Source organism: Massilia aurea, assembly GCF_014200505.1.
Lineage (GTDB): Bacteria > Pseudomonadota > Gammaproteobacteria > Burkholderiales > Burkholderiaceae_D > Telluria > Telluria aurea_B.
The window spans coordinates 1,144,279-1,201,949 of record NZ_JACHBX010000001.1; the positions used below are offsets into that span (position 1 = coordinate 1,144,279).

The following is a 57,671-nucleotide window of genomic DNA, read 5'->3' on the forward strand; positions in this document are numbered from 1 at the left end:
GACGAGCGATACCCACGTCTACGTGCGCCTGCATGGCGCGCCGCGCATCTATTATTCGGCGTATCCGGGCGACGAGATCGCCCGCTGGCGCAGCCGCATCGATCGCGAGGTCACAGCGGGCCGCACGGTATGGTGCATCTTCGACAATACAGCCGAGGGCGCGGCCGTGCCCAATGCGCTCGAACTGATGAGGCATGAAGTTGCTCCATTGGGCGATCTGGGCGGGGTAGAATCAGCGAGTCCAAACGTCACCGCGCCATCCGAGTGAACTCATTCACCGCCGTCCCGTCAGAGCCGGACCCGACTGCAGGTCCGCAGCCCGCCGCCGTGCCCCTGCGCGTCGAGTGCCCGCCGGGCGCCTGCGTCTGCGATCGGGCGCGCGTGCTGGCCGATCCGCAGCTGGACCAGCGCCCATTGACGATCACGCGCCAGCAAGAACTCAAGCTGATCGAGCGGATCGAGCGCGTCGACAGTCTCGCCGACCTGCAGCACGTGCAGGGACTGATTCACAAGAACATCGGCGCAACGCTGCACATCGCGCCGGGGCCAAACGAGGTACGCAGCGTGCGCGGCATCGTGATCGTGCTCGATGACCGGCCCGGTCTGTGCAAGAAGGTGCGGCAATCGGTGCCGGCAGCGGTGCGACGCTGCTTGACCATGCGGCCCGAGATCGCCTGGGCGATTCTCGACGCGCACGATCTGTTTGGCAGTTGATGGCCGAGCGCAGCGACACATTACGAAAGAGAGATGAGATGTTCAACGAATGCACATGGCTTCACACGCCACCCGAATGTCAGATCGACCAGGACACGTTAAAAGTCATCACCAGCCAGAACACGGACTTCTGGCGCATTACCCAATACGATTTCATTCATGATAACGGCCACTTCTTTGGCAGGCCCGTCGATCACGCGTTCACTGCCCAACTGCATGTGCGCGCGGACTTTCAGGCCTTGTATGACCAGGCCGGCTTGATGGTGAGAATCGACGAGACCCGCTGGATCAAGATCGGTGTGGAGTACTCGGACGCTCAGCTGATGCTCAGCACCGTGTTGACCGATGAAAAGTCCGACTGGGCCGTGATGCCGGCACCGCCCATCAGCGACGGCTTCTGGATCCGCGTGACCGTTGGTTCTGGCACTGTCAGGGCGCAGTATTCGGTGGATGGCGTCGTATGGCCAATGCTACGCCTGGCACCGTTTCCCGTCGCGGATCGTTACCTTGTCGGCCCTATGTGCTGCACGCCACAACGTGGCGGGCTGGAGGTAGTGTTCAGCAAGTTCTCGGTACAACCGGCACTGCAGAAGGATTTGCACGATTTGTCGTAAGCGCGAGGCCGTGGCAAAGCCGGGGTCAGGCGGCATCTGCCCCTGCTTTTCTTTTCAACCACCGTGACAGTCTGCGAGTTTTCGTCAATAGCTGGCTGATATAGTGAGTCGAGTGTCAGATTCGGCCATGCATTGGATTTATCTGCTTGAATGCCGATGACCGACAACGTATGAACTGTCCCGGTCCAACAGGCGCTCCATTGATTTCTCATCAAATAAAACGAAAAATGCCAACTCGATGAACATGTCTACTGCAGTCATTCGCTGTTTGAGGAAGTACGCGGATTTTAGTGGTACCGCGGTCAGGTCCGAGTTCTGGTGGTTTTACCTGTTCAACGTACTTGTCACGGTTCTACTGTACTTCTCGCCTGACGTCATCAATTTCATCGGGCTCGCAGCACTGCTTGTTCCATCCCTGTCCAGTGCCTCGCGTCGGCTACATGACACCGGTAGAAGTGGCTGGTGGCAGCTTCTCATTCTCGTTCCCTTCATCGGCTCGCTTGTGCTGATCGTGTTTCTGGTCCAAAAGAGCAAATTCGCCAGTATCGATGCATAAAAAAAACCGGCATCGGCCGGCTTTTATTCTGCATTACCTGCGGTACGGAAAACGCGACCCGATATGCCCGCCCCAGCCACGACCGCGGTGGCCGCCCCAGCTGCTGCGGCCAAAGTCGAAGCCCAGTCCGATCGAGATCGGCGGATACCAGTAGTTCGGCTGCTCGACATACACCGGCTGCGGCACATACACCGGCTGCTGCTGGATGTACACGGGCTGCTGCTGGACATACACCGGCTGCTGCGGTTGGTAGTACGGCGTCGAATAGGTGGTGGCAGGCACAGGCGTCGAGGTGACGGTGCTGCCGCCCGACGATGCAACACGCGCACCGGTACCGATTGGCACGGGCGTCACGGACACGACACGCCACTGGCTCGGATCTGCCGGTTGTGCGTAGCCTTGATTGTTGTAGTAGGGGCCTGGCGCGGCGCAACCGGCCAGCGCGCCCAGAGACACGATAATGATGGCAAGATTTTTCATGGCGCTCCTCCTGATCAAGCCATCATACGAGCTTGCGGCCGAGGCGGCGCACGGTTTTACACGCTGTTACAGCGGGCAAACAACCGGTACACATGCGTGGCCGCTCATCAAGCCAGAATCGTCAGCAACCCGTCCAGGCCGGAAAAATTGAGCGCCACATCGGCCTGCGCGCGTACGACCGGCTTGGCGCGAAACGCCACCGACAGCCCGGCAATGCCCATCATGCGCAGGTCGTTGGCGCCGTCGCCCATCACGACCGCCTGCGACGGCGAGATGCCCAGTTCAGTGCACACGCGCTCGACGGTGCGTTTCTTTTCTTCCGCATCGACAATCCCGCCGACGACGCGGCCGGTCAGCTTGCCATCCGCGATCTCGAGCACGTTCGCGTGCGTGTAGTCGAGCCCCAGGCGCGCGCCGAGGCGCTCGGTGAAGAACGTGAACCCGCCCGACACCAGCAGCGTCTTGATGCCAGCCGCCTGCACGGCCTTTAGCATCGCCTCGCCTCCCGGCGAAATGCGCAGGCGCTCGTCATATACCTGTTGCAGCGCGCCCGCGTCCAGCCCCGCCAGCAAGGCGACGCGGCGCCTGAGGCTTTCCGAGAAATCGAGCTCGCCGCGCATTGCCGCCTCGGTGATCTCGGACACCTGTGGCTTGAGGCCCTGCATGTCAGCGATTTCGTCGATGCACTCGATCGTGATCAGCGTCGAATCCATGTCCATCGCCACCAGACGCACATCGGCCAGCGAGCGGCCTGCCGCGATGAAGGTGGCGTCCACGCCAGCCTCGAACGCAGCAGCATCGACACGCTCTTTCAGGTCGGCGTCGAACGTCACGCCTTCACAACGCAGCACATGCGCGCCCACGTCCGTGGTGCGCTGCGGACTGGCCAGTTGCGCCAGGCGCGCCAGTGTGGCGGGATCGGCCTGCGGGCCTTGCAGCACCAGATTCATCGTCGTGTTCATGCGAGTAGTTGTTTGATGGTCTGTTTGATCTGGTTCACGCGTGCCGACAGGTCGGGCATGCTGGCCGTGATGCGCAGCTTGTCCTGGCCGGCCAGCTTGACGTGGCGGTTCTTCTGGATCAGCGTGATGATCCTGATTGGATCGATCGGCGGCTTTTCCATGAACTGCAGACTGGCCGCTTCGCCATGGGCGTCGATCTTGACGATGCCCACGGCCTTCGCGGCGATGCGCAACCGGTGCGTCTCGACCAGCGCCTTCACGGGCTCGGGCAGATTGCCGAAGCGGTCGATCAGTTCCTCCTGCATGCTGTCGATACGGTCCGAGCTTTCGCAGTTTGCCAGGCGCTTGTAGATCGACAGGCGCTCATGTACGTCGCCGCAGTAGTCGGCCGGGAGCAGGGCGGGCACGTGCAGATTGATCTCGGTGGTCGACGACAGCGGCGCGGCCAGGTCGGGTTCCTTGCCGGCCTTGAGCGAGCGTACCGCTTCGTTGAGCATGTCCGAGTACAGCTGGAAGCCGATCTCCAGCATCTCGCCGGACTGGTTCTCGCCCAGGACCTCGCCCGCGCCCCGGATTTCCAGGTCGTGCATCGCCAGGTAGAAGCCGCTGCCCAGTTCTTCCATCTGCTGGATGGCGTCCAGGCGGCGCTGCGACTGCTTGGTCAGGTTCTGCACGTCGCTCACCAGCAGGTACGCATATGCCTGGTGGTGCGAGCGGCCCACGCGTCCGCGCAGCTGGTGCAGCTGCGCCAGGCCGAACTTGTCGGCGCGGTGCATGATGATCGTGTTCGCAGTCGGCACGTCGATGCCGGTCTCGATGATGGTCGTGCACAGCAGGATATTGAAGCGCTGCGCCACGAAGTCGCGCATGACTTTTTCCAGGTCGCGCTCGTGCATCTGGCCGTGTGCCACGCCGATGCGGGCTTCCGGCAGCAGCTCCTGCAGCATCGCGCGGCGGTTCTCGATGGTGTCGACTTCGTTGTGCAGGAAGTAGATCTGGCCGCCGCGCTTGAGTTCACGCAGGCAGGCCTCGCGGATGATCGAGCCGTCTTCGCTGCGTACGAAAGTTTTGATCGCCAGGCGCTTTTGCGGTGCGGTGGCGATGATCGAAAAGTCGCGCAGGCCTTCCAGCGCCATGCCCAGCGTGCGCGGGATCGGCGTGGCAGTGAGCGTGAGCACATCGACTTCGGCGCGCAGCGATTTCAACGCTTCCTTCTGGCGCACGCCGAAGCGGTGCTCTTCGTCGATGATGACCAGGCCCAGGCGCGTGAACTTCACGTCGGGCGAGAGCAGCTTGTGGGTGCCGATCACGATGTCGAGCGTGCCGTCGGCCATGCCTTTGATCGCGTTGTTGATCTCCTTGCCGGTGCGGAAGCGCGACAGCTCGGCGATCTTCACGGGCCAGTCGGCGAAGCGGTCGGCGAAGGTCTGCGCATGCTGCTCGGCCAGCAGCGTCGTCGGCGCCAGGATGGCGACCTGTTTGCCACCCATGACGGCGATGAACGCCGCGCGCAGCGCGACCTCGGTCTTGCCGAAGCCGACGTCGCCGCACACCAGGCGGTCCATCGGGCGGCCCGACGTCATATCCTTGATGACGTTGTGGATCGCCTCGGCCTGGTCGGGCGTCTCTTCAAAGCCAAAGCTCTGCGAGAAGTTTTCGTAGTCGACATTCGAATATTCGAACGCGTGGCCCTGGCGCAGGGCGCGCCGCGCGTACAGGTTCAGGAGCTCGGCAGCCGTATCGCGCACCTGCTCGGCGGCCTTGCGCTTGGCTTTTTCCCACTGGCCCGAGCCGAGCGAGTGCAGCGGCGCGTCTTCGGCCGCCGTGCCCGAGTAGCGCGCGATCACGTGCAGCTGCGAGACCGGCACGTACAGCTTCGTGTCTTTCGCGTATTCCAGATGCAGGAACTCGGTCTCGCCTTCGCCCAGGTCCATGCTGGTCAGGCCCATGTAGCGCCCGATGCCATGGTTGATGTGCACGACCGGGTCGCCGATCTTGAGCTCGGACAGGTCGCGCACCATCGACTCGACCTGGCTCGTCGCTTCCTGCTTCTTCTTGCCGGCGCGCCGGCCCGAACCGGCATACAGCTCGGTCTCGGTGATGAAGACCAGGTGGCCGGCGCCCGCATCGAGCAGCTCGAAGCCGGCCTGCAGCGGCGCCACGCCCAGCGCCAGCCGGGCGTCGCTGGCGCGGAAGCCCTCGAAGCCTTCGACCGGCGTCAGGTCGAGCCGGTATTCGCTGAAGTATTGCTGCAGCGTTTCGCGCCGGCCGGCCGAATCGGCGCAGATCATCACGCGCGTGTCGCTGCGCTCGAGGTAGGTGCGCAGGCTGGCCAGCGGATCGTCCAGGCGGCGGTTGACGGCAACATCAGGAATCGGCGCCGACAGTTCAGACGCAGGTGCGAGCGGGTCGCGCGCGATATTCCAGCGGCCGTGCGGCTTGATGCAGGTGAAGAACTGCTCGGCGCTCAGGAACAGTTCGGTTGGTTCCAGGATCGGGCGCTCACGGTCGCTTTTCAGGAAGCGGTAGCGCGACTCGGTGTCCATCCAGAAGCGGTTGATGGCGCCCTCGATATCGCCAACGAGCGCCAGCGACGCGCCGTCGGGCAGGTAATCCAGCAGCGTCGAGGTCGAGTCGAAGAACAGCGGCAGGTAGTATTCGATACCGGCTGCGGCGATGCCGTTGCCGATGTCGCGGTAAATCGGCGAGCGTGACGGGTCGCCCTCGAAGCGTTCGCGCCAGCGGCCGCGAAAGCCTGTTCTTGCCGCTTCGTCCATCGGGAATTCGCGGCCCGGCAGCAGGCGCACTTCGCGCACCGGGTACAGCGAGCGCTGGGTGTCGGCATCGAACGTGCGGATTGATTCGATCTCGTCGCCAAACAGGTCAAGGCGGTAGGGCAGGGCAGAGCCCATCGGGAACAGGTCGATCAGGCCGCCGCGCACCGAGTACTCGCCCGGCGACATCACCTGCGACACGTTCGTGTAGCCGGCCAGTGTGAGCTGCGCCTTCAGGCGCACTTCGTCGAGGCGCTCGCCTTGGCGGAAGAAGAACGTGTAGGCCGCCAGGAACGACGGCGGCGCCAGGCGCACCAGCGCCGTGGTCGCCGGCACCATCAGCACATCGCACTGGCCGTTGCGGATCTCGTGCAGCGTGGCCAGGCGTTCGGACACCAAATCCTGGTGCGGCGAGAACGCATCGTATGGCAGCGTTTCCCAATCCGGCAACAGGTGGCAGGCCAGCTTGCCATCGGCGAACCACGGGATTTCATCGAGCAGCCGCTGGCCGTCGCTGGCATTGGCCACGACGACGGTGAGCATCTGGCCCTGGGCCTTGAGAGCAAGGGCGGCAACCGCCAGCGCATAGGCGTCGGACGAACCGTGGAGGAGCGGCAGGACGAAACGATGGCCTGCTTTGGGGAGGTGTTTCTCGAGGTCGAAAGGCATGCCGCGTGCTTGAAATATCCGTGAAAAAGGCGCTGGAAAGTGGTGGCCAATTATAGTCGAACGCGTGCCTGCTCGCCGCGCAGCGTGGAGAGCGGCAGCTTGTCGAGACGCCAAATCACGGGCATGATTGCGCTAACATAAACACCACGGAGATACGATGCGCCCTGCTTACACGGCCTTGCCACTGCTTGTTTCATGCCTGCTGAGCGCAGCAGCCAGCGCGGCGCCGCCAGCGCCGGTGGTCCTGCTGGGCGATGCGCCGCGACCCGGTGTCGCCATCCTGGCGCTGGCGCCCGATACGACGCACCAGCTGGACGGCGAGAAGGTCAACGCTGACGCCGCGCTGCGCACGACGTTCCCGGATAGCGCCATCGAACTCGCGCGTAGCAAGCGGCCCGACGGCGCCACGGCGCTCACGCTGCAATGGCGCCAGATCTGGAAAAGCGGCGTGGCGCTGGAGACGGCCCCGCAGGACCTGCGGCCATTCCTCGCGCGCGGCACGCTGGCGTTCGACCTGAAGGTCGATGCGCTCGACGCTGGTGGCCTCATGGTCAAGGTCGGGTGCGGTCCATCCTGCGAACGCCAGGTGCCGTTCGTGCTGCCGGGGCGCGCCGCGCAGGGCAAGGGCTGGCAGCGCGTCGTGCTGGCGCTGTCGTGCTTCGCCCGCGATGGCGACGATTTCTCGCAGGTGGCACGGCCGTTTGCGCTGGAAGGCACGGGCAGTGGCCAGGTCAGCATCGCTAACGTGGCCATCGCACCGGACGGCACGCCCAATACGGCGTGCGCGGACTGGCGTACGGTGGCCGTCACGCCGGCCAAGCTCGACGAAGCCTGGTCGATCGACTGGTGGCTGCCCCGTCATCGCCAGAAACTGGACGAGGCGCAGCAGATGGTGCGCGACGCGCGCAGCCCGCAACTGGTGTTCATCGGCGACTCGATCACGCAGGGCTGGGAAAAGGAAGGGGCGCCCGTCTGGCAGACGCACTATGCGAAATTCAATGCGCTGGACCTCGGCTTTGGGGGCGACCGCACCGAAAACGTGTTGTGGCGACTCCAGAATGGCGCCGTCGATGCACTCGATCCGAAGGTGGCGGTGCTGATGATCGGCACCAACAACACGGGCTTGCGAGGCGATTTCGCGGCCAGTACTGTGGCGGGCATTCGCCGCACTCTCGACGAGATCAAGCAACGGCTGCCCCGCACGCGCATCCTGCTGGTGGCGATTTTCCCGCGCGATGCGACGCCCGAGAGCCCGCTCCGGCACATCAACGAAGCGATCAATGCGCAATTGCCGGCGCTGGCCGATGGCAACCGGGTCGTGTTCCTGGACGTGAACCGAGCGTTCCTTGCGCCGGACGGCACGTTGAGCAAAACGATCATGCCCGATCTGCTGCATCCGAACGAAGCGGGCTACGCGATCTGGGCGAAGGCGATGCAGCCGGAACTGGATCGCCTGATGGCGCTGCCGCGGCTCTAGGGAATTGTGTCCGTGCGTTCGACGATGCGCCGGTTGGCGACGCCGAACGGCACGTGCACCATCGGGATCGTGCCGCCCGGGCCGGATTTGAGATGCGTGAGCTGGTCATCGAAAAAGATGTGCGGCTTGAACACCGAGAGCACGCGCGCCTTGTCCATCCCGCCCAAAAAGAACGTCTCGTCGGCCGAGACGCCCCAGCTGCCCAGCGTGGTCACGACGCGTTCGTGCGCCGGCGCACTGCGCGCCGTGATGATGGCAATGCGCACGATGCGGCGGTAGTCCGGGTCGGCCTGCTGGGCCTCGTGTTCCAGCTGCTGCAGCATGGCCAGCTTGCGAAACATTCCGGCCAGCGGGCCAGGCTGGTGCGGGCGCGCCATGTGCAGGGTTTCGTGGGCGTGGAACTCGCCCAGGTCGTTGTTGCGCTTGTAGACCGTTTCGGATTCGTCGTCGGCGATGACGCCATCGAAGTCGAATGCCACCCGCAGCTCGATGTCGTCTTCTTCGTCGGCGATCGCGGACGGCAGCACGAGACCGGCCGGGTAATCGACCGCGATGGCGCTCTTGACGTCCTCTTCGTTCGCGGACAGGAACAGGGCGGTGTTGAATGCCGGCAGATACGGGTAGGGCGATTTGCCGCTCATGAACACGGCGCGCGAGATGTCCAGGCCGTAGTGGGCGATCGAACGCATCACACGCAGGCCCGTCTCGGGCGAATTGCGCGAGAACAGCACCACTTCAACGGGCGCCTGCTGCGGGAAGCACCGGTTGAGGCTCAGGAAACGCCGGATGAACGGAAACGCGACGCCGCGCGCCAGGATGACGTCGCGCTGGCGCGCCTGGTGGCTGCGGTAGGCTTCCGGACCCTCATCCAGATACACCTGGTGCGAGTCGGACAGGTCGAACAGCGCGCTGGAGGCGACGCCGATCACGAGTTTTTCTTCGATGGGAAAGGGCATTCAGGCGTCCTGCCGGTTGGTGTTGTCGGTGTCGTTGAAGGTATCGTAGACCTGGCGCAGGCCTGCGGGCAAGGCGGCCACGGCGCCCACGAATGCCGGCTGGCCGCCCCCGGCCAGCATGTGCAGCTTGGCCAGCCGGTCGGCCTCGCCCAGCGCAGCGGGCAGACTGGTGGATACGGTTGCGGCGTCGCCCAGATGGGCAATGGCGTGGCCGATGGCCGGTGGCAGTTCCCACTCGCCGGCAATCCCGGCCGAGATCAGGCGCGCGGCGTGCACCAGGCGCAGGCCGAAGGCATCGCTGTCGGGCAGGCCGCCGGTGGGCAACAGGCCATCGATCACGCGCAGGGCCACAACCAGCCCGACATTGTGCATCAGCCCCGCCAGATAAGCTTCGAACGGATCGGCGCCGTGGCTTGCGGCCAGCAGGCTGGCCGCCTGCGCGCATTTCTCGGACTGGTTCCACAACTGCGGCGCGACGAGGCGCGCCAGGCGGCTGGTCTGCAGGCTGATAATCCGGCGAAACGCCACGCGCGCCAGCAGCATGCGCAGACCGTTCTGGCCAAGCAGCAGCAGCGCGCCTTCCAGGTTGCGCACGGGCGAACTTGGCTGGTAGTACGGGCTGTTGACTTCGCGGAGGACTTCCGCGACCAGTACGGCGTCCTGCGCCACCTGGCGCGCAAGATCAACCGATGAAGCGGCGTCGCTGCGCAGGCTGCGCAGCACTTGCGGGATCACGGCCGGCACGCGCGGCACGAGGGTGCTTGCGGTGTGCGGATCGCGCATGAGGCGCGCCAGTTCGTCGAGTACCAGGGTTTCGTCGCCCGCAGCGCCCGTCACGTGTGGACCGGCCAGCCAGTGAAAAAATGCGAGATCCAGGTCAAGCGCGGGCTGCTCTTGGGCGAACGGCATGATCGCCGCTACAGACGGCGGCAAGGTAGACGGGGAGGGATCATGGTCGACAGGCCCTGTGGGCGCGGCGCCAAACAGGCGTGCAAGCCAGCGCTTCATGGGGAGGGCACTACGAGAGGTATGGGCATGGAGCGATTCTACCGCGCCAGCCCGACGCACGACCGGAGACCCGGCCATGCGTGAATCGCATTACTGCTTCGTGTCCGAGCTGGTCGTCGTGTGACCAGTGTTGGTTGGCGTGCTGGCGGTGCCAGTAGCCATCGGCGCACCGGTATTGGCGCCATTGGTCGGGGTAATGCCCATCTGCGCATCGACCGTCGCGTTGCCGGTCGAGCCAGCAGCCGTGGTGCCCATCGAGGACGAACCGCTGCTGCTGGTGCCCATGGTGTCGGTGGTGTTGCAACCGGCCAGTGCGAAGGCCATGATGCCGCCAATGAGTGCAGTGTGAAGAGTTTTCATAGCATTGCTCCTTGAGAGTGGAATGACATGGTCAGGTGCGGCCACCCGGAGGTGACCGACTGACTACCCACGCTCACGGTGTGCAGCTGTGGGTTCGTGCTTCTGCTTCTGCTTCCGGATCAGCGGCCGGTGGCCGAGTTGGTGACTGGCTCGTTGTTGCTGGTGGTGCCCGAGGCGCTGTTCACGCCGGTGGCACCGGTGGCGCCCGAATTCCAGCTACCCTGGCCTGCGGTGGTGCTTGGGGTCTGCACCGAGCCGGTGGTCGACATCGTGCTGCTCGAGCCCGACATGCTGTCGGTCGTCTTGCTTGGCGTATCGCATGCTGCCAGCCCAAAAGCCATCATGCCTGCGATCAGTGCGGTTCCGAGGGTGCGTGTCATGGTTGTCTCCGTGATGATTAAGTTGTCTTATCATCAAGCAGCCGCGGGTTTACACGAATAGGAACGGAGAGTTCATTCTTGTAGGACGACACGCCCAGCGCACGTCAGCGCAGGCGTCAGTACAAGGCTCAGTCCAGGCGTCAATGAACTTCTGCGTCGTGGGTAGCCAGCCAGTCCAGCAGCTCGGGGGCTGGTAACGGCCTGCTGTAGAAGTAGCCCTGCACTTTGTCGCACAGGTGGTTGCGCACCACATCCAGCTGCGACTGCGTTTCGATGCCCTCGGCCACCGTGGTCATCCCCAAGCTGCGGGCAACCTTGACGGTGGCTTCGATCAGCACGCGATGATGGGCGCTGGTATCGGCCTGGCAGACAAACGAGCGATCGATCTTGACCGTGTCCACGGGCAGCAGGTGCAGGCTCGACAGCGATGAATAACCGGTACCGAAGTCGTCCAGCGCCAGCTGGATGCCCAGCGTCTTCAGGTCGTGCAGGCGCTGCTGGATATCCTGGTCCTGGGCGGCGAGGCTTTCGGTCACTTCCAGCTGCAGGCAGCCCGGCGGCATGCCGGTGTCGCGCAGGATCCGCCGTACGCCGTCGATCCAGCCCGGTTGGGCGAGCTGCGCACGCGACAGGTTCACGGCCATCAGGCCGGGTGCGCGCTCGCCCAGGCGCGCGCGCCAGTCAAGAAAATCACGGCAGGCGCGTTCGAGGACGAAGTCGCCCAGCATGCCGATCAGACCGCATTCCTCGGCCACCTCGATGAAGTCGATCGGTGGCACGATGCCGCGCACCGGATGGCGCCAGCGCACCAGCGCCTCGACACCGGCGGCGTAATCGACGCCGCCACACTGCAGCAGGCGCACGACCGGCTGGTACACGACGAACAATTGTTCTTCGACCAGGGCCTGGCGCAGTTCGGCTTCGATGCCGGCGCGGCGCGCTGCGCGTTCGCGCATGCTCGGCGCGAATACCATGTGGCGGTTGCCGCCGGCCCGCTTGGCCTCGACCATCGCGATGCCGGCGTCGCGCAGCACGTCGTCCGGCTCGCGCAGTGCGATCTCCGGGTCGTCCAGGCTCCAGGCCAGGCCGACACTGGCGCCGCAGACGATGTCATGGCCATCCACCAGATACGGGTGGGCCAGCGCATCGAGCAGGCGCAGCGCGATGCGCTCGGCATCGGCGCGCCCGCGCAGGCCGTCGAGCAGGACGACGAATTCGTCGCCGCCCGTGCGGGCTGCCAGCTGGCCGGCCTGCGTGCCTGGTTCGATGCGGCCCAGTGCCGGGCGCAGCGCGCCGCGCAGGCGATCGGCCATGTGCATCAGCAGATGGTCGCCCACGGCCTGGCCCAGGCTGTCATTGAGCTGGCGGAAGCGATCGCAATTGAGTGTCAGCACCGCGAAGCCGACGTCGGACACCGGCAGCGCCAGCAGGTGCTGCAGCGCGTCGCGCACTGCCTCGCGGTTGGGCATGCGGGTCAGGGTGTCGGTGCGGGCAGCACTGCGCAGGCGGCGCGACAGTACCTCTTGTTCGCGCTGCACTTCGAACGTGGCGTCGGCCACGGTCGCCATCAGGCGCTCGGGGTCGAGCTTCATCAGGTTGAGTGCCAATACCTGCAGGCTGCCGCTGGCCGCGTGCGGCACGCCCACTGGCAGGCGCAAGCCTTCGCAGATCATGCCGGACGGTTCGAGAAATGCCTCGACCATGGTTGCCAGGTGCGGCGCCACGGGCGCCAGCACGTCGAACAGGTTGTCCAGGCCCTGCGCGGTGGCCAGCGGCATCAGGAGCCGCGACGCCATCGGGTTGAGCATGTCGACTGTGCCGTCGAGCGAGGTCTGGGCCAGGCCGATCGGCGCCCGGTACAGGAACTGCACCAGCGCTTCGTAGGCATCGACCGCCTCGTGCTGCACTTTAGGCTCCATCGAGCGCCTCCTGGGGGGCAGCGACGGTGTCGGGTTGCCAGGCCAGCGCGCGGTTGCGGCCGGCGCGCTTGGCCGTGTACAGGGCCTGGTCGGCCTGCTTGATGAGCAGGTCGACGCCGCCATGGCCGTCGAGGGCGACTGCCACGCCGGCGCTGATCGTGCACACGATCGCCTGGCCGTCGAAGCTCTTGGCATCCAGCGCGACGCGCGCGCACAGGCGTTCGGCCAGATCCAGCGCGTGCGCCAGGTCGGTCGAGGGCAGCAGCACGGCGAATTCCTCGCCGCCGATGCGCGCCACGACATCGACTTCGCGGAAGAAGTCGAGCAGGATCGCCGCCAGGTGCTGCAGCACGGCGTCGCCGCCCGGGTGCCCGTAGCGGTCGTTGATGGCCTTGAAGTGGTCGGCGTCGAGGATGATCACCGCCGTCGGCCGCGGCGCGGCGCGGCTGCGCTCGAACTCCTGGCTGGCGGCGTCGAACAGCGCGCGGCGGTTGGCCAGACCAGTGAGGTGGTCGCTGAACGCCTCGCGCCGGCGCCGCTCGGCGATGTCGCGCTTGTCGCTCACATCGCGCAGGATCAGGCAGTAGGCCGGGCCCTCTTCGCAGGGCAGGCTCGGGGCGCCATCGGCGGCTTCGCGGTCGGCTTCCGGCAATGGCGCGATCATCACGCTGCCCCAGAATGCGCTGCCGTCGGCGCGCAGCAGGCGGCTTTCGTCCAGCGCCCAGCCGTCGGCATCGGCTTCGCGCAGGCGGTCCAGCGCGCGCTCGGGCGTGATCGCATCGTTGGGATAGAACATCGTGTAGCTCTGGCCCTCGGCGGCGGGGCCGAAGCCGGTCACGCGGCCGATGCTCGGGTTCCATTCGCACAGGCGGCCCTGGGAGTCCAGGCTGGCCAGTGCGTAATCGGTGATGCCGGTCAGGACCGCATTGAGCCAGGCGTCGTTCTGCCGCTGGCGGCATTCGCGCCGCACCTGCTCGGTGATGTCGTCGATAACGGCCATGATGCGGCTGGCGTCGAGCCGCAGCAGCGTGATCGACAGGATCTGCGGCATGCGCTTGCTGCAGCCGCTGCCGGCATGCAGGTGCACGTGCATGCCGTCGCAGATCTTGCCGCTCTGGACCGTGCTTTGCTGGCACAGGTTGCGCAGGTCGGGCGCGATGTCCTCGAGCGCGACGAACAGGTTATCGAGCCCGCCATTGCGTGAGTGCGGCATCAGGAGCTGGGCCGCAATCGGGTTGATCATGGCGATTTCGCCATCGGCGTCGAGCTGCACCAGCCCAACCGGGGCGAGATACAGGAACTGGATCAGCGCCTCATATTCCGCGCTGAGCTGGGCGAGGTCGTCAGTCACTTTGGCTGCCGCTTGACAAGAACGTAACGCGTGGCGCTGCCCGGGGTGGACAGCAGGCGCAGGGCGACTTTGACCGGACGCATGCGCAGCGTCAGGACGTAGTCGATGGTTTCGTCGAGCGCGACGTTTTGTTCCAGCGCGTCATCGAAACGCTGCGCCACCATGAAGTTGTTCATGCATGGTGCGACGTTGGTAAACAGCGGCTGGCCCAGGACGCGCTGCGGCGACAGGCCGGCGGCTTGCGACTCGAACGCGTTGTACTGGTTGACCTCGGTGTTCGCGTCGAAACCGATGACGCCAAAATCGAGCTGGTCCAGTTCTTCAGGAGAACACGCGTCGAGTCGGCTGGCCATCTCGGGAAAGTCAAAGGCAAAAGTCATGAATTGGGTGCCGACGCGCGGCCATTGGATATTGGTCATCGATGTTGCCATGTGCAATAAACGCGTGTCAATTGCCCATTTGCAACAATTCACTATTTAATTGCGAGAATGCGTCTTTCACCACAGTCCGCGGCAAATTGACAGCCTCGTGTTTCAACGTCACCATGCCTTCCTCTTCATGTTCTCACATTTCATGACATATACACCGGATGATGCGGCCCGTTGGTGGCGCGACGGGACGGGCTTGCAGCGCGTGGTTGCCGACCTGCTGGGCGCTGAATTGGCGGCGCTGCGGCCTGGCAGGCAGACGCTGGCGCAACCCTGGCCGGCGTCGCTCGATCTGCGCGTGGACCTGGGCGCCGATTCCCTCGAGCTGATGGGACTGGCGTCGGCGCTCGAAACCCAGTTGCACCTGCAGGGGACGGCCGACGCGCCGCTGCTGAAGCACACGCGTCTGGGTGACTGGCTGGATGCGGCGCGCGCCGGCCTGGATGCCCACGGCAGCGCGCTGACGTTTCGTACCTCTGGCAGCAGCGGCGCGCCCAAGCCATGCACGCATCGGCTGGCCTTGTTGTGGCAAGAAGTCGACGCGCTCGCCGAATTGCTGCCCGGCCGCCGGCGCATCGTCAGCCTAGTGCCGGCGCACCATATCTATGGCTTCCTGTTTACCGTCCTGCTGCCGCGCCGTCTGGGTATCGACGCCGTGTGCGACCTGCGCGGCCATGCGCCGACGGCGCTGGCTGTCCAGCTGACGGCGGGTGATCTCGTCATCGGGCATCCCGATCTGTGGCGTGCGTTCGGCCAGGCCGCCGGGCCGCTGGCGCCGGACATCGTCGGCGTGACCTCGACGGCGCCGTGTCCGCTAGATGTGGCCCGTGCTGCGCTCGGCACGGGATTGGCGCGGCTGGTGCAGGTGTATGGCAGCTCCGAGACCGCTGGCGTCGGCTGGCGCGACGAACCCGAGGGCGGCTATACGATGTTCCCGTATTGGTCACGCGATGTCCAAGGCGATGGGCTGGTGCGCCAGTGTCCTGACGGGACGCGTCAGCCAGCCATGCTGCAGGACCGGCTGGCGTGGCGTGACGACGGGCGTTTCCAGCCGGATGGGCGCATCGACCAGGCGGTGCAGGTCGGCGGCGTCAATGTGTTTCCGGGTTATGTGGCCGATGTGCTGCGGCTGCATCCGGCCGTGCTGGAGGCCAGCGTGCGCCGTATGCGGCCTGATGAAGGCGAGCGGCTCAAGGCCTTCGTGGTGGTGCGTGACGGCATGACGTTTGATGCCGGTCTGCAGACCAGTTTGCACACCTGGCTGAGCGAGCGCCTGACGGCGCCCGAATGCCCGGCAGCGTATTCGTTCGGGCCGCGCCTGCCGCGTGGAACGAGCGGCAAGCTGGCCGACTGGATCATCGACAGCGAAGTCTAGGGAACTCGCGGCGTGCGCGCGTCTACAGCGCGACGAAGGTCTCGAAGCCGCCAAAGAACATGCGCTTGACGTCGAACGGCACGCCGCCCGGTTGCATCATGGCGGCCAGGCGTGGATCGCTCATGACTTTTTCATTGACCGCATCGCGGTGGGCCCGCGATTCATAGACGGCCCAGGCGAGGATCACCGTTTCGCCCTCTTTGAGTTGTACGCTCTGCGGGAACGACGTGTGTTCGCCGGACGAGACGTCGTCAGCAATCCATTCACGGTATTCAAGCGCGCCATGCTCGCGCCAGACGGCGCCGGCCAGTTGGGCCTGGGCGCGGTAAGTTTCGATGCTGGAAGTGGGAAGCGGAAGGACAAAACCATCGACATATGCCATGTGGATCTCCCTGGACGGTTGGATGCGCGGCGCGCGTCTGTGACCCACCAGTACACGGCCCACAAGGTTCCCGACGGTGGTGTCGGGAACCTCAGGCTACCACAGGCTGTTGTCGGGTGCCGGTGCTTGCGGGGGCTGTTGCGGCGGCAGCGCTGGCGGCTGCGGTGCTTGCGGTGCTTGCGGTGCCGGCTGCGGCGGCTGCGCCGGCGGCGTTGGGGGCGCGACATTGGGCAGGGCCTCGAGCGGCGACGGTCCCTCGAGCGGTGCGTCGTCGAGCGGCTGCTGGAACTCGTCGACCGGCGCCGCCGGCGGCGCGACTGCGATGTCGATGGTGCGGGTCTCGACCGCATCGGCATATTCGGGATAGATCCAGTCGCGGCCATCGTTGACCAGGTCGTCCGGTGGCGTGCGCTCCTGCGGCGGGACCTTGGCCAGCGCCACGCGCATGTAGTCGATCCAGATCGGCATCGCCAGCGTCGAGCCGAATTCGCGGCCGCCCAGCGAGCGCGGTTCATCGTAGCCCATCCACGATACCGCCACCACCTTGCCCGCGTAGCCGGCAAACCAGCCATCGATCGCATCATTCGTGGTGCCGGTCTTGCCGGCCAGGTCGGTGCGCCCAAGCTGCTTGGCCGAGCCGGCCGCAGTGCCAAAACGGGCCACGTCGCGCAGCATGCTGTCGACGACGAAGGCATTTCTTGCCGTGATGACGCGGGTGGCTTCCTGCGGGCCCTGGGATGGCGGCACTTCAGCAATCACGCTGCCATTGCCGTCGACAATGCGCTGGATCAGGTAGGGCTTGACGCGGTAGCCGCCGTTGGCAAACACCGAGTAAGCGCCGGCCAGCTGCAGCGGCGTGACGGCGCCCGTGCCCAGCGCCATCGTGTAGTTGCGCGGATGGCGCGCCAGGTCGAAGCCGAAGTGCTCAAGGTACTGGTGCGCGAAATCGACCGACACCGCACGCAGCACGCGCACGGTCGGGACGTTCTTGGACTTGACGAGCGCCTGGCGCAGCGTGACTTCGCCATCGAACACGCCGTCGTCGTTTTGCGGGCGCCATGGATTGTCCTCGCTGGCGCCGGGCAGTTCGATCGGCGCATCGAGAATGCGGGTCGTGGGCGAATAGCCTTTTTCAAGGGCGGCCGAATACACGAACGGCTTGATACTCGATCCCGGCTGGCGCCACGCCTGCGTCACGTGGTTGAACTTTTGCAGGTTGTAGTCGAAACCGCCGACCAGCGCGTGGTAGGCGCCAGTCTCAGCGTCGATCGCCACGAACGCCGCCTCGACCTGGGGCACCTGCACGATGGCCCAGTCACCGGCCTTGTCCTTGCTGACGCGGATGACCGCGCCCGGTGTGATCCGCAGCGACTCGCGCGCCGTAGGCTGCAAGCCGGGGCTGGCGAATTTCAGGCCGGCGCCCTTGATGACGATGTCTTCGCCGGACAGCAGCGTCACCCGCACCTGGCTCGTGCTGGCCGCCAGCACGACGCCGGCCAGCAAGCCGTCGCTGGAGCGGCGCGCCTGCAGTGCATCGGCAATCGCCTCGTCGCGCTGTTCAGGGTCAGATGGCAGCTCGACGCGCGCCTCGGGGCCGCGGTAGCCATGGCGGCCATCGTAGGCCAGCACGTTGCGGCGCACCGATTCATACGCGGCCTTTTGCTCGGCCGCGCGGATCGTCGTCGTGACCACGATGCCGCGCGTGTAGGCTTCTTCGCCGAACTGTTCGTAGACCGCCTGGCGCGCCAGCTCCGCGACATACTGGGCCGGCGTATCGAATTTCTGGCCAGCGTCGCGTTTGACGCGCAGCGGTTCGGCCAGCGCCGCGGTGTACTGCGCCTGGGTGATCGTGCCCAGTTCGAGCAGGCGCTTGAGGATGGCGTGCTGGCGCGCTGCAGCGCGTTTCGGGTTCGATACCGGATTGGTGCGCGCCGGATTCTGCGGCAGGCCGGCCAGCATCGCCGTTTCGGCCAGCGACAGCTGATCGAGCGTCTTGCCGAAGTAGCTGCGCGCTGCGCTTGAAAAACCGTATGAGCGCTGGCCCAGGTAGATCTGGTTCATGTACAGCTCGAGGATCTGGTCCTTGGTCAGCGAGCCTTCGATCTTGTAGGCGAGGGCGACTTCGGTCAGCTTGCGCGACAGGGTCTTCTCGTTGGTGAGGAAGAAGTTGCGGGCGACCTGCATCGTGATGGTGGATGCGCCCTGGCGGAACCCGCCGCGCAGGTTGGCGCGGGCTGCGCCCATCGCGCGGATGAAGTCGATGCCGCCGTGTTCATAGAAGCGCGTGTCCTCGATGGCCAGCACCGCGCTTTTCATCATCGCCGGGATTTTCGCGATCGGGACAAAGTCGCGGTGCTCGACGCCGAACTGGCCGATCAGCACATTGTCCTGCGTGTAGATGCGCAGCGGGATCTTGGGGCGGTAGTCGGTGACGGCGTCGATCGCCGGCACCTTGGGGCTGATCGCGCTCCACACGCCGATGGCCAGGCCGGCCGCAATCAGCACCAGCGCAGCGAAAAAGATCAGCACGTACGCGTACGCGCGCTTCATGCCCAGCAGGGTTTTTCCGGACTGTTGGTTGGTCGCTTTCACTGCCGAACTCTCACTGTAAAAGTTGCTGCAGGCCACGTGGTGGGCCAGGATCGGGCGATTATAGTCCGCTTTCGGCGCGCGCTTTCTTTCCGTACGTGCATGTGCGATATTCCTGCTTTCGGTTCGTCCGCAGTGGCGAGCTACGCCCGCCAACAAGGACACCATGCCGCCCGATTCAAGCTTCAAACCGTATATTCCCGCCCATGCCCAACTGGCAGAAATGACGCCACGCGCCCTGATCATGGGCGTCATTCTCGGCATGATCTTCGGCGCGTCGTCGCTGTACCTGGTGCTCAAGGTTGGCCTGACCGTCAGCGCCTCGATCCCGGTAGCGGTCATCGCCATCACGCTGTTCGGCGTGGCCAAGCAACTGGGCGCACGCGAATCGACGATCCTCGAAAACAGCATCGCGCAGACAGCCGGTTCGGCCGGCGAATCGCTGGCCTTCGGCCTGGGCGTAACCATGCCGGCGATCCTGATCCTGGGCTTCGACCTGGAAATCTCGCGCGTGCTGCTGGTGGGCGTGCTCGGTGGCCTGCTCGGCATCCTGATGATGATCCCGCTGCGCCGCACGCTGATCGTCGACCAGCACCGCGAACTGAAATACCCGGAAGGCACGGCCTGCGCCGAAGTGCTCAAGGCCGCGGCGACCGACGTCTCGCGCGACGCTGCGGGCGAAGTGCGCATCGCCGGCAGCGACGCGGTGCGCATCGCCAAGCGCCGCGCGCTGCTGATTTTTGGCGGCTTTGGCATCGGCATCCTGTACAAGACGCTCAGCGTGTCGTTCAAGGGCTGGCGCGATACGGTCAACTTCGAGTTCGGCGCGCCGCTCAAGACGGGCAGCATCGGCGCCGAGATCTCGCCCGAGCTGGTGGGCGTGGGCTACATCATCGGCCCGCGCATCGCGTTCACGATGGCGGCCGGTGGCGTGCTGGCGTCGCTGATGCTGGTCCCGATGATCAAATTCTTCGGCGAGCTGGCCAGCACGCCGCTCTCGCCCGGCACTATCCCGATCCGCGACATGACGGGCGACGATATCCGCAGCGCCTACATCCTCTACATCGGTGCCGGCGCAGTCGCCACGGGCGGCCTGATCTCGCTGGCGCGCTCGCTGCCGACAATCTGGAATGGCTTGCGCGGCGGCCTGGCCGGCATGAAGAACAGTCGCGACGCCGTAGTTGATACCTCCTTGCGCACCGACCGCGACATCCCGATGAAGTGGGTCGTCATCGGGTGCCTCGCGATCGTCGCCGTCATTTCGCTGGCCGCGCCGCTGCACATGAACGTGCTCGGCGCGGTGCTGATCTTGGTCTTCGGCTTTCTGTTCGCGACCGTGTCGTCGCGGCTGGTGGGCGAGATCGGGTCGTCGTCCAATCCGATCTCCGGGATGGCCGTGGCCACGCTGCTGTTTACCTGCCTGATCTTCCTGCTGATGGGCTGGACGGGCGGCCAGTATTACGTGACGGCGCTGTCGGTCGGCGCGATCGTCTGCATCGCCGCCAGCAATGCCGGCACCACGTCGCAGGATCTGAAGACCGGCTACCTGGTCGGCTCCACACCGCGCATGCAGCAATACGCGATCCTGTGCGGCGCGTTTGCATCGGCGCTGATCCTGGGACCGGTGCTGCTCAAGCTGAACGACGCGGGTACCGTCTACGTGCCGGCAGCGCAGGTGGCGCCAGGCCTGACGGTCGATGCGTCCCGGTTGACCGACACCGGCACGCTGCATGGCCCGCAGGCCGACACGGACAAGAACACCTATAAAGTCTGGCACAAGACCGACACGGTTGGCGGCCCGGCCGGCAAGTACTTCGTCGACAACGCAGGCAAGGCCGTGTACCTGGTCGACCCGGGCATCAACGGCCACCACAAGACGCGGCCCGATGGCACCGAAGTGAAAAAATACGATGCGCCGAAAGCCGTGCTGATGTCGTACATCATCAAGGGCATCCTGGACCGCGAGCTGCCATGGACGCTGGTGCTGTTCGGGGTGATGATCGCGATCGTGCTGGAGATGGCGGGGATCGCGTCGCTGGCGTTTTCGGTGGGCGTCTACCTGCCGCTGGTGGCAACGCTGCCGATCGCCATTGGCGGCACGGTGCGCTGGCTGGCAGACCGCCGCAACAACAAGCTGCCGCAGAACCTGGGCCTGAACGAAGAAGAGCGCCAGGCCGCAAATGACCGCAGCTCGGGCGTGCTGCTGGCATCGGGCTATATCGCCGGCGGCGCACTGGCCGGGATCATCATCGCAATCACGGCGGGCGTGCTGACGGACTTCGACGCTGCGGCTGCGCGCTGGGCCGAAGCGTACAACCCGTTCTTCGCCGGTGACAGCGCGAACGTCCTGAGCATGCTGCCGTATGCGGTGATCGTTGGGCTGCTGTTCTGGGTCGCGCGTGAGAAGGCGGTACGGTAGGGTGGACGGGTCCCCCGTCCACGCGTTCAAGATTCCAACATCGCATCACATCAAGGTGGTTGAAACAAAAAACGGCGGCCCGCAGGCCGCCGTTTTTTTATTGGTGCGAATGACGCTTACTTCACGCCGTGCATCAGCTTCTGGATCACCGGTGCCAGCAGCACCAGCAGGATGCCGCCGCCCAGCAGCGACAGCAGACCAAAGTTGTAGCCGTCGAGCGCCGATGCCACCGTCATGCCGGTTTCACCCGAGACGTGCGAGGCGAAGATGCCCGACAGGTTGTTGCCGATACCGGTCGACAGGAACCAGCCGCCCATGCCCAGGCCGACGAGGCGGGTAGGGGCCAGCTTGGTGACCATCGACAGGCCGATTGGCGACAGGCACAGCTCACCGACCGACTGGATCACGTACACGGCGAACAGCGTCCAGAACGGGATCTTGCCGTTACCGTCGATCAGCTGCGACAGGGCGTAGACCAGCAGGCCGAACGCGATGCCGTTGAAGATCAGGCCCAGGCCGAACTTGCGTGGAATCGATGGGTTGGCGTTGCGCTTGCCCAGCCAGACCCAGACGGCGGCGATGATCGGTGCGAAGACGATGATGGCCACCGAGTTCACCGACTGGAACCAGGCGACAGGGAAGGTCCAGCCGTTCAGGTTGCGGTCGACGATGTTATCGGCCAGGAAGGTGAACGAGCTGCCGGCCTGCTCGAAGAAGCACCAGAACAGGACGTTGAAGAAGAAGATGATCATCATCGCCCAGGTCTTGTCGCGGGCCACTTTGCCTTCGCGGATACCTTCGATGATCAGCATCGCAGCCAGGCCGATGAACAATACGGTCAGCAGGATCTGCAGGTTGGCAGCGCCGGCTTGCAGCAGCATGTAGACGATCGGGATCACGATCAGCGAACCGACGATGACGACGGCCAGGCGCTTTGGGCTGGCCAGTTCGCCGACCGGTGCGCCGATGCCCTGGAGCGTCTTGCGGCCGATGAAGAACCAGACCAGCGAGATCAGCATGCCGATGCCCGAGGCCAGGAACACGATCTTGTACGCTGGCATGGCGGCGGTGCCGAACACTTTTTCAGCCAGCAGCTGGGTCAGGATCGGTGCGAAGAATGCGCCGACGTTGATGCCCATGTAGAAGATGGTGAAGCCGGAATCGCGACGGGTGTCGTTCAGCGCGTACAGCTGGCCAACCATGGCCGAGATGTTTGGCTTGAACATGCCGTTACCGACGATGATGGTCGCCAGACCCAGCTTGAACACGTCCTGGTTCGGAATCGAAATCATGAACAGGCCGGCCGCCATGAAGATGGCGCCGACCAGAATCGAGCGTTGATAACCGATGACGCGGTCGGCCACGTAGCCGCCGAAGACGGCGCCGGCATACACCAGCGCGAGGTAGGAACCGTAGGTGAGGTTGGCACTGGCCTGGCCTGCCGCGTCGCCGGCATAGAACTGGCCGACGATGTAGAGGACGAGTGCCCAACGAATGCCATAGAAAGCGAAGCGCTCCCAGAATTCCGTCATGAACAGCATCCACAGCGGTGCTGGATGGCCCATGATCTGCTTGAACTCTGGAAGAGGTCCCCGAGCTGGGGTAGTAGCTGCACCGCTCATGCGGTTCCTCCCGAAAATGTAATGACAAGGTAATTGTTATATGGCGCTATTCGACGGGCGAACGTTCCAATAGGCACGCATTCTAGTGCATATCCTGCATCATACGAAGCTTTTTTGCCGGTGCGCCAACGGGTCCCGAACATGGTGCACTGCACCCTGTTTTGGGGCGCGCATGCGCCATCGGATTGGCGTATATTGCTGTACAGGACGGTCAGATTATTGGCAGTCCGCATCACAGAATCGAACGAGGACATCAGACCATGACGCAAGCAGCAAGTGAATTACCCGTAGTAGATACCGAGCTGTCCCCTGAAAGCCGGCAAGTCGTCGACACGCTGATTTCGCCGGAAGGCCAGCTCGAAGTGCTGTCCAAATCCGAAGTCAGCAAGCTGCTCGACACCGGCCGCACCGGCCTGTACGACGTGTTTCGCAAATGTGCGCTTGCAGTACTCAACAGCGGCAGCGACATCGACGACGGCAAGGAACTGCTCGAGCGGTACGCGAGCTTCGACATCAGCATCCTTCAGCGCGAGCGCGGCATCAAGCTCGATATCCGCGGCGCGCCGGCCAGCGCGTTCGTCGATGGCAAGATGATTCGCGGGATTCACGAGCACCTGTTCGCCGTACTGCGCGACATCGTGTTTGTCAATTTCGACGTCACCGACAACCCGAAGTTCGACCTGACCCGCACTGACGGCATCACCGACGCGGTATTTCATATCCTGCGCAACGCCAATGTGCTGCAGGCGCAGCGCAATCCGAACCTGGTCGTGTGCTGGGGCGGTCACTCGATCTCGCGCATCGAGTACAACTACACGAAGAAGGTCGGCTACGCGCTGGGCCTGCGCGAACTCGATATCTGCACCGGCTGCGGCCCGGGCGCGATGAAGGGGCCGATGAAGGGCGCCACGATTGGCCACTCGAAGCAGCGCCTGTCGGGCGGGCGGTATCTCGGCATCTCGGAGCCGGGCATCATCGCGGCCGAGTCGCCGAACCCGATCGTCAACGACCTGGTGATCATGCCGGACATCGAAAAGCGTCTCGAGGCCTTCGTGCGCACCGGGCACGGTATCGTCGTGTTCCCGGGCGGCGCGGGCACGGCCGAGGAAATCCTGTACATCCTCGGTATCCTGCTGCATCCCGATAATGCCGAGATCCCGTTCCCGTTGATCTTCACCGGCCCGGCATCATCGCGCGATTACTTCACGCAGATCGACGCCTTCCTGGCGCTGACACTGGGCGAGGCGGCGCAGAAGCGCTACCAGATCATCATCGACGATCCGGATGCGGTGGCAGTGGCAATGGTCAAGGGCATCAGCGAAGTGCGGGCCTTCCGCAAGGCGCACAGCGATGCCTACTATTACAACTGGCGCCTGAAGATCGACCACGAATTCCAGAAGCCGTTCCGCCCGACGCACGAGAACATGCGCAACCTCGACCTGCACCGGGGCATCCCGACGCACCTGCTGGCAGCAAACTTGCGCCGGGCGTTTTCGGGCGTCGTGGCCGGGAACGTGAAGGAAGAGGGCATTCGCGCGATCGAGCAATTCGGCAAGTATGAGATCCACGGCGAGGCCGCGATCATGGGGCCGATGGATGCGCTGCTGGCGTCGTTCGTCGAACAAAGCCGCATGAAGTTGCCGGGCAAGGCGTACACGCCTTGCTACACGATCGTGCAATAGACCTGATCCCACCGGCCCGCGCAACCTTGCACGTCGTTCCCGCGAAGGCGGGAACCCAAGTGCGTCGCGCCGCCACCATGCTCACTGTTAGCGGCCAAACAGGCATCCTTGGATTCCCGCCTTCGCGGGAATGACGTGTGCAAGGCGCCAGGTAGTGTTCGCTGGTCACGGCGGACAATAAAAAAGGCCGCCCGAAGGCGGCCTTTTTCATGCGGGCGTCAACGCCCCGACACTCAGTCTTCCTTGCGCAGGTGCGGGAACAGCAGCACGTCGCGGATGTTCGGCGAATCGGTGATCAGCATCATCAGGCGGTCTATGCCGATGCCGCAACCACCTGCCGGCGGCATGCCGTATTCGAGCGCGCGGATGTAGTCGGCGTCGTAGAACATCGCCTCTTCATCGCCCGCATCCTTGGCTTCGACCTGCGCCAGGAAGCGCGCTGCCTGGTCTTCCGGATCGTTCAGCTCCGAGAAGCCGTTGGCGATCTCGCGGCCGACCATGAACAATTCAAAACGCTCGGTCACGCCGGCACGGGTGTCCGATGCGCGCGCCAGTGGCGAGACTTCGGCCGGGTAGTCGACGATGAAGGTCGGCTCCCACAGCTGCGCTTCGGCGGTTTCTTCGAACAGGGCCAGTTGCAGCGCGCCCAGGCCGGCGGTGGCAAATGGCTTGACGCCAAACTTCTTCAGTTCGGTCTTGATGAACTCGGCGTCGTTCAGTTGCTCGGGCGTGTAGCCCGGCGCGTACTTGTCGATCGCTTCGATGATCGTCAGGCGCTGGAATGGCTTGGACAGGTCCAGCTCACGGCCACCGTACGACAGCACGGCGCTGCCATGTGCGTCGACCGCAGCCTGGCGAATCACCTGTTCGGTGAAGTTCATGATCCATTTGTAGTCGGTGTACGCCGCATAGAATTCCATCATTGTGAATTCAGGGTTGTGACGGACCGAGACGCCTTCGTTGCGGAAGTTGCGGTTCACTTCGAACACGCGATCGAACCCGCCGACCACCAGGCGCTTGAGGTACAGCTCCGGTGCGATACGCAGGTACATTTCCATGTCCAGCGCATTGTGGTGCGTGACGAACGGCTTGGCCGCGGCGCCGCCCGGGATCGGGTGCAGCATCGGCGTTTCGACTTCCATGAAGCCGTTGTCTTCCATGAAGCGGCGCATCGACGACATCGCGGCGGTGCGCGCCTTGAACGTGCGGCGCGTGTCTTCGTTCATGATCAGGTCGACGTAACGCTGGCGGTACTTGGTTTCCTGGTCGGCCAGGCCGTGGAACTTGTCCGGCAGCGGGCGGATCGCCTTGGTGATCAGGCGCAGCTGGCTGACCTTGACCGTGAGTTCGTCGACCTTGGTCTTGAACAGCGTGCCTTCGACGCCCAGGATGTCGCCCAGGTCGTAGCTGCGCAACTCGTCCATCGCGGCTTCGCCGGCGCTGTCGAGCGTGATGTAGATCTGGATACGGCCGCTGGCCGACGGGCCCGAGCTGTCCTGCAGTGTCGCGAACGCCGCTTTCTTGCCCGCTTCGCGGCGCAGCATCATGCGACCGGCCAGCACCACCGGAATCGGCTCGGCTTCGAGTTCTTCGCGCGTTTTTTCGCCGTACGCCTGGACCAGGTCGGCCGCCTTGTGCTGCGGGACGAAGTCGTTCGGGAATGCGACGCCTTTTTCGCGGATCGCCGCCAGCTTGACGCGGCGCTCGGCCATGATCTTGTTTTCGTCGGCGCCTTGCAACGGTGCCTGTTCTTGGTTCTCGGTGGTCATAGTGGTGGTTGTTGATATTGGTTGAGCATGCCGCCGGTACGGCGCGCAGTAATTAAGACAGCGACAGCAGCGCTTCAACGTCCAGCTGCATGAAGTCGTTGACGATCGCGATGACGTTGTCGAATTCGGCAAACGCTTCGGCCGGCAGCGTGGTGGTCAGCACCACGGCGCGCATGCCGGCGCGGCGCGCCGCTTCCACGCCCAGCGGCGCATCTTCGAACACGATGCAGTGCGCCGGCAGTACGCTGCAGCGGTCGGCAGCCTTGAGGAACACGTCCGGATGCGGTTTGCCGCGCGGGACGTCCACGGTACCGACGACGACGGCATCGAACTTGCGCTGCAGGTCCATCTCGTCGAGGATGAAACGGGCGCTGCCTGGCGAGGCCGACGTGGCCACCGCCAGGGCCCAGCCCTGTTCGCGCGCGCGGTCGATGAAGGCATCGAAGCCGTCGATCGTGCGCCGGTGCGGGCCATACAGCTCGCGGTACAGCACTTCCTTTTCGTGGTTCAGCGTGGCCAGTGTGTCGTCGTCCAGCTCTGCGCCCAGATAGTGGCGCAGGATTTCCTTGCCCTGACGACCGGCCGTGTCGCGAAAGAACGCATCGGGCTCGATGGTTTGGCCCCGCCGCGCAAAGAACGTGATCCACGCACGGGTGTGGAAGTCCATATTGTCGACGATGGTGCCATCCATGTCGAAGATCAGTGCGCGGGCGGGTGTCGTCATGCGGGGTAAGCCTTATACGTTTTGCTTCAGGGACGCCGAGATAAAATCATCGAGGTCGCCATCCAGGACGTTCTTCGTGTTGCCGGTTTCAAAGCCGGTACGCAAATCCTTGATGCGCGACTGGTCCAGAACGTACGAGCGGATCTGGTGGCCCCAGCCGACGTCGGTCTTGGAGTCTTCGAGCTTCTGCTGCTCGCTCATGCGGTTACGCAGTTCGAGTTCGTACAGCTTGGCGCGCAGCATGTCCCAGGCTTCGGCCTTGTTGCGGTGCTGCGAGCGGTCGTTCTGGCACTGGACCACGATGCCCGACGGGCCGTGCGTCAGGCGCACTGCGGAGTCGGTCTTGTTGATGTGCTGACCACCGGCGCCGGATGCGCGGTAGGTATCGATGCGCACGTCGGCCGGATTGATTTCGATCTCGATCGAATCGTCGACTTCGGGATACACGAACAGCGACGTGAACGACGTGTGGCGGCCGTTGGCCGAGTCGAACGGCGACTTGCGCACGAGGCGGTGCACGCCCGTTTCGGTGCGCAGGTGGCCGTACGCGTATTCGCCGTCGACCTTGATGGTGGCGGTCTTGATGCCCGCGACTTCACCGTCGGACTGCTCGAGGATCTCGGCCTTGAAGCCCTTGCGTTCGCAGTAGCGCAGGTATTGACGCAGCAGCATCGAGGCCCAGTCCTGCGCCTCGGTGCCGCCGGCGCCGGCCTGGATGTCGATGAAGCAGCTGGCGTGGTCCATCGGATTGGAAAACATCCGGCGGAATTCCATCGCTTCGATGATCTTCTGGATCGCATCGACGTCGCCCGCGACGGCTTCCATCGTGTCTTCGTCGCCTTCCTCGCGCGCCATCTGGAACAGGTCCAGGGCGTCGGCGAGATCGGCCTTGGCTTTCTCGAGCGTCAGCACGACGCCCTCGAGCGCCTTCTTCTCTTTGCCCATTTCCTGGGCGCGCTTCTGGTCGTTCCAGATGGCCGGGTCTTCCAGCTCCTGGTTGACCTGTTCTAGTTTCTCTGACTTCTTATCGAAGTCAAAGATACCTCCGAAGTTCGGCCTCACGACCCGTCAGGTCGTTCAGCAGGGCGGAAATGGCGTTGATGCGTTCGGCTTCCATGATATCGGCAGTCTCAATGTGGGTTGAATCGAACCGGGGATTATACCCGAGGAGTATGCTGCTGCGGCGGTATGGCTTGCCCAGTCGCAGGGCAAGGGGTACCATCGCGCGGTCTTGTTACCCGGATTCCCCATGAACCGCTCCCTGCGTCACCAGATCAGCACCGCGCTCGTCGCCACCTTCACTCCGTTGCTCCTCAATGCTCCCGCCTATGCGGCCAAAGCGCCCGCCGGCGCGACAGCCGTCCTGGCCGTGCTGGAAACCTCCGACCTGCACGCCAACGTCGTCGGCTATGACTATTACAAGCTGGCCGCCGAGCCGTCGATCGGCGTCGACCGCACCGCCACGCTGATCAAGGCCGCGCGCAAGGAATTCGCCAACACGCTGTTGCTCGACAATGGCGACACGATCCAGGGCACGGCGTTTGCCGACTACCAGGCGCTGGTCAAGCCGCCTGCCTGCAACGAGGTGCTGGGCATCTACAAGATCATGAATGCGCTGGGCTACGAAGGCGGCACGGTCGGTAACCACGAATTCAACTACGGCCTGCCGTTCCTGAACCGGATCACGGGCAGTCAGTTCCAGGTCAAGGGCGTCGACAAGGGCGCGCGCTGCGCCGGTCCGGCGTTCCCGATCGTGCTGGCCAACGTGAACAGCCTGCAAACGAAGGCGCCGCTGTTTGCGCCATACCAGATCATCGACAAGAAGATCATGGCCCGCGGCCCTGACGGCAAGCCGGTCGAGACGCTGGTGAAGGTCGGCATCATCGGCTTCACGCCGCCGGACATCATGGCGTGGGACAAGCGCTGGCTGGAAGGCCGAGTGGCCACCGCCGGCGTGCGCGAGACGGCCGAAAAATACATCCCAGAGATGCGCAAGAAGGGCGCGCAGCTGATCGTGGCCCTGTCGCACGGCGGCCTGGATGACGCCCCGTACTCACCGGCCATGGAAAGCGCCAACTGGCACCTGGCGAAGGTGCCGGGCATCGACGTCATGCTGATGGGGCACGCGCACCAGCTGTTCCCGAATGCAGAGAGCACGGTCCCGCAATTCAATCTGCCGGGCGTGGACAAAGCGCGCGGACTGGTGCACGGCGTGCCGACCGTGATGCCGAGCCAGTGGGGCAAGCACCTGGGCGTGGTCCAGTTGCACCTTGCCTACGACGGCAAGACCTGGTCGGTCGACAAGGACAAGACCGTCGTGCAGGCGCGCGCCACGCAAACGGGGCCCAAGACGTTCGTCGAACCGGACGCCGAGGTAGCCGCGCTGGTGCGCGCCGAGCATGAAGCGACGATCGCCTATGTGAAAACGCCCGTGGGCCGCTCGGCGTTTCGCATGACGAGTTATTTCGCGGACGTGGGCGATCCGTCGGCGCTCGAAGTCGTCAACCGCGCGCAGGCCGAGTACGTGGGCAACTACGTCAAGACCAACCTGCCGCAGTACGCCAGTTTGCCGGTGCTGTCGGTGTCGGCGCCGTTCAAGGCGGGCTTTCCGAGCGTGACGGATTATACCGACGTGCCCGCTGGCGACCTGGCACTGAACAACGCGGCCGACCTGTACCTGTTCCCAAACTCGCTGTATGCGGTCAAGGTCGATGGCGCAGGGCTGAAGGCGTGGCTGGAGACGGCGGCGCAGCGCTTTAACACGATCGACCCGGCGGTGAGCGCGCCGCAGGAACTGGTCAACACGCGCTTTCCGAGCTTTAACTTCGACACAATCACGTCGAAGGATGTCAGCTACGAGATCGACGTGACCAAAAAGCCGGGCGAGCGCATCGTGAACCTGACGTATCTGGGCAAGCCGGTCGCGCCGACGCAAGCATTCCTGGTGGCGACGAACAACTACCGCGCCAGTGGCGGTGGCGGCTTCCCGGGGCTCGATGGTAGCAATGTCGTCATCGCGTCGCCGGACAACAACCGCGACATCCTGATCGCGCACATCCGCGGAGCGAAAGAACTGACGCGCGCATCGCATGGCGCGGCGCGCAGCTGGCGGTTTGCACGGGTCGAGACGAAGGGACAGGTGGTATTCCATTCGGCGCCAGGCCTGGAAGGGCTGGCACGCGAAGCGGGGCTGGGCAATGTCAGCCAGGTGAAGGCCGATGATGGCAGCGGCAAGGGGACGGCGCTGTACGCGGTCGATCTGTCGAAGTAAGCGATTTGATTGCGATGAATGCCGGCCCTGGGGCCGGCATTTTTTTGGCGCAGTCAACGTTAAATAGAGACTAGCTTTGAACTGACGAGCAGTCCAGTGGTCCAACTCCTGTCCCCAGCGTCAGGAATCGATCATGAAAGCGCCACGTTTCAAGGGCTGGTTCGCAAAACTGCCTTCGTTGAACCAGCCGCAGCGTCGGCAAGTGCTCGATGCACTGCATCCTGCAGCCGGGCTCGATCAGGTGGTTGCGCTCCTTACTGAGGTCAGAGCGCCAGACCGCTGCTGCCCCAGATGCGGCAATGAGCACTGCTACCGGCATGGTTTCGCCAACGATTTGCAGCGCTACCGTTGCTGTTCCTGCGGCCGCACCTTTAACGACCTCACCGGCACGCCGCTGGCGCGGCTCAGGCACAAAGCCAAATGGCTGGCGTATTCGCAGGTGCTGCTCGATTCACTGCCCGTGCGCAAGGCCGCAGATCGGGTCGGCGTGCACCGCAACACCGCCTTTCGCTGGCGCCACCGCTTCCTGCATTGGGTCAAGCTCGACCGACCCGCGCTCCTGAATGGCATCGTCGAGGCTGACGAAACATTTCTTCTCGAATCACAAAAAGGTTCGCGCACGCTCAATCGTCCGCCGCGCCACCGCGGCGGGCGCGCTGCCAAACGGGGCATTTCCGGTGAACTGGACTGCATCCTGGTCGCGCGCGACCGCGAAGGGCGCACCATCGACGCCGTCACTGGCCGCGGTGCGCTCAAGACAGCGCAACTCGAGCGTGACTTACTACCCAGGCTCGACAGGCAGGCCTTGCTGGTCAGTGACGGCCATCCCGCTTACCGCGCCTTTGCACGCAAGCACAGGATTGCGCACAAGGCGGTCAATGTGCGCGCCGGTGTGCGAGCCAGGCGGCTGGGCAACCTTGCCATCCATGTGCAGAACGTGAATGCCTACCATCAGCGTTTCAAGGCCTGGCTACAGGGCTTTCGTGGCGTGGCGTCGCGCTACCTGCCCAATTACCTGGGCTGGCGCTGGGCACTGGATGGCCAGCGGATCATTTCGCCAGAACAATTGCTCCGCATTGCTATCAGCGTCATCAACAGATAATGCTGACTGAGCCTTTTTTTTTAGTGCACCGGCTTTTTCTCGTCCTGCACCAGCACGAACGGGCTCACGACCGACGCCCACAGCATCGCATCCGTCGCCAGCCAGGCTTGTGCCTGCTCATCGCTGACCTTCGCCACCTGGCCGTCGCCCATCCAGCGCGTGATGCTGTCACGGTCGTCGTGCGCAATGCGCAGCGCCACATCGATCAGGTCGAGCGTGCTGGAGACCCACACCACGCTGCCGCTGGCGAAGTGGCGTTGCAGCTCGCTCCATGCGACGCGGCCGGTCTCGCGGTTGATCTTGTCGTGCAGTTCGGTGTCGTTCTCGGGTTTGGTCTTCATGTGCATGGTGATCTGGTCAAAGAATCTCGACCGCAGGTTGCGGCGAACCCGCCCATGTTAACCGATAGGTGTGCGCCTTGCGCACGTTGCCCACCAGCGCCGGGCGGAAGCACGCCAGGCACGTGCCGCCGGGCTGGCGCACGCTCGGGAAGATCACGCCGAGCGATCCAGCGCCCAGCAAGTCGTTCGCCAGCGCCTGCGACGCGATATAGCTGGCCGGGTCGAGGCAGGCCTCGAAGGCGGCGATGCCACGCAGGTCGTGGAAGGTCGCGCTGAAGTCGGCCAGCAGGCACTGGTAGCTGACGCTGTCATCGAAACGGTTGATCTCGGCGTATTCGACGGTCTTGTGAAAGATGACTTCGGCCAGCGACGTGGCGGCGTCGAACCCGCAGTACCAGGCGCCACGCTCGCCGTCGTTGAAGCGGCTGCCTTCCGGGCGCGCATACGTGAACGCGGCGTTGATGATGCGAAAGTTCGGCACGCCGAACACCAGTTCGTCCATGCCGATGCCCGGGGCCTGGCCGGATTCGGCGCGCAGGCGTTCGTTGGTGGCGTTATCGAGGTCGAACAGGTCGCGCAGCGCGTCGTCGCTGTCGGCCAGGGGCGCGAGCACCGAGTCTTCGACATCGGCGAAACGCGACGGGATCAGGCGGCAGGTATCGAGCTGGCGCAGCAGCGTCAGCCTTGGCGTTACGTGCGAGCTCACAGGCCGCCGCGCCTGGCGTCGAGCAGCTTGCGCACGGTCTGCATCGCCAGCAGGCCGCCGGCCTGCATGAAGGCGAGCGGCGTGCGGCCGGCAAAAATCGGGTTGGTGTTGGGCAGGCGCACCCATTCGTCGGCGAGCTTGTCGCCATACAGGATGTGCAGGCTTTTGTAGATGCCGAGCAGGTACGAGATGCGTGTGATGCGGTCGACTTCGAGCACCCGGTCGGGGTTTTTCTTCCAGTCGTAGAATGACGACGACGACAGGCCGCCGAGCAGCTCGCGCGCATCGTCGTCGCGCAGGCCCCAGGCGGCAGTAAGCCGGAAAAAGCCGGTCAGGGCCGAGCGCGACAAACGCTCGCGCTCGGCCTTGGATGTCAGGTCGACCAGCGTCGCCGGCTCGAAACGGCTCTTGGGGTAGGCATAGGCAAGGCTCATGATTCCTCCGGTTTTGGAGTATTTATACTCCAATTCTGGATCAATCGCAAGCCCTGTATGGCTGGCGCACGATCGACTCAGTCGGCGCCTACCGCAGTGACGATCGCGCCAGCGCCGGCGCTGAGCATCCAGCCAGTCATCAAGAGATAGAACATCAGCAGCGTAAACAGCACCGAGACGCGGCGCGCATCCAGGCCGGCAAACAGCGGCTTCTTGTCGTAGGCGACGCCAACGAAGTACGCGCCGAACACGGTGGCCAGGTAGTGCACGGCGCCGAACGTCTCGCCCAGTTCGCCCTTGCGCGGATGGTCGATCAGCAGGTGCGACAGGATCACCAGCAGCAGGTACGGGATCGAGGCGGCCAGCGGCGGCAGGTACAGGCCGAAGCGTTCGACGAAGGTGCGCACGGCAGGGCGCTTGCGCGCCAGCAGCGGCAGGAACAGATTGTGGATCAGGCCCGTAATCAGGATGAGCTTGAGCAGCACAGCCTTGTGCAGGCTTTCCTTGCCAAAGCCCAGGTTGTGCAGATTGGTTTCGGCCTGGCGGTTATTCTGCAGGAAGAACTCGGGCGACTGGATCTGCAGGATGCGCTGGAACCAGCTGATTTCTTCCAGCGCAGCCACGGCCACCAGGCCGGTCAGGCCGAGCAGCACAAGCACTCCGAGCCGCATGCCGCCGTTCTTCCAGCGATCCACTGCCACATAGCCGAGCAGACCTGAGGTGAGCGAGAACGCCAGGAACTGCATCCATTCGACGATGCCATCTTCGACCAGCAGGCGCGAGAGCTCATGCGGATTGCCCGACCATGCCAGTGCCAGCAGCAGAATGAAAGCGTTGATGATGGTCGCCGAGATGATGACCGGATGTTTGTACCAGGGATGATTGACTGCTAACTTATTGACCACCAACTTGCTCCTTCAGAGACGTAAAATGTTCAGCCGCGATTGGCTGCAGCGCAGGGCCCGATGCGGAATCGGGATCGCTATGACTTGATGGGCTGCGGTCAGTGACGCGGCGCCTCCTACGGCGCAGCGCGCCGACCAGCAGCGCCGCAATGGCCCAGCCAAACAGCAGCGGGTCGAGCAGGGCGTCCCACAGGTTGCCGCTTGGCAGACGCAGCACCGAGAACAGGACGACCGCGCCCAGCACCGCTGCCGCAGTCCCGCGCCCATGATTGCGTACGATCGCCAGGGCACAGGCGCAGGCGATGATGACCGCGACGACCGGCGCCAGGACGCCGCCGAAACCGGCGTAATAGTAACCGCTCGTGAGAAAGCCGACTGCGTCGAGGTACAGCAGCGTCCCGGCCACGGCCAGCACGCCCGCCAGCGATGGCGGCATGGCCGCGCTGCGGCGGGCACCGTTCCAGCGCTCCGTCAGGCGCACCAGGCAGCAGCCCACCAGCAGGCCGCTGGGATACTGGAACGCCAGACCCAGGTACCAGGCGGGCGACAGGTTACCGGGCAGCGCCATCAGGGCCAGTGCGCCGCCCAGGATGGCAGCCACCGCGGCGCGCGACAGCGGCGCCGCACCGCGCCACAACGCGCAGACCACGGTGGCCGCGACAATCGCCCAGCCAATGCGGCCGTACACGATCTGGCTTGCGAGATCCGGCAGTGTCATCTAGGTGGAACCTTCCGGTTGAATACGGTAGCGATGGTGCGCAATCGCCTGGCGCTGCCAGGTGTAGGTAATATGCAGTTCGTTGCCGACCTGCTCCATCGACGGGTACGAGAATTCGTCGCCGGCCGGCCCCTTGGCGATGTCGGCGATCGTGCGCCAGCTGCGCATGTCGTCCGAGATCGACAGGCGCAGGATGCTGCGCGCCGATGCGCCGCCTTCGACGTGATTATGCAGCATCAGGAACTGGCCGCTGGAAAGGCGTATCGCGGCGACCGACGTGCTGTAGTTGGGCAGGTCGAGCGCCGGCAGGTCGCGCCAGGTAGCGCCACCGTCGAGAGTCGCTGCATGCTGGACCAGTTGCTGCTCGCTGTCGTCGCGCATCAAGGCGCGCACTTCGTGCTTCGAGATGGCGACGAGGGCCGGCTGCAGCGTCGTGGTGCTGTTGCCGATGCGCGCCAGCGTGGTCGGGTTGCCATCGGCGTCGAACGCCATCAGCATCGGGTACTTGTTGCCGATCTCGAAATACACGGGAAGCCACCAGCCGCCATCGCTCAGCATCAGCGGCGCAGTGCGCACCAGCGCGCTCGTATTGAACAGGGGCGAGGTCGGCAGGATGCGGCGCACGTGGAAGGTGGCGCCCTGGTCGTTCGACACCAGGTGCGCGATGCGCGCCGCAGCCCAGCCGCCCAGGCCCGTAGCCACCACGTACAGGTGGATTTTGCCGGTGCGGTCGGTCCAAGCGACGGGGTTGCCGATGCGGCGCACGCCGAAACCCAGTTCGGCGCCCAGCGTATCGCGGCTGGCGACCATCCTTGGCGCGCTCCACGCACCATGGGCCCAGGTCGAGGCAAAGACTTTGACATCCGGGCCGCTCTCGCGGCTGCCGGCCCACCAGAACGCCAGCATGCGATTGCCTGGCAGGGCGGCCAGCGTGCTGGCGTGGGCCGATGGCATGCCGCGCGGCGCGGGGATGTGCGCGTGCGAGAGTTCGGTGAGCGTCACGCGATCAGGGCTGGTCGTGGCCATGGCGGGGACAGTCGGCACGGCACCTGCGCCAGACGTGGCGCGCCAGCGCAGCGCCTCCGCCGCGATCACGAGCACCAGCACGGCAAGCAGCAGGCCGCCGAGAAGGATCGCATGATGTCTAGGCGGCCGGGGGATCGCGGACTTCTCCATTCGCTTCCAGTCGAAGAACCCGGCAAGTGCGTTGCGCACGGGGTTCGGGCAATGAATTTTTCACCGGTAAGGTCATGCCAATGTCGCGGGCGCCAGCGTACGATCGTGACCGGGAAAAGGCGCTATCCTACCGTAAAGCAGCGAGAAAGAACATTGGCCGCTGATAAAAGAGGCGTCGTTACGCGCCGAAGCGACGCGGCGATTCGCATCCCGCGCGCCGTCGCCAACGCGGCCTGAACACCGCCTATACTGGCTTTTTTGACCCTTTGGGCCTTGCCGCATGCGCACCATACTGACCCCCTTGCTGTCTGTTTCCGTCCTTGCGTGCGCGCTGTTTGCGACAGGTTGCGCGCACCGCAATCCGTATTACGATGCCGCCAAATCCCATCATCGTGTCGAAGGCTTTGCGAACAATTATCCCTCCAACCCGGCGTATCAACGGCCGCCGCGCGGCTTCTTCGAGGGCTGGGCGGCGCGGATCGCCAACTGGACCGAGGACGAGTCGGTGCGTGCGCCGCTTGCGCCGATCGCGCCGGTGGCGCCCGACCTGGCTTTCATTCATGCCAACCGTAGCGAGCCGGCGCTGACCTGGATCGGCCACGCGACGTTCCTGTTCCAGAGCGGGACTGGCGTGAACATCCTGACCGACCCCGTGTTCGACGAGCGTGCCTCGCCGCTGCCGTTCGCGGGACCCAAACGCCATCAGGCGCCCGGCGTGCTGCTTGCCGACTTGCCGCGCATCGACGTCATCCTGCTCAGTCACTCGCATTACGACCACTTGTCGAAAGCGTCGCTGCGCGCGCTGTACCGCCAGCCGGGCGGGCCGCCGCTGCTGGTGGCGCCGCTGGGCGTGGACGTCTGGCTCGAGAAAAACGTGACGGGCGGCGACCGCTCGCGCATCGTCAAGCTCGACTGGTGGGAAAAGACGGTGTACCGGGGGCTGGAATTGCACCTGCTGCCGGTGCATCACTGGTCGGCCCGTTCGTTGTGGGACCGCAATGCGACGCTGTGGGGCGGCTTTGCCGTCACGCGTCCGGGGTTTGCATTCTTCTTCTCGGGTGACCTGGGCTATTCGAAGGACATCGGCGACATCGCCGCGCGCTTTGATGGCTTCGACCTGGCGGCCATCGGCATCGGCGCTTACCAGCCGCTGTGGTACCGCAATTCGCACGTGAGTCCCGACGAGGCGGTGCGCATCCACCGTGAATTGCGCGTCAAGCGCAGTGTGGGCATGCATTGGGGGACCTACCCGATGGGGCAGGAGCGCCTTGACCAGGCGCCGCGCGACCTGGCGCTGGCGCGCGCGGCGCAGGGCGTGGCGGACGACGCGTTCTTCGTGATGCGGCACGGGCAAACGTACAAACCACCCATCGCCCCGTGAGTGGCGGCGGGGTGGTCATGCGCCCGGGTCAGGGCTGGGCGCGCAGGGTCAGCTTGACGATCTCGCCCGGCTGCCAGAGCCGCATGCGCGGGCCCCAGCCACCGGCACCGCGGCTGACCACCAGCTGCATGTGGCCGATGCGGTACCAGCCCACCAGGTAGGGAAACTCGCGCTGGGCCAGATAGGTGAATGGCCAGACCTGGCCGCCGTGCGTGTGCCCCGAGAGCATCAGATCGATGTCTTTTTGCGCGGCGCGCTCGACTAGTAGAGGGTCGGGGATGTGCGAGAGCAGGATCGTCGCGCCGTCCAGCCGTTTGGGGAGCATGCGTTCGAGGCCGGCGTTGACGTCGCGTCCACCGCGCCGGGCGCGCCCGATATCGTCCAGGCCCGCCAGATGCAGGCCCGGTGCGATCTCGACGTGCTGGTCGCGCAGCCACTTGACGCCGCCGGCTGAGAACTCGTGGATCGTGCCGCCGGCGTCGCCATAGTATTCATGGTTGCCGGTGATGGCCCAGACACCCATGGCGGGCCGCAGCCTTTTGAGAACAGGTGCGAGCTGGGCGTCGTTGATCGGCTCGTCTTCGACCTGATCGCCCAGCATCACGACGGCATCCGGATCGAGGGCATTGATCTGGTCGACCCGCGCGCCGAGCCACTCTGCGCGGCGCTGGGCCCCGAGGTGCGTATCGCTGATCGCCACCAGCACCGTGCCATCGAGCGCCTTGGGCAGGCCAGGCAGGGTGACTTCCTGTTCAACGATCGCCGGGGCCCGCATCGCCTGGAATATCGCGAAACCGCTGACCGACACACCGGCAATCGCGCCGAGGGCCAGAATGCGCGGCGCCCAGGTGCGCAGCCAGAAGCCAAAACCCGTGATGATGTCGGCCAGCAGCAGGTACTGCGTCATGCAGAACAGCACGCCCAGCCACGTCATCGAGAACTGCCCCGGCCACCAGCGCCAGTCAAGCGCCGCATCCCCGAGCTGCACGCCCCACAGATAAAACGCCCACAGCACCACCGCGCCCACCCACCAGACACGCGCCGGCACACGCGCACGAACCGGCCCCAGCGCATACAGGCGATGCGCCACATAAAAATGCATCAGCGAGCCAACGAAATTGATAATGATCGAAAACATGCATGCTCCCGCCAGCAGCCAGCCAGCGCACAGGAAATGAGGGGGCAACGGACAAACCGGCTCATCATAGCGAACCCGCCAGGATCATGTCGCCTGTAAGTATCCCGCCTGCAAACAGTTATCAAACAATTCGACTCTGACCCTAATTGTTAGGCAGGCTCTGCAGCAAACGTAACAATTAGGGTCAGAGTCGAATTATTGGGCAATTGCCTCAATTCGAGCGACCGACAATTGGGGTCAGAGTCGAATTGTTTTGCAATTGCTCGGGGGCTTGCCCTGAGCCGTCAGGCGGATTCGGCGTGCTCGACCAGGAGCTGGACTTTGGTGACGCCGTTGTATTCGTTGGCGTCGAGGCGGAAGGCGACGCGGGCGCGGTCGCTCAGGCTGTCGGTGTGGCCGAACCAGATGGCGTCGTAGCGACGGCCGTTCTTTTCCAGCTGCAGCTTCAGGTGGCGCTCTTTGAGGATGCGCTGGCTGACGACGCGAAATTCGTCGCAGAAGACCGGCGGTGCGAAGCCCTGGCCCCAGACCTGGCCGTCCATCAGTTCGATGAACTGGGTCGAGTAGAACTCGTCCTCGAGCGGCCCGTCGGTTTCGATGATGCGTTCGAGTTGCGCGTCGGTGAGCCAAGCCTGGCCAACGGCCTCGAACGCCTGGCAGAAGGTGTCGAAATTGTCGTGGCGCAGCGAGAGGCCGGCGGCCATGGCGTGGCCGCCGAACTTGTCGATCAGGCCCGGCACCCGTTTGGACACCAGGTCCAGCGCGTCGCGCAAGTGAAAGCCCGGAATCGAACGGCCCGATCCCTTGATCATGCCGTCGCCCGCTGGTGCGAAGGTGAACGTCGGGCGATAAAATTTTTCTTTGAGGCGCGAGGCGACGATGCCGATTACGCCCTGGTGCCAGCCTTCGTCGAACACGGTGATCGTGCTGGCGCCGGTCGGCTCGAACGTGTCCAGGTGCAGCAGCGCGGTGTCCTGCATCTCGGCTTCGATTTCGCGGCGCTTGAGGTTGATCTCGTTGAGTTGCTGGGCGATGGCCCAGGCGCGCCCTTCGTCGTCGGTGGTCAGGCATTCGATGCCGAGCGCCATGTCCTGCAGGCGGCCGGCAGCGTTCAGGCGCGGGCCGACGGCAAAGCCCAGGTCGAACGGCGTGGCGCAGCGCGCTTCACGGCCGGCCACCCGGAACAGCGCCGCCACACCGGCGTGCATGCGGCCCGCGCGCATGCGCTTCAGGCCCTGCGCGACGAGGATGCGGTTGTTGGCGTCGAGCTTGACGACGTCGGCCACCGTGCCCAGCGCGACCAGGTCGAGCAGGCTGTCGAGCTTGGGCTGCGTTTGCGCATCGAACACGCCGCGCCGGCGCAATTCCGCGCGCAGGGCCAGCAGCACGTAGAACACCACGCCCACGCCGGCCAGGTTCTTGCTCGGGAAGCCGCACTCGGGCTGGTTCGGATTGACGATCACGCGCGCCGCCGGCAGCACGTCACCCGGCAGGTGGTGGTCGGTGACGACGACGTCGATGCCCAGCCCATTTGCCGCGAGTACGCCGTCGACGCTGGCAATGCCGTTGTCGACCGTGACGATGATGTCGGGCGCCTTCTCGCGCGCGGTGAGCGCCACGATTTCGGGCGTCAGGCCGTAGCCGTATTCAAAGCGGTTCGGGACGATGTAGTCGACCTGCGCCCCCATCGCGCGCAAGCCGCGCAGAGCGACGGCGCAGGCGGTGGCACCGTCACAATCGTAATCAGCAACGATCGTCATGCGCTTGCCGGCGCCGATGGCGTCGGCCAGGAACGCGGCGGCGGCGTCAATGTGCTTCAGGCCGGACGGCGGCGACAGGGCCGCCAGCTCGCTCGAAAGCTCACGCGCGTCGAGCAGGCCGCGCGACGCGTAGATGCGGGCCAGTACGGGGTGCACGCCATCCTGGCGCAGCAGTTCGGAGGTGCGGAACGGGCAGGGACGGGTGGAAAGTCGGGTCTTCAGGGTCAATGTCTGTCTCGGTCGGGTTATTTCAGTGCGCTCACCAGTGTTCTCACTTGAGTGCATCGAGCGTCGGGCTGCGCCAGAATTTGCGCTGCGCCAGCGCGCCCGTCGTCGTCTCGAGCAGGCCTTCGCGGCTGCTCAGCACCAGCGTCAGCTTGCTCACGCGGCCCGCCTTCACGGCAGCCAGCAGCGGCGCGAACAGCGTTTCTTCCAGTTGCCCCATCACCTGCAGCCAGACGCCCCAGTCGGCAGCCTGCGCCGCTTCGGCTAGCGGGCCGACGACGAGCGTGCGGTCGGTCGACAGCAGATCGGCCAGCCCCCCAAGCGAATCGAGCCGCTGATCGCCGAGTGCACCGAGCCAGCCCGGCACTGCGACACTCGCCAGCGGCTGCGTTTGCAGCTGCGTCCCGGCGGGCGCCGTCCGGCCCGCGCCCCAGACCCAGAACGCGTTCACGATCGGCAGCCGCCGCGTTTCGCGCGCGGCGTTCACCGGATGCGCATGCCACGCCATCTGCACTTCGTTCTGCAGGCGCCGATAAGCCAGCGCCGGCTGCCCCTTCGGCATGAAATCCGTCAGGTCCATATTGACGACCGTGTCCGGGGTGGCGGTCTCGAAACCGGTCCAGTCATCGGCGCGCAGGAACCACGTCTGCGCATCGCCGTAGCGCAGCGCGTGGCCAATGCTTTCGCAGAGTTCGGCAGCCGTCGCGAACAGCGCGCGGCTGTCGTCATCGGCCAGCGGAACCTGGCGCGTATCGGCCATTGTCAGGTGCGTGCGGGCGATCTGGATGTGACCGGGGGACACGATGTACCAGTTGCCGCCCTCGGGTTCCAGCCCGAAGCCGCGCATGGCGGCAACGGCCACATCGACCCGGCCCGCGGCGCCCAGGCCCAGCGCGCGCGCCAGCCAGGTTTCGTGGGGCAGGGCGTGGGTATGTTCGGCCGTGCGCGTGCGCGTGGCGCCCGACGCGCGTGAGAGCAGCAGCGCCAGCGCCGGCGTGTTCATCGCGCGGATCAGGTCGGGAGCAAATTCGGGAAGCGGCAGAGCGAACGGCAGGACGAGCGTAATATGAGCCATCCCGCTATTCTAGGGCAAATCGCCAACGCCAGCGGATAGCCAGCCCGATTCTCTGCCCGCATGCCCACCGGAATGCCCTAGTGAGTTTTTGATAATTGCGCCACAATCCCGGTTTGTCTGGCAAACTGCCGGGCTGATGCAGCCCGGCGCTGCGCCATTAATACAAAAAACACAGCGAAACACAGCGGATCGGTCGACACGGACAGCATGAGCATCACCCACAAACTCCCCTACGAATGGCAGATCGGCCTGCGCTACACGCGCGCCGGCAAGCGCAGCGGCCGCAACAGCTTCATCTCCTTCATTTCGATGGCCTCGGTGGCCGGCATTGCCCTCGGCGTGGCCGCGCTGATCGTCGTGCTGTCCGTGATGAACGGCTTCCAGAAGGAAGTCACCAACCGCATGCTGTCGATGCTGGCCCACGTCGAGATTTTCGACAGCCGCGGCGCACTGCCCGACTGGCGCGCCACCAGCCTGCAGGCGCTGCGTAACCCCGAAGTCAAGGCCGCCGCGCCGTTCATCGATGCGCAATCGATGCTGCTCGTCGATGGCGTCATGAAGCCCGCGCTGCTGCGCGGCGTGGCGCCGGTTGAAGAAGCGCAGGTATCCGACATCACGCGCCAGATGAAGGCCGGCAGCTTCGCATCACTGCGCGCCGGCTCGTTCAATGTGGTCCTGGGCCGCGCACTGGCCAAGTCGCTGGGCGTGGACGTGGGCGACCGCGTCACGCTGCTCGTGGCCAGCAGCGGCATCCTGGGCGGCGCCAGCACGCCGGGCGAGAACCCGCTGCCGCGCACGCGCGCGCTGACCGTGTCCGGCATTTTCGAAGCAGGCCATTTCGAGTTCGACTCCACGCTCGCCCTGATCAATATCGACGACGCTCAGGTGGCCACCGTCGCGACGGCGCCAGCGGGCATCCGCCTGCGCCTGCAAGACCTGCACCAGGCGCCACGCGTGGCCTATGAACTGCAGCGCTCGATGCCGGGCGAATTGATCATGCGCGACTGGACCAAGGTCAACACCGTCTGGTTCGCGGCCGTGCAATCGCAGAAAAACATGATGTTCATTATCCTGACGATGATCGTCGCGGTGGCCGCGTTCAATCTCGTCTCAACGCTCGTCATGACCGTCAAGGACAAGCAGTCCGACATCGCCATCCTGCGTACGCTGGGCGCCTCGCCGCGCGCGATCATGAAAATCTTCATGGTGCAGGGCACGCTCGTGGGCCTGCTGGGCGGTCTGCTTGGCGTGGGTCTGGGCGTGCTGGTGGCGCTCAATGTCGACGTCATCGTGCCTGCCATCGAACGCATCTCGGGCGTGCACTTCCTGTCGCAAGAGGTGTATCTGATCAGCGAGATGCCGTCCGAACTGCTGTGGGCCGACGTCGGCTGGATCGGCGGCGTCGCCGTCCTGCTGTCGTTCCTGGCCACGATCTATCCAAGCTGGGCCGCCTCGCGCGTGAAACCGGCAGAGGCACTGCGCTATGAGTAACTGCGCCTGTGTCGTCTGCCCCGATTCCAATCTGAAGCACGAGAATTCATGAGCATCATCCACAAACTGCCGTACGAGTGGCAGGTCGGCCTGCGCTATACGCGCGCCGGCAAGAGCAGCGGTCGCAGTAGCTTCATTTCGTTCATCTCGCTCATTTCCGTGGCCGGCATCGCGCTGGGCGTCGCCGCCCTGATCATCGTGCTGTCGGTGATGAACGGCTTCCAGAAGCAGGTCACCGACCGCATGCTGTCGGTGCTGGCCCACATCGAGGTGTTCGATGCATCGGGCAGCATGCCGGACTGGCAGGCGAAGGCCAAGGAAGCGGCGCGCAATCCCGCCGTACTGGGCTCGGCCCCGTTCGTCGAGACCCAGGGCCTCTTGGTGCGCGATGGGATCATGCGCCCGTCGATCGTGCGCGGCGTGCTGCCGGGCGTTGAAGACAATGTATCGACGGTGGCAAAGCAGATCCGCGCCGGCAGCTTCGATGCCTTGAAACCCGGCAGCTTCAATATCGTGCTCGGTTACGCACTGGCGCGCGCGCTGGGCGTGGGCATGGGCGACAAGGTCACGATGGTGCTGGCCCAGGGCCAGGTGACGCCAGCCGGCATGGTGCCGCGCACGCGCAGCTTCACGGTGGCCGGTATCTTCGAGGCCGGGCACTTCGATTTCGATGCGGCGCTGTCGTTCGTGCATATCGAGGATGCGCAGCGCCTCGAGCGCCAGCAGGCGCCATCGGGCCTGCGCCTGCGCATCGCCAATATGCGCGAAGCGCCGCAGGTCGCCGCCGAATTGAAGGCCTCCATGAAAGGCGACCTGGTCGTGCGCGACTGGCCCAAGCTCAATGCCAACTGGTACGCTGCGGTGCAGACCGAAAAAAAGATGATGTTCATTATTCTGACGCTCATCATCGCGGTGGCCGCCTTCAACCTGGTCTCGAGCCTCGTGATGACGGTGACCGAGAAGCAGGCCGACATCGCGATCCTGCGCACGCTGGGCGCGTCGCCCGGTTCGATCATGAAAATTTTCATGGTGCAGGGCGCGGTCGTCGGTGTGCTCGGCACGCTCGCGGGCGTGGCCATGGGCGTGGGCGTGAGCAAGAACATCGGCGTGATCGTCCCGTTCATCGAACGCTTGCTGGGCGTGGAGTTCCTGTCCAAGGATATCTATTTGATCAGTACCGTGCCGTCCGAGCTGTACACGCCGGACGTCGTCACCATCGGCATCGTGTCGGTGGTGCTGGCCTTTGCGGCCACGATCTACCCAAGCTGGGCCGCCTCGCGGGTGAAACCGGCGGAGGCGCTGCGCTATGAATAATGTGAAGAGTAATGAGATGAACGCTGCGATGAACGACGTGAATAAAACGAACGACGTACCCGTGCTGGCCTGCCGTGGCCTGGGCAAGACCTTCAACCAGGGCGACGCCATCGTGCGCGTCATCGACGGCATCGACTTCGCCGTGTATCGCGGTGAGCGCGTGGCGATTGTCGGCGCGTCCGGTTCGGGCAAGTCGACGCTGCTGCACCTGCTTGGCGGCCTGGATACGCCGAGCAGCGGCACGGTGAGCCTGCGCGGCGAGGATTTTGCGAGCCTGTCCGAATCCCGGCGCGGCGAACTGCGCAACACGGCGCTCGGCTTCGTGTACCAGTTCCACCACCTGCTGCCCGAATTCACGGCGCTCGACAACGTCATGATGCCGCTGCTGATCCGGCGCATGCCGCGCGCAGAGGCGCTGACGCTGGCGCAGGCCATCCTCGAACGCGTGGGCCTGGGCAAACGCGTCATGCACCGGCCCGGCGAATTGTCCGGCGGCGAGCGCCAGCGGGTCGCGCTGGCGCGCGCACTGGTCACGCAACCGGCCTGCGTGCTGGCCGACGAACCGACCGGCAACCTCGATCACACGACCGCGCAGATCATCTTTGACCTGATGCTCGAACTGTCACGCACCCTCGGCACCGCGTTCGTGATCGTCACGCACGACATGGAACTGGCGCGCCGCTGCGACCGCGTGCTGCGCATGACCGAGCACGGGTTACAGGCAGCAGAGGGCTGACGCCATGTGGATCGATACGCACGTTCACCTCGACGCCCGCGAATACGGCGGCGATGGCGCCGGCGTGGCGCGCAGGGCCGAAGCGGCTGGCGTGTCGATGATCGTCATCATGGCGGTCGAGCCGGGCAATTTCGATACGGTCGCCGCGCTGGCTGCCGGCAGCCCGAACGCCTGCTACGCGCTGGGCATCCATCCGATGTGCGTGCCGCAGGCACACGACGACGACCTGGCGTACTTGCGCACGCGCGTCGAAGCGGCGATGGGCGACCCGCGCTTCGTGGGCATCGGTGAAATCGGTTTGGATTTCTTCATTCCCGAACTCACGACGCCCGAGATGCGCGAGAAGCAGGCGCGGTTCTTCCGCGAACAGCTGCGCATCGCGCGCGACTTCGGCTTGCCAGTCATGACGCATGTGCGCCGCTCGCAAGACCAGGTGCTCAAGCACCTGCGCCAGATTCGCCCGCCGAGCGGCATCGCGCATGCCTTCAATGGCAGCCTCCAGCAGGCGCAGAATTTCATCGACTTAGGCCTGCACCTGGGCTTCGGCGGCAACCTGACCTTTACACGCGCACTGCAAATCCGGCGCCTCGCCACCGAGTTGCCGCTCGACTGGATCGTGCTGGAAACCGACTCACCCGACATTGCTCCCAGCTGGATTCATCCGGGCAGCAATAGCCCCGAGAACCTGCCAGGCATCGGCGCTGCGCTGGCAGAATTGCGCGGCGTGGACACGGATGTCGTGCGCGTCGCTGCCCATCGCGCCTCGCTGGCCGCCATCCCGCGCCTGGCCGGCTTGTGCGCCGCCGTCTAGCCAGGCGGCCAGGCGAAGTTCCCGAAACGGCGTCTGGCATCTGTGACACCTGACAAAACGCCATCAATACGGCGTGCCAAGATGTGCTTCCCCGAGAAGCGCATTGCATGGACAGGAGATTCACGTGGACAACGCCAGCGAATTCCTGCGCATGCTGCAGAACGACCGTTCGCTATCGGGGGCGCACCGGCCCATCCGGCTGCGTCTCGGCCACGCTGATCATCCACTTGCCACCATCCTGTTGCCGCAGCGCGTTACGGGCAGTGAAGCCATTTGCGGCGGCCTCGAGTACGCCGTCACCTGCGTTGCATCCACCCCGCGCCTGCCGCTCAAGGAACTGATCGCGCTGCCGGCCGAGATCGGGCTCGTCGCCGATCGTGGCGGATTGCGCGGCGTGTGCGGCATCGTGGCCGAAGCACGCGCCGGCGATTTCGACGGCGGCCTGGGCGTGTACCAGCTGGTGATCCGCGATGCGCTGGCGATCATGGAAAAGCGCATCAACAGCCGCGTGTTTCGCTACCAGAACGAACTCGAGATCGTGCAGGTGCTGTTCGACGAATGGCGCCTGTCGAACAGCGTGCTGGCCAGCGCCTTCGATTACGAACTCGATCCGCTGTTCGACCCGCGCCAGTTTCCGCCGCGCGAGCAGACCATGCAATACAACGAGTCGGACGCCGCCTTCGTGCGCCGCCTGCTGCGCCGGCGTGGCGTGGCCTGGACCTTCCGCCCCGGCCACGCGCGCACCAGGGCGCCGGGCTGCGAACGCGACGCATCGCCCGCCCATACGCTGGTGCTGTTCAACGATCCCAACACGCTGCCCCGCAACAGCGCCGGCGCCGTGCGCTACCACCAGGGTGGCGCCAGCGAAGAGCGCGACACGATTGTCTCGTGGTGCGCCGCGCGCCGCCTGCAGGCCGGCAGCACGACGCGGCACAGCTGGGATTATCGCAATCCGCTGGGCACCAGCTTCATGACGGCCACCGCGCGCGGCATGGCCGACCAAGGCCCCAGCGGCAATGGGCTTGCCGCCAGCCTGGACGACTACCAGGTCGAGATGCCCCATGCCGGCAACGACGTCGAAGACCACTGGCGCCTGGGGCAGCTGCGCATGAACCGGCACGAGCTCGACACCAAGTGCTTTCATGGCGCGGGCACCGTGCGCGACCTGCGCGCCGGCGAGTGGTTCACGCTCACCGGCCATCCCGAGATCGACACGCACCCGGCCGCCGAACGCGACTTCGTCATCACCGCACTGCAGGTCGAGGCCGAGAACAACCTGCCGGCTGACGTCGCGCAGCGCGTGCGGCGGCTGATGGGAACGGCGCTGTCTGGCGCCGATGGCGCGTTTGCCGCAGCGGCGTTGGCGTCCGTCGCCGGAGCTGCACCCGCATCTGCGTTTGCAACCGGCGCCATGCGCGTGAGCGTCACCTTCGACGCCGTGCGGCGCGGCATCCCGCTGGCGCCCGGTTTCGATCCGCGCACCGACCTGCCGCATCCGCAACTGCAAAGCGCCATCGTGACCGGTCCGCCCGGCGAAGAGGTCCATTGCGACGCGCTGGGCCGCGTCAAGATCCGCTTTCCCGGCATGCGTACGGACGACCATCGGCACGCACACGGGGCGGGGGCGTCGGGTACGCCCGCCGATTCAGCCTGGGTGCGCGTCGCATCCAACTGGGCCGGGGCTGGCGCCGGCAGCCAGCAGCAATCGGGCACGCTCGGGATGCCGCGCGTGGGCACCGAGGTCCTGGTGGCGTTCATGGGCGGCGATCCTGACCGGCCCGTGATCCTGTCGCAGTTGTACAACGAGCGGTCCCAGCCCCCGGCGCTCAGCCGCGCGGGTGGCTTGCCGGGCAACCGCTACCTGGCCGGCATGCGCAGCCGCGAGATTGGCGGCGCGCGCGGCGGGCAGTTGCTGTTCGACGACACCCCAGGCCAGATCGGCGTGCAGCTGGCCAGCGACCACGCGGCTGCCGAACTCAATCTGGGCTGGCTGTCCGAGCCGCGCACGAATGGCACCGCCGGTGCACGTGGCGAAGGCGCCGAACTGCGCAGCAGCAAGGCCGTTGCCGTGCGCGGCGGCGAAGGCATCCTGCTCAGCGCAGGCGGCAGCGATGCCGATGGTGACGCCCAGCTCGAACGCGGCGCGCTGGTCGGCATTGCCGAGGTGATGCACGGCGTGCTCGACGAACTGGGTCGGCTGGCGGGCGCGCATGGCGAAGAGCATGCGGCCACCCCGCGGCTGGCCGAGCTCACCGAACGCCTGCGCCGCTGGCATGACGGTTCCAACGTGGCTCCGGGCCTGGCGCAGGGCGGCGCGCCGATGGTGGCGGTGAGCGCGCCGGCCGGGGTGCTGGTGGCCAGCGACGACGCCATCGCGCTGGCCGCGCGGACCAAGATCGACATCGTCTCGACCGGCGACACCGAACTGGCGGCCGGGCGCAGCTTGTTTTTGCGGGCGTCGCGCGCGCTCAGCCTGTTCGCGTATGACCTCGGCATGAAGCTGATCGCGGCACGCGGCGACATCGTCGTCGAAACGCACAAGGGCGATATCGAGATCAAGTCGTCCAACCGGATTCGTCTGATCGCCGCCGCCGGCATCGAGCTCGAAGCGCCGTCCGTCAAGGTGGTGTCGCAGGGGACGCAAACCGACTGGCACGGCGGCGCAATCACCCACCAGAGCAGTGGCAACCACGTCATCAAGGCCGCCAGCGTCGACTACCTGACGGGCGGTGGCGGCATGCCGGCCGGCCTGCGGCTGCCGGCCACTACCCTCGAAACCGATGAGCGTGTGGTGGTGATCGACCGCCAGACCAATCTGCCGGCGAGGGGGCAGCGCTATATCGCACAGCATGAGGACGGTACCAGCATCGAAGGCATCACCGACGATGAAGGCCGCACGGGCATCCTGCACAGCTACGCCATGGGCGACATCGAAATCCGCCTGCTGGCCGATGACCAGTCCAGCGATCTGACGCCCACCAGCATGGACAGAGCATGAGCGAACCAACCCGGCCCATCCACCAGCCCACCGTCGAGCGCGACGGCAGCCTGGTAGCCCACACGGTCGCCACGCCAGTCGCATTCAAGGTGCGCGCCCGCGTCACGATTGGATCACGCAAGGTCATTCCCGTCATTTTCGTGCCGGGCAGCATGGGCTCGAACCTGCGGGCGCGTGCCAATTTGAACAAGCGTGACGACGACGCGCTGCGCGCGGGCGAGCCGGCATGGCGGCCACCGAATCACCTCGCCGGCAAATACCGCGAGGCCGACGTATGGGAAACACGCGCGCCTGCGCTGCGCCAGCGCATCCTTGATCCCGCCATCCTCGAGGTGGACCCTGACGGCGAACTCGACTTCCCGCTCTGCGGCCTGGAGCCCGACGTCATGCGCGAGCGGGGCTGGGGAGAAATCCACGCCGACTCGTACGGCGCGCTGCTGGTCGACCTGCAACGCAACCTGGACAAGACGTTCCAGCTCTCGCCCCAGGGCGCGCGCCTGGTGCGCCTGCACTGGAAGCGGGTGATGCAGTGCGACCCCGAACGCTGGGGCGTGCGGCAGATCGCGCATGTCACCGAAGCCGAACTCGAACACTACGCCGGCTACCAGTATCCGGTCTATGCCTTCGGCTACAACTGGCTGGCGTCGTGCGACGTGGCGGCAAAAAGCCTGCGCGCCCGGATCGACGGGATACGCGCCTTCTGGACCGAGCGCAAGCATGCATGCCGCCACGTGATCCTGGTGACCCACTCGATGGGCGGGCTGGTCGCGCGTGCCTGCGCGCGCCTGAGCGAGGGCGCTGGCGGCGCCTCGGACATCGCCGGCATCGTGCACGCCGTGATGCCGGCGCTGGGCGCGCCCGTGGCATACCGCCGTATGGCCTGCGGCACCGAGGCAGGCAACTTCACCAACGGGCCACTGGCCAATTTTGCGGCGTCCGGGTTCGCCGACATCGCGGGCGACACGAGCGCCAAGACGATGCCGGTGATGGCGGTATCGCCCGGCCTGCTACAACTGCTGCCGAATCATCTTTATCCGGCGCCGTGGCTGGTGATCAAAACGTTGCGCGGCGTAAGCGCGCACGAGGATATGCGCGACATGGTGTCGCTACCGGATGGCAATCCCTACGATATGTACCGGGACATGACGTCGTGGCACCGGATGATCGACCCGGCGTTGGTGGACCCGGCGCAGCGCTACACCAAGCTGCATGGAGGCCCTGTTAAGAAAATTCTCGACGCGATCAATGAGGCGGAACGCTTTCACCGCCAGGTTCTGGGCGTCGAAGGGAAGGGCGGCAAGAGCACACCGTACTATCACCGCCACTCCTACGCCTTTTACGGCGCGGACAAAACGCTGAAAGCCTACGGCAAGATTCGCTGGGTGGCGCGCATGCCCTCGACGTCGCCGGCCGTGCTCACGACCGCCAACGTGCGGGCAGCAAAGCTGGTCGCCGATGATGGGAAAGGCAGTGTCGACACGCGCGAGGTGGAAACCGCGAACGGTGTCCGGCTGCGCTTTGTCTTGTGGCCGCAGGACGAACAAGGCGATGAAACCGTGCCGCTGCAATCCGGCGCAGGGGCGGCATCGCACGTGCGCGGCGCGTTCGCAACAACGGGTTTTCGGCACCAGGACAGTTTCCAGCACGAAGACATACTGCTGCTGACGCGCCATCTCATCGTCAAGATCGTTCAGGAAGTCCGATGAAGCGGCTGAAGAGCCGCCGTGTGCGTTGGGTCGGTATAGCGATGGCGTCAGCCCTGACGCTGGTGTCCTTTCTCGCGAACTCGTTCCAGACCGACGAGGATAGGCAAAAGGTGGCAAAGATGACCGGCACGATGAAGACCGTCTGCGTGGGCCGTTTCCTGATCGACCTTCCCGCCGAGGCGACGGTGCGTCTGCGACGTGGCTTCGTCGGTGGTTACGACGTTGCCAGCACCGACCGTGAAACGGACGACGACTTCACGGAACGTCTTGGCGCACTGGAAAACACGCTGCTTGACGGGAAAGACGAGTACGGCAAGCTGGAGTCGGCGAAGGACTTGCTGTCAGCGACGGGGCAGGGCAAGGTGTTCGTGCATAACCGGCGCCCGGCCCAGACCATCGAAAACGGTCACATTGTGGCAATCGAGGACGTGGACGTGCACGGCCTGCTGAGACTACCCCACGTCAGCATTGACGCGCAGGCGCAGGGCATGGCGCCGGGCAGCGGGGACGGGCTGGCACGCGTGCTGCGCCGGTTTCGCGCGATGCAGCCCGGCGAGATACCGCGCGAGCCAGGATTCTGCCTCGGCCACGCCATCGTGCTCGACCCGTATGACGACGCCGACACGGAAAGCGTCGTGCTGTTCGCCGGCCTGCCGGGCCATCCTGACGTGAGTATCGTGCTCTCGTCGATGGCAGGGGTGACGCCCGCCCCGCGCCTGCTCGAACGGCATGCGATCACGGTCGACCGCCGTCCGCTGTTCATGCAGCTTGCGTTCTCGCATCTGCGCGAGGCGGCGCGCGCCATCAATGGCCTTGACGGCGATGAACTGGTCATGCGGGTGCGCGAGCCCAATTTCACGACCGGCTATTCGTTTCAATGGGAAATGCCCGGGCGCCAGGCAGATATCAACAGGCCGTTCATGACACTGGAGCTGGCCGCGGGCACCAATCCCGCCAGTGGCGGCAAGCCGGTGCAGTCGACGTTGTCGGAGGGGGCGCTGATCGATCTGTGGGACCGGATCGCCGGCAGTCTGCGGCTGCGGCCAACCGCACCTCAGGCGCCAGCGGTTGTCGAACCGACGGCCACTGCGCTCGGCGCCATCGCGCTGGCCGGTGACATTTGTCCGCACACGGGCTGGTGGCAATGTACCGAGGTCAACGCCCGCGTGCGCGTCTACAACGGGCAACGCCAGTTCATCGCCGAAGGCAAGCGCATGCCGCAAGCGCTGCTGCTGCCGCAACCAACCGTGTGGCAGCGGGTCAGGGGTTTGCAGCCGAGCTATGAAAGCCGGAGCCCGACCCGCTGGCGCCTGGCGGACAAGCGCCACCGTCCCCGTGCGCCGGTTCACGCCGCGCCAGCGGCTGCCGCGACCGGGTTAGCCATCCAGGGTCATGCAAGCAGTCTCGCCCCCGTCCTTGCGCCTGACCTTGCCCCCGTCCTTGCGCCTGACCTTGCCCCCGTCATTGCGCCTGACCTTGCGTTCGGTCCTGCGCCGGACCCGGACCTCATGCCCCACGGCGACGCCCTGATCGGCAGCGTCGCGCAGAGCAGTGCAGCCTGTCCGGCCAGCGGATGGTGGCGCTGTGACGACAGCGAGGCGCTCGATGGCACGCGCTGGTTTGCTGCCGGCAGCCAGCTGCCACGCGCATCGTTCGCACAACGCGTTCGCCGGCACAGCAGCTGGACACTGGTGCGGCTTGCAAGCGAGCCTTGAGTGCATCGATCCGATCCGGACAGCCGCTTGACGCGAACACAGGAAGGAGATGTCATGGACGGACCGGTGAGGCGCCAGAAAGGCTGGATAGTCCGCCTGACCGCAGTGGCGACGGACAGGTTCGTCGTCGCTGCAATGCCGATCTGCCACAAATTGGGCGGCAGCCGCCCGGCCGCCTGACCGACGTTCATTCACCAACCCATGCGCAGCGCAATCCTTGCTTTCACCGCAGGCGCTGCCTGGCTCCAGACCCGGCCCGCATTGCCGGAACCAACCAGCCTCGCAGCCTGCCTGGCCACGGCCATCATCGTTTGCGTGATCCTGCGCGGCTTGCCCCGCAAGCTGATTGCCGGCGTCCTGCTCGGCGCCTGCTGGGCAGCGCTCCTTGCCCAGAGTGCGCTGAGCGACGCGTTGCCGCTTGCAGACGAAGGCCGCGAGATCGCCGTGACTGGCGTCGTCGCCAGCCTGCCGCATCGCTTCGACGGCGGCGTGCGCTTTCAGTTCAACGTCGCGCACGTCGATACGCCCGGCGCCACCGTGCCGGCCAACATCATCCTGTCCTGGTACAGCGCCACCGCCGCCGATCCGGCGTTCGTACGGCCGGGCGAACGCTGGCGCCTTGTCGTGCGCCTGCAGCGCCCGCACGGCAACGCCAACCCGGACGGCTTCGATTACGAAGCGTGGTTGCTGGAACAGGGTGTGCGCGCGACGGGCTACGTCCGCCCGGCCGGCGCGCGCAATGCACGCCTGGCGGCATGGACACCGAACGCCGGCTACGCCGTGGAGCGGGCGCGGGGCTGGCTGCGTGGCCGCATTCTGGCGGTCCTGGACGGCAAGCCGTATGCGGGCGTGATCGTCGCGCTGGTGATCGGTGACCAGCGCGGTATCGACCAGGCGTCGTGGGACGTGTTCAACCGGACCGGCATCAGCCACCTCGTCTCGATCTCCGGCCTGCACATCACGATGCTGGCGGGCCTGGCCGCGTGGGCCACGTCGTGGCTGTGGCGCCGCTCATTGTTCACCGGTGCGAACCTGCCATTGCACTTGCCGGCCCAGAAGGCGGCCGCACTGGCGGGCGCCCTGGTGGCGCTGCTGTACGTGCTGCTTGCCGGCTTCGGGGTGCCGGCCCAGCGCACCTTCTACATGCTGGCGGTGGTCGCGCTGGCGCTGTGGTGCGGGCGCATCACCTCGATGTCGCACGTGCTGTGCCTGGCGCTGGGCGTGGCCGTGCTGCGCGATCCGTGGGCGATGCTGTGGCCGGGCTTCTGGCTGTCGTTCGGGGCGGTGGCGGCGATCCTGTATGCGTGCAGTGGCCGCCTGGATGTGCCCACGCGCGGCTGGCGCGCCGGTCTCGTGGTGGCGGCGCGCACCCAGTGGGCCGTCACGCTTGGCCTGGCGCCGCTCACACTGCTGCTGTTCGGCCAGGTGTCGCTGGTCAGCCCCCTGGCCAACGCAGTGGCGATTCCCGTCATCAGCCTGTTCGTCACGCCGCTCGCGCTCGCCGGCAGCGTGCTGCCGTCTCCGCTGGCCGATCTGGTGCTGGGCAGCGCGCACCTGGCAATCGTCGTCCTGGTGTGGCCCCTGACGTGGTTGGCCACACCCGCGCTGGCGGTGTGGACCGCGCCCGCGCCAGCACCGTGGATCCTCGTGCTGGCCCTGGCCGGCACCGCATGGATGCTGGCGCCGCGCGGCTGGCCGCAGCGCTGGGCGGGCCTGGCCGCGTGGACGCCGCTGCTGACCCAGATTCCGGCCGCGCCCGCGGCAGGGCGGTTCGACATCACGGCGTTTGATGTCGGCCAGGGCATGGCGCTGCTGGTCGAAACGCAGCACCACCGCCTGCTGTACGACACCGGGCCGCTGTATGCGCCCGGCGCAAGCGGCGCCACGCGCGTCATCCTGCCGTACCTGCGCGGCCGGGGCATCGGCCGGCTCGATGCGCTGGTGATTTCGCACAGCGACCTCGATCACGTCGGCGGCGCCGAGGCAGTGCTGCAGACGGTACGGGTAGGGCAGTTGATCTCGTCACTGCCCGATGGCCACCGGTTGCTGGGCAAGGCCACGCACCCGGCCCGCTGCAGCGCCGGCCAGGCCTGGCACTGGGACGGCGTGCGCTTCGAGATGCTCGCGCCCGACGGCGCCAGCTACGCCAACCCGCGCCTGAAGAGCAATGCGCGCAGCTGCGTGCTGCGCATCAGCGCGGGCGGCAAGGCGATCCTGCTCGCCGGCGATATCGAAGCGGCGCAGGAGGCTGCCCTGCTGGACACTGACGCCGACCGTCTGCGCGCCGACGTGCTGCTGGCGCCACACCACGGCAGCGGCACCTCGTCGAGCGCGGCGTTCCTGCAAGCGGTCGCGCCGACAGTCGGGATCTTCCAGGTAGGCCACCGCAACCGCTATCGCCACCCGCAAAAGCTGGTCTATGCGCGCTATGGCGCCATGGGCATCGAGCGCATTCGCACCGATGAGCGGGGCGCCGTCACGCTGACGTTCGGGCCCGGTCTGGACGTGACGACCTACCGCGCAACCCACGCCCGCTATTGGTACGGACGCTGAGCCGCAGATATCACCGTCCGGCCGCAGGCAGCGTGATCGTCACCTGCAGTCCCCCGCCATCGCGATTGGCCACCACGATCTCGCCGTCATGCGCCTGCACCACGCGCTGCGCAATGGCCAGTCCAAGCCCGTGCCCGTCGACACCGGTGCGCGACGCGCCAGAACGGAAGAATGGCTGGAAAATCGCCGGCAAGTCCTCGGGCGCGATGCCCGGTCCCCGGTCGCACACCTCGACCCGTGCCATGCCAACCACGGCGCGCACGGACACCGCCACGACGCCGCCCGGCGCGCCATGTCTGGCCGCATTGCGCACGACGTTCTCGAGCGCGCTCCAGAGCAGGTCCGGGTCGCCGCTGACGTTGACGCTGTCGTCGGCGTCGAAATCGACGCGCAGCGCCGCGCCGCGATCGTCTGCGGCCAGGGCCTGGTCGGCCTCAAAGCGCGCATCGGCGACCAGCCCGTCGACCAGCTCCACCAGATCCACTGGCTCGCGCCGCAGCACGTCGGGCGACGCTTCCAGACGCGACAACGTCAAGAGTTCGCCGATCAGCTTGTCCATGCGGTTGCTTTCGCGCTCGATGCGTTCGAGCGTGATGCCGATCTTGTCTGGCTGCTGGTGCGCCAGGCCCAGCGCCGCCTGCATGCGCGCAAGCGGCGAGCGCAGTTCGTGCGAGACGTCGTGCAGCAGGCGGCGCTGGCCATCCATCAGCGCGCGCAGGCGTGCGCTCATGCGGTCGAAGTCGCGGCCAAGGTCGACCAGTTCGTCGCCGCCCTTGGCGCCGGGGCCGAAGCGCGGCGCCAGGTCACCGGCAGCGGCAGCCTCGAAGGCGCTGCGCAGGGCGCGGATGGGGCGCGAGAAATACCAGGCCAGCAGCGCCGCGAACAGCAGGCTGGCCAGCACGGTGGCGCCGATCACGACGCTCTGGCCGATACGGCGGCGCGGGCCGGGGCCGGGCCCGAGGCCGGGCGTCAGCGTATCAGGGCCGGCGCCGTCGCGCAGCCCATCCTGGCGGCCGGCGTCGCGGCCGATCTGGCGCCCGAAGTCACGCGACACGAACGCGATGTAGTGCTCGCCGCCCGGGCCGACCAGGCGCCGCGCGCCACGCCACACGGCGCTGTCGCCACTCTGGGCGCCGTCGCGTAGCTCGCGTTCGACTGCATGCATCAGTTCGGCCGGCACTGCGCGGCCCAGCAGTTCGTGGCGCGATGCGTCGAGCACGAACAGTTGGGGGCGCCGCATGTCGGGCAGCAGGCTGCGCAGGGCGGGCAAGCCGCCGTGGCGCAGCGTGGCGGCGGCAGCGTCCAGCGCGATCGCTGCCGGCGGACCGCTGTCGAGCACGGGCGTCGCGCGTTGGCGCGCCTGGTCGCGCAGCCAGAACACGCCGCCCACGCCGATGGTCGCGGCCACCTGCGCCAGCAGGATGCACAGGAAGAACTTCCAGAACAACCGGCCCATGCTACTCCTTGATCAACTGGTAGCCCTGGCGGTAGATCGTCTGCAGGCATGAGCGGCCGTCGGCCAATGGCCCCAGCTTGTGCCGCAGGCTGCTCAGGTGGACGTCGATATTGCGGTCGAACCGTGCCAGCGGCCGGCCCAGGCCCTGTTCTGACAGGTCGTTCTTGCTGACCGGGCGGCCGGCATTGCGGGCCAGGACTTCGAGCAGATTGAATTCGGTGCTGGTCAGGTCAAGATGCTGGCCGTCCCAGGTGGCTCGGCGCTGTTCGGGCAGCATCGTCAGCTTGCCGACGCTGAGCACGACCCCCGGGCCGCTCTCGGGCACGGCCTGGGTGCGGCGCAGGATGGCGCGTACGCGCGCTGTCAGTTCGCGCGGCGTGCAGGGCTTGGCCACGTAATCGTCGGCGCCCAGTTCGAGGCCCAGGATGCGATCAGCGTCGTCACCGCGCGCCGTCAGCATCAGCACCGGCATGCGGCTGCCGGCGCGGATCTGGCGCAGCGCTTCGATGCCGCCCGCGCCCGGCATCATGACATCCAGGACCGCGATGGCATAACCGCCGGTCAGCGCGGCGCGCGCGCCGTCCTCGCCATTGTGCATGCAGGTGACGGAAAAGCCTTCCTGTTCGAGATATTCGGCAAACATGCCGACCAGTTCGACGTCGTCGTCGATGAGCAAAACGTGATTCATGTCGACAGGATAGCGCAGCAGGTCGGCGCCGTCTGCGGTGCTTTACGCGGATTTACCTGGCTTAGACGCGCTTTACACGCCACCGCCACACAATGCCCGCTCTGACAACACGAGAGGTCTTCGATGACACGAGCAGCTGCACCGACGAGCGAATTAAGCGGCCTGCGCGCCGCAATCGCGTTTTCCATCTGCCTGCTGGCGGCGCCCGCCGTCCTGGCCCAGCCGATGCCACTGCCGCATGGTCCGATGCACGGCGGCCCGCCGTTCGGCCAGATGCACGAACCCGATGGCGAGCCGGGTCCGTTCGGTACGCCACCATTCCTGCGTGACCTGGGCTTGAGCGATGTGCAGAACGACCGGATCTTCACGATTCTGCACAGCGAAGCACCCCGACGCCGCGCGCTCGATATCGCCGAGCGCAAGGCCGATGCGGCGTTGCGCGCGTTGGCGGCGGCGCCAGCACTTGACGGGGCCGCCGCGTCCGCTGCGGCGCAGGCGCTGGGCCAGGCCATCGCCGGCCAGGAACTGCTGCGCCTGCAAACGCGTGCGCAGCTCAAGGCAGTGCTGACTTCGGACCAGCGCGCACAGCTCGATGCGCTGCATGACAGGGGCCGCAAGGCGGACGACGAACGAAACAACGTCCCGCACGGAGGGGCCGGGAAATGAATGCAGCACGCCACGGCCAGTCCGCCCACGATGCGGACCATCACCACGAGACCGATCAAGGCCTAGAGCGCGACGTTGACCACCACCGTGGCCTG

Annotated in this window: 48 protein-coding genes (2 of these 48 only partly in view); 21 read left to right on the forward strand and 27 right to left on the reverse strand. The window is 65.6% G+C overall.

Annotated features, from left to right (window positions below; translation table 11 throughout):
- The 4 genes from HD842_RS05110 to HD842_RS05125 form a co-directional block, all read left to right on the forward strand.
- Positions 1-268: the end of a DUF72 domain-containing protein gene (locus HD842_RS05110; RefSeq protein WP_229424598.1), read on the forward strand. It extends 539 nt beyond the left edge of the window; only the last 268 of its 807 coding nucleotides appear in the window; the start codon falls outside the window, past its left edge; its stop codon occupies positions 266-268.
- Positions 269-327: 59 nt separating this feature from the next.
- A complete protein-coding gene (locus tag HD842_RS05115; RefSeq protein WP_183553624.1) occupies positions 328-714 on the forward strand; it encodes a hypothetical protein in 387 nt (128 codons plus the stop codon).
- Positions 715-752: 38 nt separating this feature from the next.
- On the forward strand, positions 753-1,328 hold the full coding sequence (locus HD842_RS05120) for a DUF1349 domain-containing protein (RefSeq protein WP_183551793.1): 576 nt from the start codon (positions 753-755) through the stop codon (positions 1,326-1,328).
- A gap of 238 nt (positions 1,329-1,566) precedes the next feature.
- On the forward strand, positions 1,567-1,884 hold the full coding sequence (locus HD842_RS05125) for a DUF805 domain-containing protein (protein WP_183551796.1): 318 nt from the start codon (positions 1,567-1,569) through the stop codon (positions 1,882-1,884).
- Positions 1,885-1,917: 33 nt separating this feature from the next.
- Here HD842_RS05125 and HD842_RS05130 read toward each other — a convergent pair whose 3' ends face one another.
- From HD842_RS05130 to mfd, 3 genes are all read right to left on the reverse strand, one after another.
- The gene (locus HD842_RS05130; RefSeq protein WP_183551799.1) at positions 1,918-2,364 is read right to left on the reverse strand and encodes a hypothetical protein; all 447 of its coding nucleotides are present in this window, start codon (positions 2,362-2,364) and stop codon (positions 1,918-1,920) included.
- A gap of 107 nt (positions 2,365-2,471) precedes the next feature.
- Positions 2,472-3,314, reverse strand: a complete 843-nt coding sequence (serB, locus tag HD842_RS05135) for a phosphoserine phosphatase SerB (RefSeq protein WP_183553626.1) — start codon at positions 3,312-3,314, stop codon at positions 2,472-2,474.
- 8 nt (positions 3,315-3,322) lie between these two features.
- Positions 3,323-6,769 (reverse strand): transcription-repair coupling factor, encoded by a 3,447-nt coding sequence (gene mfd / locus HD842_RS05140; protein WP_183551801.1) that lies wholly within the window; start codon positions 6,767-6,769, stop codon positions 3,323-3,325.
- 157 nt (positions 6,770-6,926) lie between these two features.
- On the opposite strand from mfd, the gene HD842_RS05145 reads away from it, so the two are divergent.
- Positions 6,927-8,246: a GDSL-type esterase/lipase family protein gene (locus HD842_RS05145; RefSeq protein WP_183551804.1), complete on the forward strand. Its 1,320-nt coding sequence runs from the start codon at positions 6,927-6,929 to the stop codon at positions 8,244-8,246.
- On the opposite strand, the gene HD842_RS05150 is transcribed toward HD842_RS05145, so the two are convergent.
- The 7 genes from HD842_RS05150 to HD842_RS05180 form a co-directional block, all read right to left on the reverse strand.
- On the reverse strand, positions 8,243-9,202 hold the full coding sequence (locus HD842_RS05150) for a 5'-nucleotidase (protein ID WP_183551807.1): 960 nt from the start codon (positions 9,200-9,202) through the stop codon (positions 8,243-8,245). The genes HD842_RS05145 and HD842_RS05150 overlap by 4 nt on opposite strands.
- Positions 9,203-10,210: an HDOD domain-containing protein gene (locus HD842_RS05155; RefSeq protein ID WP_183551810.1), complete on the reverse strand. Its 1,008-nt coding sequence runs from the start codon at positions 10,208-10,210 to the stop codon at positions 9,203-9,205. It lies immediately after the preceding gene.
- A gap of 90 nt (positions 10,211-10,300) precedes the next feature.
- Positions 10,301-10,570: a hypothetical protein gene (locus tag HD842_RS05160; RefSeq protein WP_183551813.1), complete on the reverse strand. Its 270-nt coding sequence runs from the start codon at positions 10,568-10,570 to the stop codon at positions 10,301-10,303.
- A 119-nt stretch (positions 10,571-10,689) separates the two neighbouring features.
- Positions 10,690-10,950, reverse strand: coding sequence for a hypothetical protein (locus HD842_RS05165; protein ID WP_183551816.1), 261 nt, complete (start codon positions 10,948-10,950; stop codon positions 10,690-10,692).
- Positions 10,951-11,090: 140 nt separating this feature from the next.
- Positions 11,091-12,869 carry a putative bifunctional diguanylate cyclase/phosphodiesterase gene (locus HD842_RS05170; RefSeq protein ID WP_183551819.1) on the reverse strand — a complete coding sequence of 593 codons (1,779 nt, stop codon included), beginning with the start codon at positions 12,867-12,869 and terminating at the stop codon, positions 11,091-11,093.
- Positions 12,859-14,220 carry a sensor domain-containing diguanylate cyclase gene (locus HD842_RS05175; protein WP_183551831.1) on the reverse strand — a complete coding sequence of 454 codons (1,362 nt, stop codon included), beginning with the start codon at positions 14,218-14,220 and terminating at the stop codon, positions 12,859-12,861. The genes HD842_RS05170 and HD842_RS05175 overlap by 11 nt, the downstream gene beginning before the upstream one ends.
- Positions 14,217-14,639, reverse strand: coding sequence for a PAS domain-containing protein (locus HD842_RS05180; RefSeq protein WP_229424600.1), 423 nt, complete (start codon positions 14,637-14,639; stop codon positions 14,217-14,219). Before HD842_RS05180 ends, HD842_RS05175 begins: the two co-directional genes overlap by 4 nt.
- 154 nt (positions 14,640-14,793) lie before the next feature.
- On the opposite strand from HD842_RS05180, the gene HD842_RS05185 reads away from it, so the two are divergent.
- Positions 14,794-16,023 (forward strand): AMP-binding protein, encoded by a 1,230-nt coding sequence (locus tag HD842_RS05185; protein ID WP_183551834.1) that lies wholly within the window; start codon positions 14,794-14,796, stop codon positions 16,021-16,023.
- Between the two features lie 22 nt (positions 16,024-16,045).
- Here HD842_RS05185 and HD842_RS05190 read toward each other — a convergent pair whose 3' ends face one another.
- Positions 16,046-16,405, reverse strand: coding sequence for a DUF1428 domain-containing protein (locus tag HD842_RS05190; RefSeq protein ID WP_183551837.1), 360 nt, complete (start codon positions 16,403-16,405; stop codon positions 16,046-16,048).
- Between the two features lie 96 nt (positions 16,406-16,501).
- Positions 16,502-18,955, reverse strand: a complete 2,454-nt coding sequence (locus tag HD842_RS05195; protein WP_183553630.1) for a penicillin-binding protein 1A — start codon at positions 18,953-18,955, stop codon at positions 16,502-16,504.
- A 205-nt stretch (positions 18,956-19,160) separates the two neighbouring features.
- Here HD842_RS05195 and HD842_RS05200 point away from each other — a divergent pair, with 205 nt between their 5' ends.
- Positions 19,161-21,413, forward strand: coding sequence for an OPT family oligopeptide transporter (locus HD842_RS05200; protein ID WP_183551840.1), 2,253 nt, complete (start codon positions 19,161-19,163; stop codon positions 21,411-21,413).
- Between the two features lie 116 nt (positions 21,414-21,529).
- On the opposite strand, the gene HD842_RS05205 is transcribed toward HD842_RS05200, so the two are convergent.
- Positions 21,530-23,035 (reverse strand): peptide MFS transporter, encoded by a 1,506-nt coding sequence (locus tag HD842_RS05205; protein ID WP_183551843.1) that lies wholly within the window; start codon positions 23,033-23,035, stop codon positions 21,530-21,532.
- Positions 23,036-23,295: 260 nt separating this feature from the next.
- On the opposite strand from HD842_RS05205, the gene ppnN reads away from it, so the two are divergent.
- Positions 23,296-24,717, forward strand: a complete 1,422-nt coding sequence (gene ppnN, locus HD842_RS05210; protein WP_229424601.1) for a nucleotide 5'-monophosphate nucleosidase PpnN — start codon at positions 23,296-23,298, stop codon at positions 24,715-24,717.
- 233 nt (positions 24,718-24,950) lie between these two features.
- Here the strand turns inward: ppnN and lysS are convergent, their stop codons facing one another.
- From lysS to prfB, 3 genes are all read right to left on the reverse strand, one after another.
- Entirely contained in the window at positions 24,951-26,486 is a 1,536-nt protein-coding gene (gene lysS, locus HD842_RS05215; RefSeq protein ID WP_183551846.1) for a lysine--tRNA ligase, read from the reverse strand.
- Between the two features lie 52 nt (positions 26,487-26,538).
- Positions 26,539-27,210 carry an HAD family hydrolase gene (locus HD842_RS05220; protein WP_183551850.1) on the reverse strand — a complete coding sequence of 224 codons (672 nt, stop codon included), beginning with the start codon at positions 27,208-27,210 and terminating at the stop codon, positions 26,539-26,541.
- 12 nt (positions 27,211-27,222) lie between these two features.
- Positions 27,223-28,327 (reverse strand): peptide chain release factor 2 gene (gene prfB / locus HD842_RS05225; RefSeq protein ID WP_183551853.1). Its coding sequence is split into 2 segments (ribosomal slippage): positions 27,223-28,245 and positions 28,247-28,327, totalling 1,104 coding nucleotides; the frame shifts between segments, so codons are not numbered across the junction.
- A gap of 132 nt (positions 28,328-28,459) precedes the next feature.
- On the opposite strand from prfB, the gene HD842_RS05230 reads away from it, so the two are divergent.
- Both HD842_RS05230 and HD842_RS05235 read left to right on the forward strand, forming a co-directional pair.
- Positions 28,460-30,481, forward strand: a complete 2,022-nt coding sequence (locus tag HD842_RS05230) for a bifunctional 2',3'-cyclic-nucleotide 2'-phosphodiesterase/3'-nucleotidase (protein WP_183551856.1) — start codon at positions 28,460-28,462, stop codon at positions 30,479-30,481.
- Between the two features lie 133 nt (positions 30,482-30,614).
- A complete protein-coding gene (locus HD842_RS05235) occupies positions 30,615-31,583 on the forward strand; it encodes an IS1595 family transposase (RefSeq protein ID WP_183551859.1) in 969 nt (322 codons plus the stop codon).
- A gap of 20 nt (positions 31,584-31,603) precedes the next feature.
- Here the strand turns inward: HD842_RS05235 and HD842_RS05240 are convergent, their stop codons facing one another.
- From HD842_RS05240 to HD842_RS05265, 6 genes are all read right to left on the reverse strand, one after another.
- Entirely contained in the window at positions 31,604-31,924 is a 321-nt protein-coding gene (locus HD842_RS05240; RefSeq protein ID WP_183553634.1) for a DUF2288 domain-containing protein, read from the reverse strand.
- A 16-nt stretch (positions 31,925-31,940) separates the two neighbouring features.
- Positions 31,941-32,630, reverse strand: a complete 690-nt coding sequence (locus HD842_RS05245; protein WP_183551862.1) for an RES family NAD+ phosphorylase — start codon at positions 32,628-32,630, stop codon at positions 31,941-31,943.
- Positions 32,627-33,064, reverse strand: coding sequence for an MbcA/ParS/Xre antitoxin family protein (locus HD842_RS05250; protein WP_183551865.1), 438 nt, complete (start codon positions 33,062-33,064; stop codon positions 32,627-32,629). The genes HD842_RS05245 and HD842_RS05250 overlap by 4 nt, the downstream gene beginning before the upstream one ends.
- A gap of 77 nt (positions 33,065-33,141) precedes the next feature.
- Positions 33,142-33,969: a hypothetical protein gene (locus HD842_RS05255; protein WP_183551868.1), complete on the reverse strand. Its 828-nt coding sequence runs from the start codon at positions 33,967-33,969 to the stop codon at positions 33,142-33,144.
- Positions 33,959-34,687 carry a hypothetical protein gene (locus HD842_RS05260; protein WP_183551871.1) on the reverse strand — a complete coding sequence of 243 codons (729 nt, stop codon included), beginning with the start codon at positions 34,685-34,687 and terminating at the stop codon, positions 33,959-33,961. The genes HD842_RS05255 and HD842_RS05260 overlap by 11 nt, the downstream gene beginning before the upstream one ends.
- On the reverse strand, positions 34,688-35,902 hold the full coding sequence (locus tag HD842_RS05265) for a sialidase family protein (protein ID WP_370660787.1): 1,215 nt from the start codon (positions 35,900-35,902) through the stop codon (positions 34,688-34,690).
- A gap of 262 nt (positions 35,903-36,164) precedes the next feature.
- Between HD842_RS05265 and HD842_RS05270 the strand changes: the two genes are divergently transcribed.
- Entirely contained in the window at positions 36,165-37,244 is a 1,080-nt protein-coding gene (locus HD842_RS05270; protein WP_229424602.1) for an MBL fold metallo-hydrolase, read from the forward strand.
- Between the two features lie 28 nt (positions 37,245-37,272).
- Here the strand turns inward: HD842_RS05270 and HD842_RS05275 are convergent, their stop codons facing one another.
- The 3 genes from HD842_RS05275 to HD842_RS05285 form a co-directional block, all read right to left on the reverse strand.
- Entirely contained in the window at positions 37,273-38,382 is a 1,110-nt protein-coding gene (locus HD842_RS05275; RefSeq protein WP_183551877.1) for a metallophosphoesterase, read from the reverse strand.
- Between the two features lie 284 nt (positions 38,383-38,666).
- Positions 38,667-40,370 carry a single-stranded-DNA-specific exonuclease RecJ gene (gene recJ, locus HD842_RS05280; protein ID WP_183551880.1) on the reverse strand — a complete coding sequence of 568 codons (1,704 nt, stop codon included), beginning with the start codon at positions 40,368-40,370 and terminating at the stop codon, positions 38,667-38,669.
- 43 nt (positions 40,371-40,413) lie between these two features.
- The gene (locus tag HD842_RS05285; protein WP_183551883.1) at positions 40,414-41,442 is read right to left on the reverse strand and encodes a hypothetical protein; all 1,029 of its coding nucleotides are present in this window, start codon (positions 41,440-41,442) and stop codon (positions 40,414-40,416) included.
- Between the two features lie 207 nt (positions 41,443-41,649).
- Here HD842_RS05285 and HD842_RS05290 point away from each other — a divergent pair, with 207 nt between their 5' ends.
- From HD842_RS05290 to HD842_RS05325, 8 genes are all read left to right on the forward strand, one after another.
- Positions 41,650-42,933, forward strand: a complete 1,284-nt coding sequence (locus HD842_RS05290) for a lipoprotein-releasing ABC transporter permease subunit (RefSeq protein WP_183551885.1) — start codon at positions 41,650-41,652, stop codon at positions 42,931-42,933.
- 48 nt (positions 42,934-42,981) lie between these two features.
- Positions 42,982-44,247, forward strand: coding sequence for a lipoprotein-releasing ABC transporter permease subunit (locus tag HD842_RS05295; protein ID WP_183551888.1), 1,266 nt, complete (start codon positions 42,982-42,984; stop codon positions 44,245-44,247).
- 16 nt (positions 44,248-44,263) lie between these two features.
- The gene (gene lolD, locus HD842_RS05300) at positions 44,264-44,983 is read left to right on the forward strand and encodes a lipoprotein-releasing ABC transporter ATP-binding protein LolD (RefSeq protein ID WP_370660788.1); all 720 of its coding nucleotides are present in this window, start codon (positions 44,264-44,266) and stop codon (positions 44,981-44,983) included.
- A 4-nt stretch (positions 44,984-44,987) separates the two neighbouring features.
- Positions 44,988-45,794 carry a TatD family hydrolase gene (locus HD842_RS05305; protein ID WP_183551891.1) on the forward strand — a complete coding sequence of 269 codons (807 nt, stop codon included), beginning with the start codon at positions 44,988-44,990 and terminating at the stop codon, positions 45,792-45,794.
- 124 nt (positions 45,795-45,918) lie between these two features.
- Positions 45,919-48,792 carry a type VI secretion system Vgr family protein gene (locus HD842_RS05310; RefSeq protein ID WP_183551894.1) on the forward strand — a complete coding sequence of 958 codons (2,874 nt, stop codon included), beginning with the start codon at positions 45,919-45,921 and terminating at the stop codon, positions 48,790-48,792.
- Complete coding sequence (locus HD842_RS05315) at positions 48,789-50,498, forward strand: esterase/lipase family protein (RefSeq protein WP_183551897.1); 1,710 nt, start codon at positions 48,789-48,791, stop codon at positions 50,496-50,498. Before HD842_RS05310 ends, HD842_RS05315 begins: the two co-directional genes overlap by 4 nt.
- 119 nt (positions 50,499-50,617) lie before the next feature.
- On the forward strand, positions 50,618-52,213 hold the full coding sequence (locus HD842_RS05320; RefSeq protein ID WP_229424674.1) for a T6SS immunity protein Tli4 family protein: 1,596 nt from the start codon (positions 50,618-50,620) through the stop codon (positions 52,211-52,213).
- Positions 52,214-52,414: 201 nt separating this feature from the next.
- Complete coding sequence (locus HD842_RS05325) at positions 52,415-54,766, forward strand: DNA internalization-related competence protein ComEC/Rec2 (protein WP_183551901.1); 2,352 nt, start codon at positions 52,415-52,417, stop codon at positions 54,764-54,766.
- A 10-nt stretch (positions 54,767-54,776) separates the two neighbouring features.
- Here the strand turns inward: HD842_RS05325 and HD842_RS05330 are convergent, their stop codons facing one another.
- A complete protein-coding gene (locus HD842_RS05330) occupies positions 54,777-56,222 on the reverse strand; it encodes a sensor histidine kinase (protein WP_183551904.1) in 1,446 nt (481 codons plus the stop codon).
- A gap of 1 nt (position 56,223) precedes the next feature.
- On the reverse strand, positions 56,224-56,910 hold the full coding sequence (locus HD842_RS05335) for a response regulator transcription factor (protein WP_183551907.1): 687 nt from the start codon (positions 56,908-56,910) through the stop codon (positions 56,224-56,226).
- Positions 56,911-57,033: 123 nt separating this feature from the next.
- On the opposite strand from HD842_RS05335, the gene HD842_RS05340 reads away from it, so the two are divergent.
- A complete protein-coding gene (locus HD842_RS05340; protein WP_183551910.1) occupies positions 57,034-57,576 on the forward strand; it encodes a periplasmic heavy metal sensor in 543 nt (180 codons plus the stop codon).
- A protein-coding gene (locus HD842_RS05345; protein ID WP_229424603.1) for an intradiol ring-cleavage dioxygenase crosses the window boundary here: on the forward strand, positions 57,573-57,671 show its beginning. Its footprint extends 840 nt past the window's final position; the window shows 99 of its 939 coding nt (coding positions 1-99); its start codon is at positions 57,573-57,575; its stop codon lies beyond the right edge, outside the window. The genes HD842_RS05340 and HD842_RS05345 overlap by 4 nt, the downstream gene beginning before the upstream one ends.

What these genes read in the sequence shown, in the direction of transcription:
- HD842_RS05165 (WP_183551816.1), bottom strand. Translation starts at nt 10,950, where the DNA reads ATGACACGCACCCTCGGAACCGCACTGATCGCAGGCATGATGGCTTTT.
- HD842_RS05125 (WP_183551796.1), top strand. Translation starts at nt 1,567, where the DNA reads ATGAACATGTCTACTGCAGTCATTCGCTGTTTGAGGAAGTACGCGGAT.
- HD842_RS05320 (WP_229424674.1), top strand. Translation starts at nt 50,618, where the DNA reads ATGACCGGCACGATGAAGACCGTCTGCGTGGGCCGTTTCCTGATCGAC.
- mfd (WP_183551801.1), bottom strand. Translation starts at nt 6,769, where the DNA reads ATGCCTTTCGACCTCGAGAAACACCTCCCCAAAGCAGGCCATCGTTTC.
- HD842_RS05180 (WP_229424600.1), bottom strand. Translation starts at nt 14,639, where the DNA reads ATGACCAATATCCAATGGCCGCGCGTCGGCACCCAATTCATGACTTTT.
- HD842_RS05275 (WP_183551877.1), bottom strand. Translation starts at nt 38,382, where the DNA reads ATGTTTTCGATCATTATCAATTTCGTTGGCTCGCTGATGCATTTTTAT.
- HD842_RS05170 (WP_183551819.1), bottom strand. Translation starts at nt 12,869, where the DNA reads ATGGAGCCTAAAGTGCAGCACGAGGCGGTCGATGCCTACGAAGCGCTG.
- HD842_RS05150 (WP_183551807.1), bottom strand. Translation starts at nt 9,202, where the DNA reads ATGCCCTTTCCCATCGAAGAAAAACTCGTGATCGGCGTCGCCTCCAGC.
- HD842_RS05185 (WP_183551834.1), top strand. Translation starts at nt 14,794, where the DNA reads ATGACATATACACCGGATGATGCGGCCCGTTGGTGGCGCGACGGGACG.
- HD842_RS05195 (WP_183553630.1), bottom strand. Translation starts at nt 18,955, where the DNA reads ATGAAGCGCGCGTACGCGTACGTGCTGATCTTTTTCGCTGCGCTGGTG.
- HD842_RS05250 (WP_183551865.1), bottom strand. Translation starts at nt 33,064, where the DNA reads ATGAGCCTTGCCTATGCCTACCCCAAGAGCCGTTTCGAGCCGGCGACG.
- lysS (WP_183551846.1), bottom strand. Translation starts at nt 26,486, where the DNA reads ATGACCACCGAGAACCAAGAACAGGCACCGTTGCAAGGCGCCGACGAA.
- HD842_RS05330 (WP_183551904.1), bottom strand. Translation starts at nt 56,222, where the DNA reads ATGGGCCGGTTGTTCTGGAAGTTCTTCCTGTGCATCCTGCTGGCGCAG.
- HD842_RS05285 (WP_183551883.1), bottom strand. Translation starts at nt 41,442, where the DNA reads ATGGCTCATATTACGCTCGTCCTGCCGTTCGCTCTGCCGCTTCCCGAA.
- HD842_RS05220 (WP_183551850.1), bottom strand. Translation starts at nt 27,210, where the DNA reads ATGACGACACCCGCCCGCGCACTGATCTTCGACATGGATGGCACCATC.
- HD842_RS05190 (WP_183551837.1), bottom strand. Translation starts at nt 16,405, where the DNA reads ATGGCATATGTCGATGGTTTTGTCCTTCCGCTTCCCACTTCCAGCATC.
- serB (WP_183553626.1), bottom strand. Translation starts at nt 3,314, where the DNA reads ATGAATCTGGTGCTGCAAGGCCCGCAGGCCGATCCCGCCACACTGGCG.
- lolD (WP_370660788.1), top strand. Translation starts at nt 44,264, where the DNA reads ATGAACGCTGCGATGAACGACGTGAATAAAACGAACGACGTACCCGTG.
- HD842_RS05295 (WP_183551888.1), top strand. Translation starts at nt 42,982, where the DNA reads ATGAGCATCATCCACAAACTGCCGTACGAGTGGCAGGTCGGCCTGCGC.
- HD842_RS05230 (WP_183551856.1), top strand. Translation starts at nt 28,460, where the DNA reads ATGAACCGCTCCCTGCGTCACCAGATCAGCACCGCGCTCGTCGCCACC.
- HD842_RS05335 (WP_183551907.1), bottom strand. Translation starts at nt 56,910, where the DNA reads ATGAATCACGTTTTGCTCATCGACGACGACGTCGAACTGGTCGGCATG.
- HD842_RS05240 (WP_183553634.1), bottom strand. Translation starts at nt 31,924, where the DNA reads ATGAAGACCAAACCCGAGAACGACACCGAACTGCACGACAAGATCAAC.
- HD842_RS05340 (WP_183551910.1), top strand. Translation starts at nt 57,034, where the DNA reads ATGACACGAGCAGCTGCACCGACGAGCGAATTAAGCGGCCTGCGCGCC.
- HD842_RS05235 (WP_183551859.1), top strand. Translation starts at nt 30,615, where the DNA reads ATGAAAGCGCCACGTTTCAAGGGCTGGTTCGCAAAACTGCCTTCGTTG.
- HD842_RS05325 (WP_183551901.1), top strand. Translation starts at nt 52,415, where the DNA reads ATGCGCAGCGCAATCCTTGCTTTCACCGCAGGCGCTGCCTGGCTCCAG.
- HD842_RS05145 (WP_183551804.1), top strand. Translation starts at nt 6,927, where the DNA reads ATGCGCCCTGCTTACACGGCCTTGCCACTGCTTGTTTCATGCCTGCTG.
- HD842_RS05290 (WP_183551885.1), top strand. Translation starts at nt 41,650, where the DNA reads ATGAGCATCACCCACAAACTCCCCTACGAATGGCAGATCGGCCTGCGC.
- HD842_RS05305 (WP_183551891.1), top strand. Translation starts at nt 44,988, where the DNA reads ATGTGGATCGATACGCACGTTCACCTCGACGCCCGCGAATACGGCGGC.
- HD842_RS05155 (WP_183551810.1), bottom strand. Translation starts at nt 10,210, where the DNA reads ATGAAGCGCTGGCTTGCACGCCTGTTTGGCGCCGCGCCCACAGGGCCT.
- HD842_RS05260 (WP_183551871.1), bottom strand. Translation starts at nt 34,687, where the DNA reads ATGACACTGCCGGATCTCGCAAGCCAGATCGTGTACGGCCGCATTGGC.
- HD842_RS05315 (WP_183551897.1), top strand. Translation starts at nt 48,789, where the DNA reads ATGAGCGAACCAACCCGGCCCATCCACCAGCCCACCGTCGAGCGCGAC.
- HD842_RS05160 (WP_183551813.1), bottom strand. Translation starts at nt 10,570, where the DNA reads ATGAAAACTCTTCACACTGCACTCATTGGCGGCATCATGGCCTTCGCA.
- HD842_RS05130 (WP_183551799.1), bottom strand. Translation starts at nt 2,364, where the DNA reads ATGAAAAATCTTGCCATCATTATCGTGTCTCTGGGCGCGCTGGCCGGT.
- HD842_RS05120 (WP_183551793.1), top strand. Translation starts at nt 753, where the DNA reads ATGTTCAACGAATGCACATGGCTTCACACGCCACCCGAATGTCAGATC.
- HD842_RS05200 (WP_183551840.1), top strand. Translation starts at nt 19,161, where the DNA reads ATGCCGCCCGATTCAAGCTTCAAACCGTATATTCCCGCCCATGCCCAA.
- ppnN (WP_229424601.1), top strand. Translation starts at nt 23,296, where the DNA reads ATGACGCAAGCAGCAAGTGAATTACCCGTAGTAGATACCGAGCTGTCC.
- HD842_RS05205 (WP_183551843.1), bottom strand. Translation starts at nt 23,035, where the DNA reads ATGAGCGGTGCAGCTACTACCCCAGCTCGGGGACCTCTTCCAGAGTTC.